Annotated in this window: 57 protein-coding genes, 1 tRNA gene and 1 pseudogene (1 of these 59 cut by a window edge); 28 read left to right on the top strand and 31 right to left on the bottom strand. The window is 54.8% G+C overall.

Annotation, left to right across the window (positions count from 1 at the left end):
* Positions 1–340: 340 nt before the first annotated feature.
* Both HOL66_09470 and HOL66_09475 read right to left on the bottom strand, forming a co-directional pair.
* On the bottom strand, positions 341–1,216 hold the full coding sequence (locus HOL66_09470) for a toll/interleukin-1 receptor domain-containing protein (protein ID MBT5244465.1): 876 nt from the start codon (positions 1,214–1,216) through the stop codon (positions 341–343).
* 291 nt (positions 1,217–1,507) lie between these two features.
* Complete coding sequence (locus tag HOL66_09475) at positions 1,508–1,891, bottom strand: metallopeptidase family protein (protein MBT5244466.1); 384 nt, start codon at positions 1,889–1,891, stop codon at positions 1,508–1,510.
* A gap of 52 nt (positions 1,892–1,943) precedes the next feature.
* Here HOL66_09475 and HOL66_09480 point away from each other — a divergent pair, with 52 nt between their 5' ends.
* A complete protein-coding gene (locus HOL66_09480; protein ID MBT5244467.1) occupies positions 1,944–2,228 on the top strand; it encodes a 4a-hydroxytetrahydrobiopterin dehydratase in 285 nt (94 codons plus the stop codon).
* Here the strand turns inward: HOL66_09480 and HOL66_09485 are convergent.
* Complete coding sequence (locus HOL66_09485; GenBank protein MBT5244468.1) at positions 2,225–2,992, bottom strand: SDR family NAD(P)-dependent oxidoreductase; 768 nt, start codon at positions 2,990–2,992, stop codon at positions 2,225–2,227. The two genes, HOL66_09480 and HOL66_09485, sit on opposite strands and share 4 nt — an antisense overlap.
* Positions 2,993–3,098: 106 nt before the next feature.
* Between HOL66_09485 and HOL66_09490 the strand changes: the two are divergent.
* Positions 3,099–3,874, top strand: a pseudogene (locus tag HOL66_09490) (flagellar motor protein PomA).
* A gap of 13 nt (positions 3,875–3,887) precedes the next feature.
* Positions 3,888–4,721 (top strand): OmpA family protein, encoded by an 834-nt coding sequence (locus tag HOL66_09495; GenBank protein ID MBT5244469.1) that lies wholly within the window; start codon positions 3,888–3,890, stop codon positions 4,719–4,721.
* 20 nt (positions 4,722–4,741) lie between these two features.
* Here the strand turns inward: HOL66_09495 and HOL66_09500 are convergent, their stop codons facing one another.
* Complete coding sequence (locus HOL66_09500) at positions 4,742–5,695, bottom strand: DMT family transporter (GenBank protein MBT5244470.1); 954 nt, start codon at positions 5,693–5,695, stop codon at positions 4,742–4,744.
* Positions 5,696–5,816: 121 nt separating this feature from the next.
* Between HOL66_09500 and HOL66_09505 the strand changes: the two genes are divergently transcribed.
* Positions 5,817–7,769 carry an acetoacetate--CoA ligase gene (locus HOL66_09505; protein ID MBT5244471.1) on the top strand — a complete coding sequence of 651 codons (1,953 nt, stop codon included), beginning with the start codon at positions 5,817–5,819 and terminating at the stop codon, positions 7,767–7,769.
* A 13-nt stretch (positions 7,770–7,782) separates the two neighbouring features.
* Here HOL66_09505 and speB read toward each other — a convergent pair whose 3' ends face one another.
* Positions 7,783–8,724, bottom strand: a complete 942-nt coding sequence (gene speB, locus HOL66_09510) for an agmatinase (protein ID MBT5244472.1) — start codon at positions 8,722–8,724, stop codon at positions 7,783–7,785.
* Positions 8,725–8,794: 70 nt separating this feature from the next.
* Complete coding sequence (locus HOL66_09515) at positions 8,795–9,715, bottom strand: transcriptional regulator GcvA (protein ID MBT5244473.1); 921 nt, start codon at positions 9,713–9,715, stop codon at positions 8,795–8,797.
* Between the two features lie 216 nt (positions 9,716–9,931).
* On the opposite strand from HOL66_09515, the gene HOL66_09520 reads away from it, so the two are divergent.
* From HOL66_09520 to HOL66_09535, 4 genes are read left to right on the top strand one after another with little or no spacing between them, the layout of a single operon-like run.
* Complete coding sequence (locus HOL66_09520; protein ID MBT5244474.1) at positions 9,932–10,168, top strand: DUF1127 domain-containing protein; 237 nt, start codon at positions 9,932–9,934, stop codon at positions 10,166–10,168.
* Positions 10,169–10,182: 14 nt separating this feature from the next.
* On the top strand, positions 10,183–11,082 hold the full coding sequence (locus HOL66_09525; protein MBT5244475.1) for a DMT family transporter: 900 nt from the start codon (positions 10,183–10,185) through the stop codon (positions 11,080–11,082).
* 14 nt (positions 11,083–11,096) lie between these two features.
* A complete protein-coding gene (locus tag HOL66_09530) occupies positions 11,097–12,323 on the top strand; it encodes an MFS transporter (protein MBT5244476.1) in 1,227 nt (408 codons plus the stop codon).
* Positions 12,324–12,359: 36 nt separating this feature from the next.
* Positions 12,360–12,941, top strand: coding sequence for an RNA methyltransferase (locus HOL66_09535; GenBank protein MBT5244477.1), 582 nt, complete (start codon positions 12,360–12,362; stop codon positions 12,939–12,941).
* Positions 12,942–13,007: 66 nt separating this feature from the next.
* Here the strand turns inward: HOL66_09535 and HOL66_09540 are convergent, their stop codons facing one another.
* Entirely contained in the window at positions 13,008–14,069 is a 1,062-nt protein-coding gene (locus tag HOL66_09540) for an asparaginase (protein ID MBT5244478.1), read from the bottom strand.
* A gap of 4 nt (positions 14,070–14,073) precedes the next feature.
* Here HOL66_09540 and HOL66_09545 point away from each other — a divergent pair, with 4 nt between their 5' ends.
* The 6 genes from HOL66_09545 to HOL66_09570 all read left to right on the top strand — a co-directional run bounded on the left by HOL66_09545 (position 14,074) and on the right by HOL66_09570 (position 19,158).
* On the top strand, positions 14,074–14,631 hold the full coding sequence (locus tag HOL66_09545; GenBank protein MBT5244479.1) for a hypothetical protein: 558 nt from the start codon (positions 14,074–14,076) through the stop codon (positions 14,629–14,631).
* A gap of 55 nt (positions 14,632–14,686) precedes the next feature.
* Entirely contained in the window at positions 14,687–15,817 is a 1,131-nt protein-coding gene (gene rlmN / locus HOL66_09550; protein MBT5244480.1) for a 23S rRNA (adenine(2503)-C(2))-methyltransferase RlmN, read from the top strand.
* A 42-nt stretch (positions 15,818–15,859) separates the two neighbouring features.
* Positions 15,860–16,441: a TetR/AcrR family transcriptional regulator gene (locus HOL66_09555; GenBank protein MBT5244481.1), complete on the top strand. Its 582-nt coding sequence runs from the start codon at positions 15,860–15,862 to the stop codon at positions 16,439–16,441.
* A 120-nt stretch (positions 16,442–16,561) separates the two neighbouring features.
* Positions 16,562–17,128, top strand: a complete 567-nt coding sequence (locus tag HOL66_09560; protein ID MBT5244482.1) for a carboxymuconolactone decarboxylase family protein — start codon at positions 16,562–16,564, stop codon at positions 17,126–17,128.
* Between the two features lie 87 nt (positions 17,129–17,215).
* Entirely contained in the window at positions 17,216–17,872 is a 657-nt protein-coding gene (locus HOL66_09565) for a DsbA family protein (GenBank protein ID MBT5244483.1), read from the top strand.
* 77 nt (positions 17,873–17,949) lie between these two features.
* Entirely contained in the window at positions 17,950–19,158 is a 1,209-nt protein-coding gene (locus HOL66_09570) for an argininosuccinate synthase (GenBank protein MBT5244484.1), read from the top strand.
* A 14-nt stretch (positions 19,159–19,172) separates the two neighbouring features.
* On the opposite strand, the gene HOL66_09575 is transcribed toward HOL66_09570, so the two are convergent.
* The 3 genes from HOL66_09575 to HOL66_09585 all read right to left on the bottom strand — a co-directional run bounded on the left by HOL66_09575 (position 19,173) and on the right by HOL66_09585 (position 22,497).
* Positions 19,173–20,630, bottom strand: a complete 1,458-nt coding sequence (locus tag HOL66_09575) for an ATP-binding protein (protein ID MBT5244485.1) — start codon at positions 20,628–20,630, stop codon at positions 19,173–19,175.
* A gap of 95 nt (positions 20,631–20,725) precedes the next feature.
* Positions 20,726–21,610: a dienelactone hydrolase family protein gene (locus tag HOL66_09580; GenBank protein ID MBT5244486.1), complete on the bottom strand. Its 885-nt coding sequence runs from the start codon at positions 21,608–21,610 to the stop codon at positions 20,726–20,728.
* 134 nt (positions 21,611–21,744) lie between these two features.
* Positions 21,745–22,497, bottom strand: coding sequence for a hypothetical protein (locus tag HOL66_09585; protein ID MBT5244487.1), 753 nt, complete (start codon positions 22,495–22,497; stop codon positions 21,745–21,747).
* A 155-nt stretch (positions 22,498–22,652) separates the two neighbouring features.
* Here HOL66_09585 and HOL66_09590 point away from each other — a divergent pair, with 155 nt between their 5' ends.
* Genes HOL66_09590 through HOL66_09600 form a run of 3 tightly spaced genes read left to right on the top strand, consistent with a single transcriptional unit; the run spans position 22,653 to position 24,622 of the window.
* Complete coding sequence (locus HOL66_09590) at positions 22,653–23,129, top strand: low molecular weight phosphotyrosine protein phosphatase (protein ID MBT5244488.1); 477 nt, start codon at positions 22,653–22,655, stop codon at positions 23,127–23,129.
* 44 nt (positions 23,130–23,173) lie between these two features.
* Positions 23,174–23,761: a hypothetical protein gene (locus tag HOL66_09595; protein ID MBT5244489.1), complete on the top strand. Its 588-nt coding sequence runs from the start codon at positions 23,174–23,176 to the stop codon at positions 23,759–23,761.
* Between the two features lie 6 nt (positions 23,762–23,767).
* On the top strand, positions 23,768–24,622 hold the full coding sequence (locus tag HOL66_09600; GenBank protein ID MBT5244490.1) for a phosphotransferase: 855 nt from the start codon (positions 23,768–23,770) through the stop codon (positions 24,620–24,622).
* On the opposite strand, the gene thpR is transcribed toward HOL66_09600, so the two are convergent.
* The 3 genes from thpR to HOL66_09615 all read right to left on the bottom strand — a co-directional run bounded on the left by thpR (position 24,602) and on the right by HOL66_09615 (position 27,217).
* Complete coding sequence (thpR, locus tag HOL66_09605; GenBank protein ID MBT5244491.1) at positions 24,602–25,189, bottom strand: RNA 2',3'-cyclic phosphodiesterase; 588 nt, start codon at positions 25,187–25,189, stop codon at positions 24,602–24,604. The two genes, HOL66_09600 and thpR, sit on opposite strands and share 21 nt — an antisense overlap.
* Before the next feature lie 223 nt (positions 25,190–25,412).
* On the bottom strand, positions 25,413–26,546 hold the full coding sequence (locus tag HOL66_09610; GenBank protein MBT5244492.1) for a histidine kinase: 1,134 nt from the start codon (positions 26,544–26,546) through the stop codon (positions 25,413–25,415).
* Positions 26,543–27,217 (bottom strand): arylesterase, encoded by a 675-nt coding sequence (locus HOL66_09615; protein MBT5244493.1) that lies wholly within the window; start codon positions 27,215–27,217, stop codon positions 26,543–26,545. Before HOL66_09615 ends, HOL66_09610 begins: the two co-directional genes overlap by 4 nt.
* A gap of 1 nt (position 27,218) precedes the next feature.
* On the opposite strand from HOL66_09615, the gene HOL66_09620 reads away from it, so the two are divergent.
* The 3 genes from HOL66_09620 to HOL66_09630 all read left to right on the top strand — a co-directional run bounded on the left by HOL66_09620 (position 27,219) and on the right by HOL66_09630 (position 31,550).
* Positions 27,219–27,905 (top strand): ABC transporter ATP-binding protein, encoded by a 687-nt coding sequence (locus HOL66_09620; protein ID MBT5244494.1) that lies wholly within the window; start codon positions 27,219–27,221, stop codon positions 27,903–27,905.
* Positions 27,906–28,138: 233 nt separating this feature from the next.
* Positions 28,139–30,691 carry an FtsX-like permease family protein gene (locus HOL66_09625; GenBank protein ID MBT5244495.1) on the top strand — a complete coding sequence of 851 codons (2,553 nt, stop codon included), beginning with the start codon at positions 28,139–28,141 and terminating at the stop codon, positions 30,689–30,691.
* A 94-nt stretch (positions 30,692–30,785) separates the two neighbouring features.
* Positions 30,786–31,550, top strand: a complete 765-nt coding sequence (locus HOL66_09630) for a Bax inhibitor-1/YccA family protein (GenBank protein ID MBT5244496.1) — start codon at positions 30,786–30,788, stop codon at positions 31,548–31,550.
* A gap of 221 nt (positions 31,551–31,771) precedes the next feature.
* Here the strand turns inward: HOL66_09630 and HOL66_09635 are convergent, their stop codons facing one another.
* Entirely contained in the window at positions 31,772–32,443 is a 672-nt protein-coding gene (locus HOL66_09635) for a J domain-containing protein (protein ID MBT5244497.1), read from the bottom strand.
* Between the two features lie 547 nt (positions 32,444–32,990).
* Positions 32,991–33,194: a hypothetical protein gene (locus HOL66_09640; GenBank protein ID MBT5244498.1), complete on the bottom strand. Its 204-nt coding sequence runs from the start codon at positions 33,192–33,194 to the stop codon at positions 32,991–32,993.
* 753 nt (positions 33,195–33,947) lie between these two features.
* On the opposite strand from HOL66_09640, the gene msrA reads away from it, so the two are divergent.
* Entirely contained in the window at positions 33,948–34,421 is a 474-nt protein-coding gene (gene msrA, locus HOL66_09645) for a peptide-methionine (S)-S-oxide reductase MsrA (protein MBT5244499.1), read from the top strand.
* Between the two features lie 2 nt (positions 34,422–34,423).
* On the opposite strand, the gene HOL66_09650 is transcribed toward msrA, so the two are convergent.
* From HOL66_09650 to HOL66_09670, 5 genes are all read right to left on the bottom strand, one after another.
* Positions 34,424–34,759, bottom strand: a complete 336-nt coding sequence (locus tag HOL66_09650; protein ID MBT5244500.1) for a hypothetical protein — start codon at positions 34,757–34,759, stop codon at positions 34,424–34,426.
* A gap of 156 nt (positions 34,760–34,915) precedes the next feature.
* Entirely contained in the window at positions 34,916–35,266 is a 351-nt protein-coding gene (locus tag HOL66_09655) for a hypothetical protein (GenBank protein MBT5244501.1), read from the bottom strand.
* Positions 35,267–35,352: 86 nt separating this feature from the next.
* Complete coding sequence (locus tag HOL66_09660) at positions 35,353–36,351, bottom strand: aldo/keto reductase (GenBank protein ID MBT5244502.1); 999 nt, start codon at positions 36,349–36,351, stop codon at positions 35,353–35,355.
* A gap of 81 nt (positions 36,352–36,432) precedes the next feature.
* A complete protein-coding gene (locus HOL66_09665) occupies positions 36,433–37,275 on the bottom strand; it encodes an alpha/beta hydrolase (protein MBT5244503.1) in 843 nt (280 codons plus the stop codon).
* A 73-nt stretch (positions 37,276–37,348) separates the two neighbouring features.
* Positions 37,349–37,894, bottom strand: a complete 546-nt coding sequence (locus tag HOL66_09670) for an OsmC family protein (protein MBT5244504.1) — start codon at positions 37,892–37,894, stop codon at positions 37,349–37,351.
* A gap of 160 nt (positions 37,895–38,054) precedes the next feature.
* On the opposite strand from HOL66_09670, the gene HOL66_09675 reads away from it, so the two are divergent.
* Positions 38,055–39,083, top strand: a complete 1,029-nt coding sequence (locus tag HOL66_09675; protein MBT5244505.1) for a helix-turn-helix domain-containing protein — start codon at positions 38,055–38,057, stop codon at positions 39,081–39,083.
* Between the two features lie 36 nt (positions 39,084–39,119).
* On the opposite strand, the gene HOL66_09680 is transcribed toward HOL66_09675, so the two are convergent.
* The 5 genes from HOL66_09680 to hemC form a co-directional block, all read right to left on the bottom strand.
* Positions 39,120–39,195, bottom strand: a tRNA-Thr gene (locus tag HOL66_09680).
* A 19-nt stretch (positions 39,196–39,214) separates the two neighbouring features.
* Positions 39,215–40,612 (bottom strand): heme biosynthesis protein HemY, encoded by a 1,398-nt coding sequence (locus HOL66_09685; GenBank protein ID MBT5244506.1) that lies wholly within the window; start codon positions 40,610–40,612, stop codon positions 39,215–39,217.
* 18 nt (positions 40,613–40,630) lie between these two features.
* Entirely contained in the window at positions 40,631–41,917 is a 1,287-nt protein-coding gene (locus HOL66_09690; protein MBT5244507.1) for a hypothetical protein, read from the bottom strand.
* A gap of 66 nt (positions 41,918–41,983) precedes the next feature.
* Positions 41,984–42,703 carry a uroporphyrinogen-III synthase gene (locus HOL66_09695; protein ID MBT5244508.1) on the bottom strand — a complete coding sequence of 240 codons (720 nt, stop codon included), beginning with the start codon at positions 42,701–42,703 and terminating at the stop codon, positions 41,984–41,986.
* A gap of 9 nt (positions 42,704–42,712) precedes the next feature.
* Positions 42,713–43,639 carry a hydroxymethylbilane synthase gene (gene hemC, locus HOL66_09700; GenBank protein ID MBT5244509.1) on the bottom strand — a complete coding sequence of 309 codons (927 nt, stop codon included), beginning with the start codon at positions 43,637–43,639 and terminating at the stop codon, positions 42,713–42,715.
* An 83-nt stretch (positions 43,640–43,722) separates the two neighbouring features.
* Here hemC and tsaD point away from each other — a divergent pair, with 83 nt between their 5' ends.
* The 5 genes from tsaD to acs all read left to right on the top strand — a co-directional run bounded on the left by tsaD (position 43,723) and on the right by acs (position 48,625).
* Positions 43,723–44,799 (top strand): tRNA (adenosine(37)-N6)-threonylcarbamoyltransferase complex transferase subunit TsaD, encoded by a 1,077-nt coding sequence (gene tsaD, locus HOL66_09705; protein MBT5244510.1) that lies wholly within the window; start codon positions 43,723–43,725, stop codon positions 44,797–44,799.
* 82 nt (positions 44,800–44,881) lie between these two features.
* Entirely contained in the window at positions 44,882–45,892 is a 1,011-nt protein-coding gene (locus tag HOL66_09710; protein MBT5244511.1) for an NAD(P)-dependent glycerol-3-phosphate dehydrogenase, read from the top strand.
* Positions 45,893–45,927: 35 nt separating this feature from the next.
* Positions 45,928–46,215: a YciI family protein gene (locus tag HOL66_09715; GenBank protein MBT5244512.1), complete on the top strand. Its 288-nt coding sequence runs from the start codon at positions 45,928–45,930 to the stop codon at positions 46,213–46,215.
* A 13-nt stretch (positions 46,216–46,228) separates the two neighbouring features.
* Positions 46,229–46,567 carry a Rieske 2Fe-2S domain-containing protein gene (locus tag HOL66_09720; protein ID MBT5244513.1) on the top strand — a complete coding sequence of 113 codons (339 nt, stop codon included), beginning with the start codon at positions 46,229–46,231 and terminating at the stop codon, positions 46,565–46,567.
* Between the two features lie 117 nt (positions 46,568–46,684).
* The gene (gene acs / locus HOL66_09725; GenBank protein MBT5244514.1) at positions 46,685–48,625 is read left to right on the top strand and encodes an acetate--CoA ligase; all 1,941 of its coding nucleotides are present in this window, start codon (positions 46,685–46,687) and stop codon (positions 48,623–48,625) included.
* Between the two features lie 59 nt (positions 48,626–48,684).
* Here the strand turns inward: acs and HOL66_09730 are convergent, their stop codons facing one another.
* The 6 genes from HOL66_09730 to HOL66_09755 form a co-directional block, all read right to left on the bottom strand.
* Entirely contained in the window at positions 48,685–49,602 is a 918-nt protein-coding gene (locus HOL66_09730; GenBank protein ID MBT5244515.1) for a phosphotransferase family protein, read from the bottom strand.
* A 47-nt stretch (positions 49,603–49,649) separates the two neighbouring features.
* Positions 49,650–51,656, bottom strand: a complete 2,007-nt coding sequence (locus HOL66_09735; GenBank protein MBT5244516.1) for an ABC transporter permease subunit — start codon at positions 51,654–51,656, stop codon at positions 49,650–49,652.
* A complete protein-coding gene (locus HOL66_09740) occupies positions 51,653–52,684 on the bottom strand; it encodes a betaine/proline/choline family ABC transporter ATP-binding protein (GenBank protein ID MBT5244517.1) in 1,032 nt (343 codons plus the stop codon). The genes HOL66_09735 and HOL66_09740 overlap by 4 nt, the downstream gene beginning before the upstream one ends.
* A 93-nt stretch (positions 52,685–52,777) precedes the next feature.
* Positions 52,778–53,731, bottom strand: coding sequence for an ABC transporter substrate-binding protein (locus tag HOL66_09745; GenBank protein MBT5244518.1), 954 nt, complete (start codon positions 53,729–53,731; stop codon positions 52,778–52,780).
* A gap of 191 nt (positions 53,732–53,922) precedes the next feature.
* Positions 53,923–55,293, bottom strand: coding sequence for a hypothetical protein (locus tag HOL66_09750; GenBank protein ID MBT5244519.1), 1,371 nt, complete (start codon positions 55,291–55,293; stop codon positions 53,923–53,925).
* 85 nt (positions 55,294–55,378) lie between these two features.
* Positions 55,379–55,549 carry a DUF1674 domain-containing protein gene (locus HOL66_09755; protein ID MBT5244520.1) on the bottom strand — a complete coding sequence of 57 codons (171 nt, stop codon included), beginning with the start codon at positions 55,547–55,549 and terminating at the stop codon, positions 55,379–55,381.
* A 92-nt stretch (positions 55,550–55,641) separates the two neighbouring features.
* On the opposite strand from HOL66_09755, the gene HOL66_09760 reads away from it, so the two are divergent.
* On the top strand, positions 55,642–56,365 hold the 5' portion of the coding sequence (locus tag HOL66_09760) for a methyltransferase domain-containing protein (GenBank protein ID MBT5244521.1). The gene runs 569 nt beyond the window's last position; the window shows 724 of its 1,293 coding nt (coding positions 1–724); it begins with the start codon at positions 55,642–55,644; its stop codon lies beyond the right edge, outside the window.

A 56,365-nucleotide genomic window follows, 5' to 3' on the forward strand; every position in this document is an offset into this window, starting at 1 on the left:
GTTGAACCGGCCTCAGCCTGCTTCAAAATAGCGATGATCTGGCTGTCAGAATAACGTGATTGTTTCATGTTGAATCTCCTCAAAAAACATTACGAGAAAATTCTACTCATTTGTACCGCTAAAAATTGGGAGCATTACCCTCTATTTCTTCCAATGACGGTGCTTTCATGGCTTAACTTTGGCCACCACAGGGCCCACTTGGCTTCCAAAGGAGGTCGCCCTGATCAGTTGTCACCGTGATCCAAGAATGCTGTTTCGATACAACCACTTGAGGGCAGAGGATGTTGCTGAAAAGTTAACAAAGCACTCCGTTGATCTGGATATTCGTTATTGAATTCTTCTAATGGCGTTGAATAGATTTACTTAAATAACTGGAAACCTCTTCTACCTTAGAAAACAAATCTTGCAACTCGGTAATTTTAGATTTTCCGACAGTTTTCTGTTCACCATTCTTGTTAAACCAAATGGATATCCTCGATAACTGATCATCAAGATACTCCCAAGCAGAACGATTTTCTCTCATACTTCCCCTCGACCTTGAGGTCATTCCTGCCTCTTGAAGGACAGACAGTAGGTAGTCTCGAGGAAGAACTCCCTCTGGGTCATTCAACAATCGTTGGTTGCTTCTCAGGTTTAAGACAAGTTCCTCAAGTGTTGATTGAATAGATTGTAGGTTGGCCTCTTGTTTCTTTTCCTGAGGCACCTTGGAAGACTTCTTTTTGGCGATACTAGTAATTTCATCTTCAACCACCTTCAACGATCCTTCCAAATCTGGCCAGAACCTATTGAAAATTTTGTTTAGTCGAATTTCATCAAGGGATTGGTCGGTATTCACCTCATTTAGTGTTTTTACTAGTTTTAGGAAATCATCCTTTTCAAAAATAACACTTTGAAATTGTGACAATGGTGCCTTCACGTCTTGTCGTTTTACCCCAATTAAAACAGGCGCAACGTTGGATTCACCAAACTTTTTTGACAATGCCCCGGCTTCAAACAACACCCAAGGGGCATCAAGATTATCCGGCGTTAAACAGAGTATTCCAAACCCAGAGTTTTCCAAACTGTGTGCAATATCCACATTCCAACGGCTTCCCTTGAGTATGTTCTCTGAAGAAACATATGGATTAATACTTTGGATTACCGATGGGAGCCATTCGTTTAGAGCAATAGCAATCTTATTACTTTTGTCGCCTGACCAACTGATAAAAACATCCATGGTCTCATCCCCATCCAAGCTATTTTTGATTGATGAAATAATAAAACATAGATTATCGATCACTCACAATTGTTAAATTGCTCGTAGTTGTCGTGAATATATTGGCATATTTTCAATGAATGGCTGAGAGAATTCCCCGAAAAGCCGTCACAAGATGTAGTGATTGAGACCCCAGGTTTCGATTGAAGCGATAGCCCCTGAGAGTCCCTCAGTGACTCGCTGAGTCGTTCTCTTGAATTCAGGTAGGCCGAATTGGTTTGTCTTTGGGATGTCGCCCGAAGCGGCGGGCTTTTAACCGGCACCCTCAATGCGCTCCATATCCTCGTCGCTGAGGCCGAAGTGGTGGCCTATTTCGTGGATCAGGACGTGGCGGACAAGATGGTTTAAGTCTTCGCCGTTCTCATTCTGGTATTCCAGAATGGGTCCGCGGTAGAGGGTGATCATATCGATATCGTTTGCACTCGCTGTGATGCTTTTTTGATCCAGCGACACGCCATAATACAATCCAAGCAAATCAAAAGGCGACGACAAGCCCAGGGCGGCCTGGGTTTCGCTGTCGGGAAATTCCTCGACCCGGATGACCACGTCGTCCACATGGGCGAGCAATTCGCCGGGCACGGTTTTCAGGGCCTCGGCGGCAATAGCCTCAATTTCTTCCAGGCTTGGTTCTTTCATGGCTTTACTTTAGCCACCACAGGCACCACTTGGCTATCAAAGGAGAGCCATTATGAGCGATAAACTAAGCGCTGCGGACAGGGACGCCGGGATTGCCGGTCTTGATGACTGGGTACTGGTTGAAGACCGGGAAGCGATTTTCAAATCCCTCAGCTTCAAGAATTTTGGCGAGGCCTTTGCCTTTATGACCCGTGTCGCCATCGAGGCTGAAAAGCGCGACCACCATCCCGAATGGTTCAATGTCTATAACCGGGTCGACATCACCCTTTCCAGCCACGATGTGGACGGCCTGTCGGCGCGCGACCTGAAACTGGCGCGATTTATCGACGGACTTTAGAGAGGTGCCATCCTGAGCGCCCCGTCCAGGCGCACCACCTCGCCATTCATCATGACATTGGAAAGCATGTGCAGGACCAGATCGGCGAATTCGTCAGGACGCCCAAGTCGCGACGGGAACGGCACCGACGCACCAAGCGCCTGCTGCACGTCATCGGACAAGCCAAACAACATGGGTGTGCCAAAGATGCCCGGCGCAATAGCCAGCACCCGGACGGCGGAACGCGAAAACTCCCGCGCCGCAGGTAACGTCAGTGCAACAATGCCGCCTTTGGAGGCGGCGTAGGCGGCTTGCCCGATCTGCCCTTCATAGGCGGCGATTGAGGCGGTGTTGATGATCACGCCGCGCTCGCCCGTATCAAGCGGCTCAAGGTCCTTCATGGCGGCGGCGGCGAGGCGCATCATGTTGAAAGTGCCAATCAGGTTAATGTTGATAACGCGGGCGAAGTCGTCCAGCGCCATCGGCCCGTCGCGGCCAACGATTTTGCCCGGCGTGCCGATACCGGCGCAATTAATCAGGATACGGGCCGGGCCGTGGGCTTCGCTGGCCGCCGCTACCGCCGCCTCGGCGCTGGCCGCGTCTGATACGTCACAGGCAAGCGCCAGCGCGTTCTCGCCGAAAGGTTCGGCGGCTTGCTTTGCGGCTTCAAGGTTGAGGTCTGCAAAGGCAACCCGGGCACCGGCCCGGGCCAGGGCTTCCGCCGTCGCCCGGCCAAGGCCGGAAGCAGCACCCGTGACAAGGGCGGCCATATCCGTAACGTTCATGTCAGTCTCTCCAGATAGGGTGATGATCTCTTAACGCAGGTTGGTATTATGTTCTGATATCTCCTATAAACAACAGGGATTCTCTCGGGATAGGGACCGCGCCTACATGGATATTGCGACATTACTTGGTTTGGTCATGGGAACCGGCGTCGTCGTCGCCGCCATTCTTGTTGGCTCCGACCTTATAATTTTCCTCAATCTACCGGGATTTCTGATCGTCGTCGGCGGCACCTTTGCTGCGACCCTGGTCAAGTTTCCCATTTCAAAGGTCTTTGTCGCCCTCAAGGTTGGCATGAAAGCCGCCTTCACGGTCGACCAGAACGATGCCTTGAGCCTTATTGAAATGGCCATCAGTCTGGCCAAGAAAACCCGCAAAGGCGGTCTTTTGGCGCTTGAAGGTGTCGATATCGACAACGACTTCATGAAAAAAGGCATCCAGCTTTGTGTTGACGGATTGGCCCCGGAAGTCGTTCGCAAGACCTTGACGTCGGAAATGCATCAAACGATCCGCCGCAATGAGGAAGGCTCGAAAATTTTTCGCGGCATCGGTGACGCCGCCCCGCCTTCGGCATGATCGGCACCCTGGTCGGCCTCGTGCAAATGCTGGCCAACCTGTCAGACCCGGCATCCATCGGTCCGTCCATGGCGGTTGCCATGCTGACAACGCTGTACGGTGCGGTCATCGCCAACCTGATTGCCCTGCCCATTGCCGATAAACTGGAATCGCGGGTTGCCGATGAAGAAAATATTGCCGCTCTGATCATCGACAGCGTGCTTGAAATTCAGGCCCAGACCAATCCCAATGTGCTGGGTGAGTTGCTGCAAGTTTATCTGCCCGCGCACCTTCGCGATCATCTTGGTGAAGGAGGCGATGGGGAATAGTGGATACTAGAGCATGAGTAATAAGAAACCTCCTGCCGGCGCGCCTGTGTGGATGACGACATTCGCCGATCTGATGTCCCTGCTTCTGACCCTGTTCGTGCTGATGCTGACGTTCGCCAAGATGGACGTGGAGAAATACCAGCAATTGGCCGGATCCATGAAAAACGCCTTCGGTGTCCAGTATTTGAAAAAACTCGCAGGAATTATTGAAGAAGATGGCGGCCCGATGGGGGTAACCACGAAACGCAAAGTCCCCAAGGCCGTCGTGGAATTGCAAATCGATGACACCATTGGCGAAGACGTGCCCGTGGTTAAAGAACCAGAGGACAATCTGGCCGAAACCGTCAGCCAGGCCGTCGCCGAACAGATATCCCAGCAGATGGCCAATGTTGAGGAGCGCGAAGGCGAGGTTATCGTCCGCTTTCCTGGCAAGTTTGCATTCCCTTCAGGCGCCGAATCCCTGACATCGGAATTTCTTATCGCCCTGAACAATCTGGCCACGGTAATCAAAAAAAGCGAAGGCGACATTATTATTGCCGGTCACACCGACGACAGGCCGATCAAAACCGCCCGCTTCCGTTCTAACTGGGATTTATCTGCGGCGCGGGCAAATTCCGTCGTCCACTATCTGCTGGAATTCACCACCGTCGAATCATCGCGTCTTGCAGCCATGGGTTACGCCGATAGCCGCCCGCTGGCGCCCAATGACACGGATGAAAACCGGGCCCTGAACCGTCGTGTCGAGGTCATCTTCCGCAAGGCGAATACCGCCAAGAAACCCCCGGCAAATGACGAAGGCGCTGGGCAACCGACGACCGAAAAAACCCCAATCCCGGATAGTGGATAGAATCTAACATATGGTATCCACTAGTCAGTAGAATTTTTCTCTACAACGGCTGGCACCAGATTAGCCTGCACTGAACGGAAAAGCCTGGCCTGACGGGATTCCCTGTGGGCCGTATACAGGGCCGCAGAGAAAATAATTGCCGCACCCAGCCAGGTCCAGATATCGGGACTTTCGGCAAAAAACAGATATCCCAGGATGGCCGCGAAAATCAGTCTGGAAAAATCAAACGGTAGAACCGCCGAAACATCGGCCGAGGCAAAAGCCCGCGCCAACGCAATCTGACCGATGGTCGCGAACAGGCCGAGGGCGACAAACCACAGGTAATCAACGGGCTGGGGCGTCGTCCAGTTGAACAGTGCCGGAACCAGGGACATGGGTGTCATGATCAAACCCATGAACAGAACAATCATGCTCGGCGTTTCGGTTCGGCTTAAGGATTTAATAGAAAGAGCGGCCATGGACATACAGGCCGAGGCAAGAAGGACAAGGCCCGCACCAAGCCCGATATCGATGCCAGCGGGACGAACAATAACCAGCGCGCCGATCAGGCCCGCCACCGTCGCCGCCCAGCGTCGCACCCGAACGGTCTCGCCAAGAAACAACGCCGCCCCGACGGTTGCAAACAGGGGAGTGGTAAAGCTCAACGCCGTTGCTTCGGCAATCGGCATCATGGAGACGGCGACGAACCAGCTTAACATCGCCACCAGACCTATGGATGAACGAAACACGTGCATGGGCAAGCGCTCGGTCTTCAACACCTTGAAACCGGACTTGAACAACCATGGCAGCATGAATAACAAACCAAACAGGTTGCGGAAAAACGCCAGCTCGAACGGATGCATGGAACCCGACACCTCGCGGATAACCGTCGTCAGCGCCGCAAAGCTGGCCGCCGCAAGGACCATCCACAGCGCCCCGCGCATGGGGGCCGAAAGCCCAGGTTGACTATTTTTTTGTTGTGGTTCAGCCGTCATGGGCGACAGACTATTGTGGACTTAGGAGTCTGACCAGTCCCGTTTCAACATGGCTGCCTTGCGCGCACGGGCCTGGCAGAACATACTCTTAAAAAAATAACCCCGTTTTGGAGACAGACGCTTGCAACAACCACTCTGGCAACCCGGCGAAGAACGCATCAGCGGAACCAACATCACCGCTTTTATCCGCGCCATCGAAGAAGACTGGAATGTCAACGTTGAGAATTTTGACGGCCTTTATGAATTTTCGATAACAGAAATAGACAAATTCTGGATGTCGCTAAAAGACTTCGGCGGCGTCATTGCGGAAACCTGGGGTGATGCCGTTCAGGAAACTCCCGGCCGTATGCCCGGAACCCGCTTTTTCCCCGACGCCCGCCTGAACTTCGCAGAAAACTTGTTGCGCAGACGCGACGATAGCGAGGCCCTGGTCTTTCGCGGTGAGGATAAAGTTAACCGCCGCCTGAGTTTCGCCGAGCTTTACGATCAGGTTTCGCTGGTCCGTCAGGCCCTGATTAACATTGGCGTGACATCAGGAGACAGGGTCGGCGCTTATCTGCCCAATATGCCAGAGGCTATTATCGCCATGCTGGCGACGTCCTCGCTGGGTGCTATCTGGTCATCATGTTCGCCGGATTTTGGCGTCAAGGGTGTGCTCGACCGCTTCGGCCAGATCGAGCCCAAAGTGATCTTTGCCGCCGAGGGCTATCACTACAACGGCAAGTCCCACGACTGTCTGGAAAAACTGGCCGAAATCGTGAGGGCCCTGCCCAGCGTCGAGAAAACCGTGGTCGTTCCCTACACCCGCGACGCACCTGCCATTGACGGGGTGAAGAACGCCGTCTGGCTTGGTGATTTAACGAACCCCTATCAGGCTGCCGACATCGACTTTGAACGCTTCGCCTTTAACCATCCGCTTTATATTATGTATTCTTCGGGCACCACCGGCGCGCCCAAGTGCATTGTTCATGGGGCAGGCGGTTCCTTGCTGCAGCACATTAAAGAACACCAGCTTCACTGCGACATCAAACCCGGGGACAGGGTCTTCTACTTCACCACCTGCGGCTGGATGATGTGGAACTGGCTGGTCACGGCGCTGGCCTCGCAAGCCACCCTGATCCTTTATGACGGGTCGCCTTTTTATCCCGACGGCAATGTTTTGTTCGATTATGCCGACGCCGAAAAAATGACCCTGTTTGGCACATCGGCCAAATTCATTGATGCCGCCATCAAGGCCGAACTGGAACCGGCAAAGACCCACTCCCTCCAAAGCGTGCGCCTGATTTGTTCGACCGGATCGCCGCTTGCCCCCGACGCTTTCACCTGGGTTTACGACCACATCAAGCGTGATGTGCATCTGGCCTCAATAGCCGGTGGCACTGATTTGATGGGCTGCTTTATGTTGGGCGACCCGACCGGGCCCGTCTGGAAGGGCGAAATTCAGGCCCGCGCCCTGGGCATGGCGGTTGATGTTTTCGATGATGACGGCCAGTCCATTCGTGGCGAGAAAGGCGAACTTGTCTGCACCTTGCCGTTCCCGTCCATGCCCATCGGTTTTTACAAGGACGATGATGGCTCAAAGTACCACAGCGCCTATTTTGAACGTTTCGACAATGTCTGGTGTCATGGCGATTATGTGGAGCTGACCGAACACGGCGGGGTCATTATCTATGGTCGTTCGGACGCCACACTCAACCCCGGCGGCGTCAGAATCGGCACCGCTGAAATCTACCGGCAGGTCGAGAAACTTTCCCAGGTGGTCGAAGCCATCGTCATCGGCCAGCAATGGGATAACGATGTCAGGGTCGTGCTGTTTATTGTTTTGCGTGAAGGACTGGCGCTGGATGAGGACCTCATCAACCTGATTCGTTCGGAAGTTCGCGCCAACTGCACGCCGCGCCACGTTCCGGCCAAGGTCATTCAGGTTAGCGATATCCCGCGCACCAAATCTGGCAAAATTACCGAACTGGCGGTCCGCGACGTCATTCACGGTCGTCCGGTCAAGAACAAGGAAGCCCTTGCCAACCCCGAGGCGCTGACGTTGTTTGAGAACTTGACGGAGCTTCAGGATTAAGACGGGGTGACGTTTACCTGTTGGCGACAGCGTCCGCCAATAGACAGAGTATTTCATACATTAAGGTGGCCCCGACCAGGGCCGTGTTACCGCTGGGATCTGATGGCGGGGCGACTTCGACAACGTCGCCGCCGATCAGGTTCAGGCCGCGCAGACCACGCAAAAGAGCTTGCGCCTCAATGGTAGTGATGCCGCCAATTTCAGGGGTTCCGGTTCCCGGCGCGTAGACCGGGTCAAGGCCGTCCACATCGAAAGAGATATAAGTCGGGCCGTCCCCGACAACACGCCGGGCCTCGGCAATCACCGCCTCCACCCCCAGCTTTGTGAATTCCTCCATGAAGATCACCCGCATCCCGTTCTCCAGGGAGTAGTCCCATCCTTCGGGGCTGTTCTGGGCCCCGCGAATGCCGATCTGAACCGTCCGCTCGCCATCCAGCAAGCCGTCTTCGTGGGCCCGGCGGAAGGGGGTTCCATGCATAAACTTGGAACCCTGAAACTGGTCCCAGGTATCCGTGTGGGCATCAATATGAATAAGTCCTACGGGTGTGTCTTTGGCAATCGCCTTAAAGATCGGATAGGTCACCGAATGGTCGCCACCGGCACTCAAAGGTATGACCCCGGCGGCATGGACGCGGGCGTAGAAGGTCTCGATATCACGGACGACGGCAGCGTGATCAAACACCCCGTCGAAGGTCACATCACCGATATCGGCGATCTTGCAAAGATCATAAGGATTGATTTTGCTGACATGATGGATCGAGCGCATCAGGCTTGACTGGTTGCGCATCTCGCGCGGCCCGTGACGGGCCCCGGCCCTGTTGGTCACGGACCCGTCATAGGGCACCCCGATCATGGCAATGTCGAGCCCGGCCGGGTCGGGCTGGTAAGGTGTGCGCATAAAGGTCGGCATTCCCATATAGCGCGGCAGTGACATTTGGGTTTGATCTGTGGACATTGGTTAAGCCATTCCTTCCTGAGTCAGTCATACAATCAGCCTATCGCCATTAAATCACCCCTGAAAGGATTTATCCGTGGGCTACGACGTCGGCAAAGCGGGCTTCGGTTTCTTTTGCCTCAACTTTTAACCAGTCCCTGAAAGCGACGATCTTGGGCCGCTTGGCTGAAGCCTTGGGGTAAACGGCGCAATAAACATGATGTCCCTCAAGATCGATATCGAAGGGTTTGACCAACAAGCCTGCGGCAAGGTCATCGGCGATCAATACCGAGCGGCCAAGGGCGACACCTTCACCAGCGACAGCCGCCTGCTGGACAAGATAGGAGTGGGAAAACGAAGGCCCACGCGAAACGTCCATACCACTTACCCCCGCGACCTCAGACCAGACGCCCCAGTCATCGCGCATGTCGTCATGCAACAGGGGAAAGCGAACAAGGTCGGCGGGACTGTTCAGGGAACCAAACTTCTCAAGCAACGAGGGGCTTAAAACCGGAAACATGGTTTCCTTCATCAACACCACCATCTCCATACCCGGATACGGACCGGATCCGTATCTGAGCGCCATATCGAAACCGCCGGAGGTAAAGTCGACGACCTGATCGGTGGTTGAAATCCGCACGTCGATGTCCGGATGAAGGATGCGGAACTTGCCGATTTTAGGGACAAGCCACGAGGCGGCGATTGAATCCAGTGTGCTCAGCGTTAAAACACCGGCCTGGTCACGCTCGTACAGGCGCTCGACAGCATCGGCAATGGTATCAAAGGCGTTGCCTAAATCCGGATACAGCGCCTGACCCTCGTCAGTCAGTAAAAGCGAGCGGTTAACCCGGCGAAACAGGGCCAGACCGAGTGTTTCTTCAAGTCCTTTGACCTGATGGCTGATCGCCGCCTGGGTGACGTTCAATTCGGCCGCCGCGCGGGTAAAACTGAGATGGCGTGCGGCCGCTTCAAAAGCCTTCAAAGAATTTAGCGGCGGCATACGTCTGGGCATAATTTAACCTTATAAACTTAATGATAATGTATCAATACAATTCTAATTAAATCTGTTAACTTGTTATAAATACTTGTATTTATTTATTTTAGTATATTTTTTTAATAAGTTTTTCTAATGTAAATATGAGAAAAGATCGTTTGAGGTCCAGCCATTTTAGGAATATCTCTAGGGTCATCATTTAACGATTAACCCGAAAGTCTGAAGGAGGACGCCATGACCACATCAATCCTGAAAAACCACAAACAATACGTGGCGACCAGCGCGCTGGAACGCATCGCCGTGTTCATCGAAACCGCACCTGATCGTTTGTTGAAAACGCTTTACACCTGGCAAACACGGATCTCCGACCGTCGCCACCTGCGTGAACTCAATGACAGCATGTTGGTTGATATTGGTTTCGATCGCGTCGATATTGAGCGTGAAGCTGGAAAACCCTTCTGGCAGAACTAAGTAAGCGAGGCTACGTGAACATTATTCTGCTTTATGCAGGAACTGTCCTGATTTGGGGCTCGACCTGGCTGGTCATCAAATACCAGCTGGGTCTTGTCGCGCCTGAAGTGTCGGTTGCCTACCGTTTTGCTCTGGCCGCTATCATCTTGATGATTTACTGCGTCGCCACATCCAAACGTATGCGTTATGGCCTTAGGGATCATATTGGCATGGCGACGCTTGGGTTGTTTTTATTTTCGGCCAACTATTTTGTCTTTTATCTGGCCACCTATGACTTGACAACCGGCCTGATCGCCGTGGTTTTTTCCGGCATTGCCATCACCAACATCATTTTCGGCGCCCTGCTCCTTGGTAATCCGATCCGGCCAAGGGTTGCTTTGGGTGCAGCTTTCGGCATAGCCGGTCTGGTGACCGTGTTCTGGCCCGAGATTCAAAACTTTGACCTTGCCAGTCAAGGCAGTCGCGGATTGTTGTGGTCCATTGCCGGAACCTTGCTGGCGTCGATTGGCAATATGGCCTCGGCGTCAAACCAGCGCCGTGGCTTGCCTGTTCTTCAGGCCAACGCCTACGGCATGACTTACGGGGCGGTCTTTATGCTGGCGTTCGCGGTGATTGGCGGTTCGCAGTTTAATTTTGACAGCTCGCCGCTTTATGTGGGTTCGCTGATTTATTTGGCTTTGTTCGGCTCGGTGATCGCCTTCGGTTGCTACCTGACCCTGATTGGCCGCATTGGTCCTGATAAAGCCGCGTATGCGACAGTTTTATTTCCCCTTATTGCCCTTGGCCTGTCGACAATTTTCGAGGACTATCAATGGTCCGTTGGGGCCATTGTCGGTATGGTGCTGGTGCTTTTTGGCAATGTTCTTGTATTGAGCCGCAAACGCCGCCAAATAACAGTAGAAGCATCAGCCTGAAACAGAAGGTCCACATGTCACCGTCTTTTCGCCAGAACACCACCGTTTTAATAATCACCGCCGCCGTGGTCATAAGCCTGACCATGGGCCTGCGCAGCACCTTCGGACTTTTCCAGACCCCCATTGGCCTGGATCTGGGTTTCACCCGCACTTCTTTTGGTTTCGCCATGGCCATGCAGCAGTTGTTATGGGGATTGTTCCAGCCGTTTTGCGGCATGGCCGCTGATCGCTACGGCAGCGGTCGGGTGCTGGTCATTGGCGCCCTCGCATACATGGCCGGTCTTTTGGTGATGTCAGGATCGAACGACATCATCAGCTTTAATATCGGTGCCGGCTGGCTGGTTGGTTTTGGCCTGTCTGCGACCAGTTTTTCAGTCGTCCTGGGCGCGCTCGGCCGCATGGTAAGACCTGAAAAACAAAGCGTCGCCTTTGGCATCGCCACCGCCGGTGGCTCCATCGGTCAGTTTTTTATGGCCCCCATCGGCCAGAACCTGATCGAAAATCAAGGATGGTCAAGCGCCCTTGTCGTCATGGCGCTGATCGCCTTGTTGATGGCGGTGTCAGGTTTTTTCCTGCAAAGCAAGGCCGGGGACGAAATCAGGCTTGGCGGGGCGGCGGCTGAAACATCTGAGCAAACCATCAGGCAGGCCTTGATCGAAGCCTGGGGTGACAAAAGCTACCGTTATTTGACACTCGGTTTTTTCGTCTGCGGCTTTCAGGTCTCCTTTATCACCATTCACCTGCCGTCCTATCTTCAGGATCTTGGTATGGGCCCGCATGTGGGCGCGACATCGCTGGCCCTGATCGGTTTTTTCAACATCATCGGCACCTATAGCTGTGGTGTGCTGGGCGCTAAATTCCCAAAACGATATCTTCTGAGCTTGCTTTACTTCCTGCGAGCCATCGTCGTGATGATCTTCCTGATTTTTCCAAAGACCGACATGGCGGTTTATCTGTTCGCCGCCTCCATGGGGTTGCTGTGGCTGGGGACAGTGCCGCTAACCAGTGGTGTTGTCGCCGGGATTTTCGGCCCCCGCTTTATGTCGACGCTGTTTGGATTTGTTTTCTTCAGCCATCAGGCCGGTAGCTTTATTGGTGTCTGGCTGGGTGGCTATCTGTTTGATCAGACTGGCAGCTATGATGGCATCTGGTATGGATCTGTCGTGCTTGGCATTGCCGCCGCCCTGTTGCATCTGCCAATTGTCGAACAGCCATTGCAGCGATCCAAGGCTCCAGCCTAATATCCCTGACGTGAAACAGTAGGGAAGACGATTGGTATGCGCGGTTACTTTGGCATCGGTGTAGAGGGCATTTCCAAAGCCATGAACGTCGGTTCGATTTTTCGCACCGCCCACGCCTTTGGTGCAGGCTTTGTCTTCACCGTAAATGCCTCATACGCGCGCGGCGAAGGCGGTCGGGCAGATACCTCAAGCGCGCTGGATCACACGCCATTCTACGAATTTCCCGACATGGGCGCCATGGTGCTGCCCGAAAAATGCGCTCTGGTCGGCGTTGAGCTAACCCCGGAATCCATTGAATTACCAAGCTTTCATCATCCGGCGCAGGCCGCCTATATCCTTGGCCCGGAACGCGCGTCCCTGTCGCCGGAGATGACGGAACGTTGTGAATTTGTCATCAAAATTCCGATGCAGTTCTGCGTCAACGTTTCCATCGCAGCGGCCATTGTCATGTATGACCGGGTGCAGAGCCTTGGCCGTTTCCAACGCCGTCCTGAACGGCCCGGTGGACCGTCCGAAGCCTTGCCCGATCCGGTTTTCGGAGAACCGAAATTTCGTGATCAGGCGGGAAAGTTCCTGTCCAACCCGCCCCCGGATGTACACCCGCAAGAAGAAGACTGAGTTCAACCCGCTGGCAACCGTTGTCACCGGGAACATCAACCCCCATTTATCGATGTTCTTCTTCACTCACCCGGCGTTTCCGTCAAGAAATTTTGCCGCCTGAACAACCCCGCAAGCCTCGCCCATTGCGTTTGTCACCACCGGTTCAATCTGGCTTTTAAGAACTGCCGAAATGGCTTCGTCAAAAATTCCCAAATGGCCAAGGACTGCCGCCATGGCAACTTCCGAAGCACGGGTTGCGCCATCGTCAATTTTTAACGCCACGCCAAGACCAAGTCCCGGCAGGAACGCCCCATACACACCTTCTGCCCCGGTCTTGACAAGTGCCGGTCCGTTGGGGCCGTTTTGCGTCGCCTCAATGACGATGGTATCGAAACGACGGTGACCGGCAACCATTAACGGCTGTGCCCCTATGGCTGCCGTAATGCGCCTGACCGCTGCTGCGCGAACCGTTGGCAATGTGTCTGGTGTGGCCATTTTTGCAAAACCCCGGGCCATAGCATCAAGTGGCAGGGCAATGACCGGAATACCACAACCATCACAGCCCCTGGGCGCATTGGTCAAATCCATATCAGCCATTTCCTCAAGAGTGCCAAGGATTCGGCGCTGAACCGGATGATCGGCGCTGATATAACCTTTCGTCGGCTCACCCATATGCAGGGTGGTGGCAAGGAAACCGGTATGTTTACCCGAACAGTTATTATGAGCGCGGGTCAGTTTGGTATTGCTCCTGATCAGCTCTTCATGGACCACCTTCTCATTGGAGCCCGTTGATCCGCATTCCAGATCCATATCGCTTAAACCAAGGCGCTTAAGCCAGCCCTCAACAACAGCCATGTGCTCAGGACCGGAGCTATGGGAGGAACAGGCAAGGGCCAGTTCCTGATCACTGACATCAAAATGATCGGCCGTACCTGTCTCAATCAGGGCCAGGGCCTGCATTGATTTAATGGCCGAGCGCGGCAGTACCGGCGCCTCAATGTCGCCCCACTTTTCAACAATTTTACCTGCGCCATCGACGATCGCAATAGCGCCGCGGTGACGGCTTTCTACCCCGTCGCCCCGTGTCACTTCGACCAGTACCGGATTTTGTTGGTTGCTTTTCATAATGTGAGCACTATTTGCCATTTTTATGAGAGGCTTGGCAAGGCTCGCGAGCGAGGGTATCACTGTCTCTATGAAAAAAGCGCTTTCTGCTATTTTTTGCCTGACTGTGGCGGTGTTTTCGGCCCCCGTCGCCAGGGCCCAGGATACAAACCTGATCGATGTGTTCGACGACTGGAGCGCCTTTGCGCTCAAGCAGGGCGGAAAACCGGTTTGTTACATTGGCAGCGTGCCGACCAAATCGGCCGGAAAATACAGCAAGCGGGGCGATGTCCTGTTTCTGGTCACCCACCGCCCCGCCGCCAAGGCCAACGGTGTTGTTAATTTCCAGACCGGTTACGCCTTTAAAGCCGGTATCGATGCCCAACTGATTATTGGCAAGACAACATACAAACTGTTTACCGAGGGCGAGGACGCCTGGGCCTTTGATTCAAAATCTGACAAGGCCATCATAAACGCCCTGATCAGGGGGGCGCAGATGGTTATCAAAGGGACCTCTTCGCGCGGCACCGAAACCACTGACACGTTCTCCCTAAAGGGTTTTACCGCTGCCTACAAAGCCGCCAGCAAGGCCTGTAAATTATAGCCATCCCCACGTTTTTCCTTGGGTTCTTTGCAAAAGCCGCTATATCAACAGCGTGATGAGCACAAACAACAGCCAAAAATTATCCCTTGTAGGACTCGACCGTAGCGAGCTTACCGCAGCCCTTGAGGATATCGGCGAGAAACCATTCCGCGCCAAGCAGCTCTGGCACTGGATGTATTTTCAAGGCGTTACCGATTTTTCCGCCATGACCTCAATTGCCAAACCCTTACAAACCAAGCTGGCTGAACATTTCGTCGTGGGTCGACCGGAATTAAGCCGCGAGCAAACTTCCAGTGATACGGCCCGCAAATGGCTGCTCAAGTTTGAAGATGGCAATGAAGCCGAAACGGTGTTCATTCCCGAAGATGGTCGCGGCGCCCTGTGCCTGTCCTCGCAAGTCGGTTGCACCTTAACCTGCACGTTTTGCCATACCGGTACCCAACGCTTGGTTCGCAACCTTTCGGCTGCCGAAATCGTCGGCCAGATCATGGTGGCCCGGGATTCATACGGTGAATGGCCTTCACCCGCGGGAGAGCGTCGGTTTTCCAATATCGTTATGATGGGTATGGGCGAGCCGCTGTTTAATTATGACAACGTCGCCAAAGCCCTGAAAATTATTATGGATGGCGAGGGGATTTCCATTTCCAAACGCCGCATCACCCTGTCGACCTCCGGCGTCGTACCCCTGATCCGCCAGTGTGGGGCCGACCTTGGTGTCAATCTGGCAATTTCCCTGCACGCCGTCAGCGACGAGTTGCGTGACCAGATCATGCCCATTAACAAGAAGTACCCCTTAAAGGAACTTCTTAAGGCCTGTCGGGAATATCCCGGTTCTAACAATGCCCGGCGCATCACCTTTGAATACGTCATGTTGAAAGGCATAAACGATTCCGCCGCAGACGCCCGCGAATTGGTGCGTATGGTTAAAGGAATACCGGCCAAGTTCAACCTGATCCCCTTTAACAAGTGGCCGGGATCGGAATTTGAATGCTCTGAACCCGCCACCATCAAACGCTTTTCCAAAATTATCAACGATGGCGGATTTTCCGCACCCATCAGGGTGCCGCGTGGCCGCGATATTCTGGCCGCCTGCGGACAACTGAAGTCGGCCAGCGAGCACGAGAAGCTTTCCCGCCTGAAAGCCCGCCGGGCAGCCGGTATCGAAGACGATCATCATCCATCCTGAGATCATTCTTGAACTATCATTCTAAAAAACCTAATCTGGGCCATGGCCAGAACAAAAGAATTTGATACTGATGATGTCGTCTTAAAGGCGATTGAGGTTTTCTGGAGCAAGGGCTTCGAGGCAACGTCAATTTCTGACCTGGTCGAGGCGATGGGCATCAACCGGGGCTCAATCTACGATACCTTCGGCGACAAAGCAGGATTGTTCGAGCTTGCGATCCAGCGTTATCAAATCGATGCGCCATCGCAACGATTGCTGGACAATGCCGAAACCGGCGACCCGCGTGAGGAAATTGAGCTGTTTTTCAATGCCTTACTTAGCCGCAGCGACTGTCCGGAAGGGTTTCGCGGATGCCTGATCACAAACTCGATTACCGAACTTGCGGCCCGCGACGCGAAAATGGCGGCCCTGTTCAAGGCCGGGGTTAAACGCATAGAAGACGCCTTTTTCACCTTGATCAGGCGCGGCCAGGAAACCGGCGACATTGCCCCGTGGCGTGAAGCGCGCAGTCTCGCCCGCTCTCTTCTGGCTTCGGCGCAAGGCCTGATCGTTGTCTCGAAAGTCGAACCCGGCCGGGAAACCCTGGCCGATATTGCAGAAACGGCGCTTTCTTTGCTCGATTAAAGGCAATTATTAGAACGTTCGTTCCATTATTAACTTGACTCGCGTTTCTGACAGAACCACAATGCCCGCACATTCTGGAACGTTCATTCAATTTACTTGTCAAAACAGGAAATAGACATCATGAGCCTATTTGAATTACACACCACAGAAACCGCCCCTGAAGGATCGCGTGAGGATATCAACGCCGTTCAGGGCCGCTTTGGCTTCCTGCCCAACATTTATGCGGTGCTGGCTGAATCACCCGCCGTGATCAAGGCCTACAACGCGCTGGGCAATCTGTTGACAACCACATCGTTTAGCCCGGCGGAACAGCAACTGATGCTGCTGACGATCAGCGCCGTCAATGGCTGTGAATACTGCGTCGCGGCCCACACCATGGGCGGCATGAAAGCGCAACTTGACGAGGATGTGATTAACGCCGTGCGTGATGGTGGCGTCATAGCCGATCCAAAACTCGCCGCCTTGTCAAATTTTGCCCGCAGCGTTGTTGAGAAGCGCGGGTACATGACAGAGTCCGAAATCGAAACCCTTTTTGCCGCCGGGTACAGCAAGGATCAGGCCATGGAAGTGGTTATGGCAACGGCCATGAAAACAATTTCCAACTACATCAATCACTTCGCCGAAACCCCGCTGGATGATGCCTTTTCCAAGGCGGCCTGGCACGCCCCCGAATCCAAGGTCGCTTGAACAAAGCTTGAAAGCACCTGCCCCGCTCCGCGCATCCCCCCGGCGTGGAGCGGGTCTTTTTTAAACAATTAATGCTATAAGTAATCCATGAGCGCACCGTCCCACAGCAAAGAACTGATTCTTGTCGCCGACCCCATGTGTTCCTGGTGCTGGGGATTTGCCCCTGCGCTCAGCGCCATTCGCGAGCGCTATGGCGACGAACTGGCCGTCACCCTGATCGTCGGTGGCCTGCGGGCCGGCAACGACAAGATCATGGACGAGGAATCCAAGAATTTCATCCGCCATCACTGGCAAGAGGTCAACAAGGCTTCGGGCCAGCCCTTCAATTTTAATTTCTTTGAGCGTGACGACTTTATCTACGACACCGAGCCTGCCTGCCGGGCCTGCGTCACCGTGCGCGGCATCAAACCAGAGGCGACCCTCAACTATCTGGAATTGTTACACCGCAGTTTCTACGCCAACAATCAGGATATCACCGATACCTCCGTACTCGCCTCGCTGGCCGTGAGTCTCGGCATTGACGCCGAACACTTCACAACCGTCTTTCAGTCCGATGAGGCCCGCGCCGCCACCTTCGATGATTTTCAGGTCGCTCGCAATCTGGGGGTTACCGGATTTCCGACCATCGTCGCCGTCGATAAGCCTGCAGATGAAGGCGGCGACAGCCAGTTTGCCTATCTGAGCGTTGGCTACCGGCCCTTTGAAGCACTTGAGCCGGTGCTCGAAGAATGGATCGCTGCTTAAGATATCTTGCTCCCCAGCCGCATTTGCCTATACTGCGCGCCCATTGAAATTCCTTTTTTCTTGAAGGTTAAAAGCACATGAGCGCCGCTATTAAAAAAGTCGTCCTGGCCTACTCCGGTGGGCTCGATACCTCCGTCATCCTGCGCTGGTTGCAGGACACCTACGGCTGCGAGGTCGTCACTTTTACCGCCGACTTAGGCCAAGGCGAGGAGGTCGAACCGGCCCGCGCCAAAGCCGAGATGATGGGCATCAAGGAAATTTACATCGAAGACCTGCGCGAAGAGTTCGTCCGCGATTATGTCTTCCCGATGTTTCGGGCCAATGCCCTTTACGAAGGCACCTATCTGCTTGGAACCTCCATCGCCCGGCCGCTGATCGCCAAACGTCAGATCGAAATTGCCGCCGAGGTTGGCGCCGATGCCGTTTCCCACGGCGCCACCGGCAAAGGCAATGACCAGGTTCGCTTCGAGCTTGGCTATTACGCGCTCAATCCCGATATCAAAATCATCGCGCCGTGGCGCGAGTGGGATTTGAACTCCCGCACCAAGTTGATTGAATACGCGGGCCTACATCAAATTCCGGTGCCCAAGGACAAGCAGGGCGAACCACCCTATTCAGCCGATGCCAACCTTTTGCATATCAGTTGTGAAGGCAAGGCGCTGGAAGACCCGTGGGTCGAAGCGCCCGAGGATGTTTATACACGTTCGGTTTCGCCCGAAGACGCGCCCGATAAGCCGACCTATATCGAGATGGAATTCGAGCGTGGCGATCCGGTCGCCATCAACGGGGAAATGCTGAGCCCGGCCCAACTTCTGACCAAACTCAACAAACTGGGCGGCGATAATGGCATCGGCAGGAAAGACATCGTCGAGAACCGCTTCGTCGGCATGAAGTCGCGCGGCATTTACGAAACCCCGGGTGGAACCATCTTGCTGGAAGCCCGGCGCGGCATGGAAAGCATCACCCTGGATAGAAACGCCGCCCACATGAAGGACGAGATGATGCCCCGCTACGCCGAAACCATTTACAACGGCTTCTGGTTCGCGCCTGAACGGATCATGATGCAGGCGGCCATCGATAAAGCCTCCGAGGTGGTAAACGGTATCGTCAGGGTCAAGCTCTACAAGGGCACCGTCGCCGTCGTCGGCCGCAAGTCACCCATGAGCCTGTATGATGAAGCCATCGTCACGTTTGAGGAAGACGACGTCTACGACCAACACGACGCCGAAGGTTTTATTAAGTTGAACGCGTTACGGTTGAGGCTTGGCAAACGGCTAAAAGGCTAAGGACCGCACCGGTATTAATCTGGTGGAAACTGGTAGGGTTCATACGTTCGCGGATTGATGCCATCCTGCAATTCGGCTTCCGAAAGTCGTCCTAAAAAATATGCGTAGTCTGCCACAGGATAAAACAAGACTTTAACTCCGTCATATACTTTCACCTCAAATGCGCTACGGCATAGGACTCTAGCCTTCTCTAAACCATTCTTTTCCGCAAAATTAAGCAGGCTGCTTATTTTGCCTCTATCGTTTAGAGCCTTATCACTCCACTTAATTTCTGTTGCGAACCAAATTTCTCCACTCGAAAGTATACCGACAAGATCAACTTCCCCTTCTCTCCATCTTGCATAATGAACAAAGTCAATAAGCCCCGAGTGTGCAAATTGCGCAATCACGGCTGTTTCTACCAATCCCCCCATAGCCTCATCGTTTTGATCTATCATCCCGAAAAGTGCCGCGCGAAGAGAGGGATTTGTTAGGTAAACCTTAAATGTTGTGATTCGTTTGAACCGCTTGGCGTTTTGGTCAACCCGATGGATACGTTGGATGAGGAAAGCGGCTTCAAGATAATCCAGGTATTTCTTCAGGGTGTTCTTGGCAACCCCCGAAGCCTTCGACAAACCCTCAAGGCTCACTTCATTGCCGGTGTTGTAGGTCAGCACCGAGAAAAGCTGGTTTAGTTCCTGAGTATCCTGAATACCGTAAAGACTGGGTAAGTCGCGAAGAAGAACTTTATCTATAATATCATTGCCGACAAAACGCCTAAGGTCGCCCCGAACAGACGATGAAAAAATGGCCTCCGGGAAACCGCCATAGTTGATGTAATCCATAAATTCCTGATTGAGCCGCCCTATATCTTTAGTACCGGAATTTTTATAATTATCGACATCGAACAGTTCATCTTCGACATCTCTAAACCGCAAAAATTCCGCAAACGTTAGGGGAGGCAGTAGAAAATCCGTAAAACGTCCGGCCCCGGATTCTCGGCTTTTCAATTTTAGCGCAGCCGCCGCTGACCCGGAGGCAACGAAGTTAATGCCAGGATAGGAGTCGACCAAGGTTTTCAGATGAATTTCCCATTCCTTGCGATACTGGATCTCATCAAAAAAAACATACAATCCTTTTGAGCGGCGAGGATGACTATGAATTTCCTGAAACATCATCAGGATTTTTTCGAGGTCCAAAGCTGTATATAATGGGTTATCGATCGATACGTAGAAAATATTCTCAGGCGGCGTCTCCAAATCAATCAAAGCCTGAACTGTATGCTGAATCATCACCGTCTTGCCGACGCGCCTTGGCCCCATCAGCACCACGGCGCGTTTAACGTCTCTTTGCGTCACAAGCTCCAAAAACGGTTCAAAATACATACGCCGTGGATAATTATCCACTTCCGGGTCGACGCCATTGCCTTCTTCCCACCACGGATTATCAAAGGTGAGGCGATTTTTTAGTTCATTATCAGAGACTTGACGCATAAATCACCATTAAGATCAAATTGTTGATCTTAATATACATGCTTTGGCAACTAAGATCAATCAATTGATCTTAGTTGTTGTTGGCGCCTGATGAGCTAAGCCAGCTTTTCCTTGAAGAACGCCACTGTCCGGCTCCACGCCAGTTCGGCCTGGGTTTTGTCGTAGCGCGGGGTGGTGTCGTTGTGGAAGCCATGGTTGACGCCGGGATAAATGTGGGCGGTGTATTCCTTACCTTCGGCCTTAAGCGCCGCTTCGTAAGCCGGCCAGCCTTTGTTGATGCGGGTGTCCAGTTCGGCGTAGTGCAGCAGCAAAGGCGCCTTGATCCACGAGACATCGCCGGCGGCCGGTTGGCGGCCATAAAAAGGCACCGACGCCGCAAGCCCGGGCAAGCGCACCGCCATTGAGTTACAGACACCGCCGCCGTAGCAAAACCCGACAACGCCAACTTTGCCGTTAGATTGGGTGTCCGCTTTCAAGTGCTCGAACGCGGCGACAAAGTCTTCTTCCAGCTTGCCCTTATCTAGCTGCTTTTGCATGGCCTTGCCTTCATCGTCAGTCCCGGGATAACCGCCCAGCGGAGTCAGGCCATCAGGCGCCAAGGCGGTAAAACCGGCAACCGCAAGACGGCGGGCGACATCGGCAATATAAGGATTGAGGCCACGATTTTCGTGAACGACAACCACACCGCCGCGCTTGCCGCCACCGGCAGGGCGCACCAGATATCCCTTGATAGCGCCGTGGCCATCGGGGGAAGCATATTCGATTGTATTGGCCTGAATCCTTTTATCGTTCTCTTCAACCTGATTGGCCAGGGCGTAATCGGGTGATAAGATTTTCAAGAGCCCCGCAGCGCTGATCCCGCCGACAGCAAACTTTGCAGCCCTGTTCAGAAATTCCCTGCGCTCAATCAAGCCGTGAGCGTAACGGTCATAAATGTCGAGCAATTCCTGGTCGAAATTACCAGCGGTCAAACGCGCCATGATCTTCCCTCCCCTTATTTGAGACAGACAAAAAGGTAGCCGGAATTATTAAAAGGTTCAAATCACATCGGGGTGAAGAAACCCGCGGGGAGGAGGCGGGGTAGATTATCGCGCCCACCCCGCCGGGGTCGTCTTTAGCTGATGGTGCTCAGATGATCCTTTGAAGGATCGATGTCGTAAAAGATGTCTTTCTTGGCGTTGCCGAAGGTCACCGCACCGGGGCAAGACCGGACCAGCTTGCGTGAGTCTTCATCGACGATGTTAAAGAACTCGACGCATGAAGAGCAGATACCGGAATTTTCAGCAATACTGTAGGGGACGTTTTCACCGTCGATTTCGGTGGTGAATGTATGGGTCAGGTAGTTGGCGTGATTGGCCCTGTGGTTAAGCCATTGGCTTTTCAGGTTATCGCCAATACCCCAGAAACCGGTCAGCGTGAACAGGGTCTTGAACATGATGCTGTCCAGCAGACTTTTCTTTTCCCACTTTTCAGGCTTGTTGTTGTTGTACCTGTCGTCATCAACCAGGCCCTGCAACTGGTCCGGGGTTGGCAAGCTCGCGGGCGTAAAATCCGAGGTGGTCATCTTTGCTTCAAAAAAACCGTCAAACCCGCCAGGCAGGGCTTTCGGTGTGACAACCATGTATTTACCCACCTTGTTGGACGCATGATACCAGGAACTCTGGCGGGTACACATCCGGGGCCAAACCGAAGGTGTGACATAAATGGCCGTGTTACCTGTCGCTTTCATCGCCTCGCACGGGGTCATCATCGCCGCCTTCAATTTTAACCCGGCAGGCACGTTTTTAATCAATTCATCAAGGCTCAGTTTATCCATCCAGTAGATAAATATGCCTTCTGTCGTGGTGTTGCGTCTGATCATATTCATGGTTCTATCCTCAGCTTTGAATTTGAATTTTTGTGGCGGGCTGTTTGCCCCCTTGGTTGATACAGACGCCGGAGACCCGAAAAAGTTCCCTGCCCTGAGAAAAATATGATTTTCGCTTATGCGGTCCGTCATTTAAGGTCTAGGAAAGGAAGGCTATAATTTTGATCAAAGTACTTTTCATCTGTTTGGGAAATATCTGTCGCTCGCCAACTGCTGAGGGCGTTTTTGAAGCATTGGTTAAAAGTGAAAATTTAAGCGATCGCATCTCAATCGATTCAGCGGGCACAGCGGGCTACCATGTTGGTGAACCGCCGGACTCGCGTTCGCAGGCCGCCGCCCTCAGGCGCGGGATTGACATGAGCCACCAAAAAGCACGACGGGTGCGGACCGATGATTTTGTTGAATTCGATTACCTGTTGGCCATGGACCCCGACAATCGGAGTAACCTGTTGGCCATTTGCCCACCGGGCCTTGAGAACAAGATTCACCTGATGCTGGATTTTGCCGATGGCGTAAACGAGCAAAACGTCCCCGATCCCTATTACAGCGGCGACGGATTTGAGGTTGTCCTCGACCTTATTGAAAATGCCTCACAAGGCTTGCTTGCCGATATTCAGGACAAGCATCTTTGAGATTCTGGAAAAACAGGCGTCACTGAGTTATACTTCAAGGCGTTATGTTTGAAACATCGAGCACGGCTGCATTTGCAGTGGTGGCTTTGCTGACAAAAACAATAACAACAGGGGCTTTACCGGTGGCATCCATCACTCCAACACTTTCCGACATTCCGGATGGTGCGTTGGTGCTTGCCCTGCACGACAATGCAGACCACACGGCCCCAAATCTCGACCAGTTGAAGGCCCGTCAGGAAGTCCGCATACGCATCAACAAGCAACTGCAAACCTTAAAAAAAATGCAAGTCGAACAATCGTTATTGTCGGAGCAACAACGCAGCCTGACCCAGCAACACATTCTCCGCCAAAGTGCCCAGTCACAGCAACGTCAACTGCTGGCTCGCCAGCAAGAGGCGCAGCAAGCGCAAAAAAGGACCATCCTTCTGGATGCCCAGCGCAGTGGCCTCAATCAATCAGTTCAGCGTGGTGAACAGTCACAAGTGAGCCGCGTTATCCAGCGCAATCAGCAAGAGCAAAGCATCAAGGAGAAATATCCGGCCCTGCAAAGTTATTACAGATCTCTGGCGCGTCGCATCCTGCGAACCCAGAAAGATCGTCTCGCCGCGCCAAAAGACCCCTCCCTTCCTTAAAGCCCGATGCAAGATCACTTACGCGAAACCATCGAAAAAATTGCCGGTGCCGGGATCACCAACTTAACTGCTTTAAGCGGTGGCTGTGTTGGTGATGTCTGCAAAGTAAGCCTTAGCAACCGGGACAACCTCGTCGCCAAAGTCGGTGAGGTGGGGAGTGGCCTCGCCCTTGAAGGTCTGATGTTGCAATACCTGACCGATCATTCTGCATTGCCGGTGCCGAGCGTGCTTCATGGTGATGATACCCTGCTGCTGATGACATTTATTGACGGCACCGGAAATATAAATGCCAATGCTGAAATTCACGCCGCCGATCTGGTCGCCGCTTTACACGAAATAAGTGCCAAAACTTATGGCTTCGATTACGACACCGTTATCGGCGGCCTGCATCAGCCCAATCCGCAAACCACAAGCTGGCTCGACTTCTTCGCCACTCATCGGCTGATCGAAATGGCCGCTCAAGGGAGGGCCGCAGGGCGCTTGCCCGGCGAGATGATGAAACGTATCGAAAGCTTCGCCGGAAAACTTGATCGGTGGCTTGTGGAGCCCGTCCGGCCATCACTTATCCACGGCGATATGTGGGGCGGCAATGTGCTAGCTGCAAACGGGATGATCACCGGCTTCATTGATCCGGCGCTTTATTTTGCCGATCCGGAAATCGAACTGGCCTTCACCACCCTGTTTTCAACCTTCGGCGATACTTTCTTCTCGCGCTACAATGAACACCGTCCCCTTGCTCCCGGATTTTTTGAGGAACGGCGGGATCTTTATAATCTGTATCCATTGCTCGTCCATGTGCGCCTGTTCGGCGGTTCCTACGTCGACTCAGTCGACGGCATTTTAAGAAAATTCGGCTTCTAGAATTGCCTCATAAGTCAGCGCGTACTCGGCCAGGGTTTCATAGTGAGCGCCGTGGTGGCCAAGATGACTTCTAAAAAGCACAAATTGATCAACCATGAACGTTGGTGTTTTAAGACCGCCGTGATCCGCCAGCCAGGCGGCGACTTTCCCCTTGGGGGATTTCCTGACTCGGGCCAGGGTAATGTGCGGGGTGAATTTTCGCCGTTCCGGTTCCATCCCGCTTTGAACCAATGCCCGCTCGACCTTGCCGTGAAGGTGAGACAAAGCAGGGTCGTCTGGCACCGCGGCCCAGATCGTGTGAACCATATGACCGCGGCCAAAGGTTTCGATCCCTGATAATGAAATCTCGAATGCGGAACTATCAATGCCGCTAAGGGCGTCATAGACGTCAGCGGCCTGAACTTCATCGACCTCGCCGATAAAGCGCAACGTCAGATGCATGTTCTCTGGACTGATCCAGTGCGCCCCTTCCAAACCACCGGCAAGGCTATGCAAGTACTGTCGCACATTTTCGGGTAGCGGAATTCCGACGAACAAGCGAATCATGTGACGGACCTTAAGAGCCATGTTTGCCTGGTCACCACTCTAACCGTTTACCCGTAATTTCACCATTGTGAATGGCAGATGAATAACGGGTTCAGGATTAATTCAGGGGCCCGTGGGTACTCTGTACACACGATCTCAAGGAACTCTCAATAGCGGCGGCTCGTTTCTTCCTCCCTGGCGGGCCGCCGCCCTCTCAAATTTTAAGAAGCGGTCTGCGATCCCCAAAGCAGACTGCTTCATTTTTTTAAGAAATCAAGGTCAGGACGCCGGTGTATCCGTAAAGACGATTATGGGAAATCTCACCGTTGCCAAAAAAGCCAGCCAGCGGCACATCGTCAAAAACATCCATGATGAGTTTAAGCTCCCGTTCCCCCGCCCCGAACATCGAGGGGCCGCGACCGACGCAACTGTAATAAAGGGCGGCGCTGGGCGGCTTATCAAGACGCCCTTTAAGATGTTCAAGCCGGTTTCGCAGATCTGTTTCCGCGCTGACCGGGTCACGGCGCACAAACAACAAACGCCCACCTGACTGAACCTGCTCGCCAATGGCCAACCAGCCCCGGTCAGGATCGATACCAACAAGCGATCGCACCAGATAGTCCCCGGTGTCCGAGCCCTCAATGGGAAGGGCGGCGTGGACCAGCCCCGCCACCTGTCCAAGATCTTCTGCCAGTTCTTCGCCAATATCCTCGATAAAAACTTCAAGGGCCGGGCGACCATCAAGGCCGATGATGATGTTATCAATACAGTCCGAAATAAGATGGCTTTCCGATATCGGTATGCAGCCTTGGGAAAGCGCGGTGACGATATTCACGGCGGGGGCGAACATAACGCCGGAAAGCCCCCCTTTGATGACACGCTCGGCAACCTGATAAAACGGCCCCGATGTTGATGATGATGTCAGGCCGCCAACCAGAAATCCGGAAGTCGCCGCCGCCAGTTCCTCGATCAATCCCGGAATAAGGGGATTGGACGGATCGCCGTGAACGACGCCAAAATGAGCCTCTTTGTCCTTAATCCAGTCGAGTGTTTTTGCGGGCAACTCGCCAATATCATTTTCCAACGGCGGCAAAATCTGAAAACTGTCTTCCGGTAGCGCCATTGCCATAACCGCGAGGGCCGGCTGATCAAAATATTCTCCGCATCCTTCAGTGGAAATGGCGCAAATACCCATGCCGGTACTGCCAACCCAGTGCTCAATGCCGGATTTTTGTCTTAGGTAAGTCAGGACCGATGGCAAGTCTTCCGCCAGCCTGTCCGTGGCGTAAACAAAGCCGAGATTGAAATCCCCGGCCACTTCCGAAAGCCCGTCGGCACAAACCTTTGCCGCGTGGGCCCAGTCATCTGCCTGCGTGTGAACAACCTTGAAGGCGGTCATTTACTTTTGATCCCTTGCAGCATCTCTTTGACATAGGGAAGAATGCTTTTGGTAACAACCCTTACCCCACGGGCGTTGGGATGAATGGTGTCTTCCTGATTGAGTTCGGCAATTGTGGCAACGCCCTCAAGAAAAAACGGGTAAAACGGAACCTCATGCTGTTTGGCTAACCTAGGATAGATATCGGAAAATTCGCGGCCATAGTCTTCCCCCAGGTTGGGCGGTGCGCGCATACCGGTCAACAATATCGCCAATTCCCGTCGCTTCAACTTGCTTAAAATTGCGTCCAAGTTTTTAAATGTTTCACCCGGATCGAGTCCACGCAGGCCATCATTTGCGCCCAATTCAATGATAACCGCGTCGACTCCTTCGGACAACGCCCACTCCAGTCGGGACAACCCGCCCGCCGAGGTATCGCCAGAAACACCGGCGTTTATGACCACGGCATCAATACCATCGTCATTGAGGGCGCGCTGCAGCTGATTTGGAAAGGCGTCCGCTTGCATCAAGCCGTAACCGGCGCTGAGACTGTCTCCCAGGGCCAGGATACGAACCGGTCCAGCAGCTTGCGACTGTGCAGGTAAAGCAAAAGTGAGCAACATAAAGAGTATCAGCGCATTGACTTTGTCGCTGACCTCGCCATAACGGAAGCGGAAAACCTTAAGGAACATCATGACTGAGCATACCGATACGGCCATTGAATTAAAACTGGTGGAACTTACCCTGACCAGCAATGCGGGGGAGGTCAACATCCTGCGCGGGATTGACCTGTCAATCCAGGCAGGGGAAACCATTGGCGTCATAGGCCCCAGCGGTTCGGGCAAAACCTCCATGCTGATGGTTATCGCCGGCCTTGAAAAAGTGACCCGCGGTGAAATCAATATCGCCGGGCACGGCCTGAACGCCATGAACGAAGACGAACTGGCCCTGTTTCGACAAAATCATGTCGGTATTGTCTTTCAGGATTTTCATCTGGTGCCGACCATGACGGCATTGGAAAACGCCGCCATGCCGCTTGAGTTCGCCGGGCGTTCCGATTCTTTTGAACGGGCCCGCGCCGAACTTGACGCAGTCGGCCTGGGCCATCGCATTGATCACTACCCGGGCCAGCTTTCCGGCGGCGAGCAACAACGGGTGGCCCTGGCCCGCGCTTTCGCACCCGAACCGACCATTCTTCTGGCCGATGAGCCGACCGGCAACCTGGACGGCGATACCGGTCATAAGGTTATGGATTTACTGTTCAGCCTGAAAGAGCGCTGCAACACGACAATGATGCTGGTCACACATCAGCCGGAACTGGCCGAACGCTGCGAACGCACCATCGCCATGCTGGACGGGAATATTTCTGATGACGGCTAGTACCCACTTTTATAATTCCGGGATACGTAGGATTGTTTTTCCCGCCCCCTCGGTAGGAGGCAGCGCGCAGGCGATGGCGGCCCATCGTCAAGCGTTGACGACACCCCGAGGGAGCGGGAAAAGCAACCCGAAGGGCGGCGTTGCCCACCGCTTGTGGTGGATGGCACCACGGCACGATGCGCTCCTAGCCGGAAACCTCGCAACACCGTCCTACGAGTTACGGAATTATAATAATGGGTACTAGCGCAGCATGGACACTGGCCTGGTCGTTGGCGCGAAGGGAATTGCGTGCGGGTCTTGCCGGTTTTCGCATTTTCCTCGCTTGCCTGGGCGTCGGTGTCGCCGCCATTGCCGCCGTCGGTACCATTAGTGCCTCGGTCATTGCCGGCCTGAACAATAACGCCAAAAACCTGCTCGGCGGCGATTTTGACCTGCGCTTCCATAACCACGCCAACAGTGAAGACCAGGATCGCTACCTGATGGATCAGACTCGGTCACTTTCAAAAACGCTTGAATTGCGCGCCATGGCGACCCCTGCCGCAGGAACTGGCGCGGGCAAGCGTGGGCGTTCCTTGATCGAACTGAAGGGTGTCGATGACGCCTATCCCTTAAGCGGCAACATGGTGTTAGCCCCGGCCCTGACTTTGGATGACGCACTGGCCAAACAAACCGGCGACACTTTCGGCGCAGTCGCCGACGCCAATTTACTGAAAAGACTGGGACTCGATTTGGGTGGCCGGGTCAAAGTCGGCGCCGCCACCTTGAGCATCACCGCCATCATCAAAAGCGAACCCGACCGGGTCGCCAGTGTCCTCAGTTTCGGCCCCCGCCTGATGGTGTCCATGGCGGCCCTAGAGAAAACCGGGCTGATTAGACCTGGATCGCAAGCCCATTTCCATACCCGTGTACTGCTGGCCGCAGGCGTTGATCCTGAAGTCTGGCGGGAAAACCTGAACACCGTATTCCCCAAGGCCGGTTGGCGGGTCCGACAACCAAATGAGGCAGCGCCCGGCATCCGCCGCTTCATTGACCGGATGACGCTTTTCCTGAGTTTTGTCGGCCTGACCGCCTTGCTGGTTGGCGGCATCGGGGTGACCAATGCTGTCGGCGGCTATCTGGACGGCAAAACCGCGACCATCGCCACGTTCAAATGCGTCGGCGCGCCGGGGGCGCTCGTCTTTAAAATTTATCTTCTGCAGGTGATGGTTTTAAGCGTGCTTGGCATCGGGGTCGGATTGATCTTCGGCGGCATCATTCCCGCCGTTGGGCTTGGCGCTGTCGCAAGCCAGATGCCGGTCGCCCCGGACATCGGTTTTTATCCAAAGCCTTTGGCGCTAGCCGCGGTCTTCGGTTTGCTAACGTCCCTGACATTTGCCATGTGGCCGTTGGGTCGGGCCCGGGAAATCCCGGCGGCGACCTTGTTTAGGGACGCCATCGCCCCATCAAACCTGAAACCCGGCCCGGCGGCCATGATCGCCGCTATTGCCGGTGTCGCGGCACTTGCCGGATTAACAATCATGAGCGCCAGCGATCGTTATTTTTCTTACTGGTTTGTCGGCGGGGCGCTTGTCACGGTTGGCTTGTTACGGTTAGGAGCGGCGCTTTTGGTGGGTTGGGCGACGCGTATGAAAAGCCCCAAAAATGCCGAACTGCGGCTCGCCCTGGCAAACATCCACCGGCCCGGGTCCAACGCCCCCAGCGTCGTTCTGTCACTGGGACTTGGCCTGTCCGTACTGGTTGCCGTCGCCCTTATTCAGGGCAATTTGAATTATCAGGTGAACGAACGCCTGCCGGAAGAAGCACCGGCATTTTTCTTCATCGACATCCAGCCGGGGCAGGTCGCGGCTTTTGACGAGACAGTAACCAGAGTAGCTGGAACAAAGGGTTTCAGGCGGATGCCCAGCCTGCGCGGCCGAATTGTCAAAATCGATGGCACCCCGGTCGAAAAAGCCACCGTCGCACCAGGATCACAATGGGCCATTAATGGTGATCGGGCGCTGACCTCATCGGCCAATCCGACCGAAGGATCAAAGATCATCGAAGGGGAGTGGTGGGACGAGGCCTATTCAGGACCGCCGGTGATTTCCCTTGACGCCGGGCTTGCCAAAGGGTTTGGCATCGGTATCGGTGACACCTTGACCCTCAACGTGCTGGGCCGGGAGATTGAGGGAACCATCATGTCCTTGCGCGAAATCGACTGGCGATCCCTGCGCTTCGACTTCGCCATCATCCTGGCGCCCGGGCCGCTGGAGGGTGCTCCCCATACCCACATAGCCGCCGTCGAAGCGCCAGCGGAAATCGAAGAAGAGCTTGAAGATGCCGTCTCGAGCCGCTTTGCCAACATCACCTCTATCCGAGTCCGCGAGGCTCTTGAAGCCGCCGCCCATATTCTTGAAGGCATCGGCCAGGCCGTCCAGGGGACCTCGCTGATCACGATCATTGCCGGTTCATTGGTGCTGGCCGGAACCCTCGCCGCAGGCCAGCGCCGCCGCATTTATGACGCGGTGATCTTCAAGGTTCTGGGGGCGACACGGGGCCGTCTTCTTAAAGCCTTCGCCTTTGAATACGGCATTCTAGGGATCGCCACCGGGATCATTTCAGCTGCTATCGGCACATTGACGGCCTGGGCGGTGATGGTTTTCCTGATGCGTGCGGGCTGGATCTTCCTTCCGCAAGTGGTCGCTATCACGGTTGCCATCTGCCTGTTTGTAACCGTCGTTGCGGGATATCTGGGTACCTGGAAAGCGCTTGGTGAAACGGCCTCGACCCACCTACGCAACAAATGATCTGTTACTCTTTGTTACAAGCATCGCCTTGATTTCGGATGCTTTTCTGCCATATTAAACAAAGATTGTTTTTTGACAGCAAAAGAGGTTTTCCATGGTTTCCGATCCCAACAGCAGATTTACATTAAGCACCCACGCGGCAGGCGGCGCACAGGCCGACGCAAGCGTCGAAATTGATGCCGGTCTGCGCGAATATATGCTCAGGGTTTATAACTATATGGCTTCAGGGCTGGCCCTGACAGGTATCATCGCCTATTTCAGCGCCAACACCCCGGCCATCCTCAATATGCTGTACGTTGCCGGCCCGGACGGCATGGTTCAACCGACCGGACTTGCCTGGATCGCCATGCTGTCGCCTTTTGCCTTCATTCTGGCGCTGTCATTCGGCATCAACAAGATGCAGGCATCGACCGCCCAGGCTGTATTCTGGGCCTTTGCCGCCGTGATGGGCCTTTCCCTGGCCAATATTTTCCTTGTCTACACTGGTGCTTCGGTGACAAGGGTGTTTTTCATCACCGCCGGAACGTTTGCCGGGATGAGCCTTTATGGCTACACCACCAAGCGTGACCTGACAGCTATGGGGTCGTTCCTGATGATGGGCCTGTTCGGCATCATCATCGCCATGGTCGTCAACATATTCATGCAATCATCAGCCCTGCACTTCGTTATTTCGGTGCTCGGCGTGCTGATCTTCGTCGGCCTGACCGCCTACGACACCCAGAAAATCAAATCTGTGTACGAAGAAGCCGATGGCGCAGAAGTGATGACCAAAAAGGCGATCATGGGTGCGCTGACCCTGTATCTGGACTTCATCAACCTGTTTCTCATGCTGTTGAGGTTGTTCGGGGAAAGAAGGTAAGCCTTTAGGTTCAAGCCCCTCATTAAGGATCAGGCCCCTCAAGCGCCGGGCGTTCGCTCCGCTCTCTTGGCTGGGTCTCTGGAAGTCAAAATAAAAATGGCGACAGGAAAATATCCTGTCGCCATTTATTCTTGGTTCCCCAAGCCCGCGACTGCGGGCCGCCGCCACTGCGGCGAGCCAAGGGGTCGGAGACCCCGCCCGGCGCTTGAGGGGCTTCTATATTAAGCAGCCCCGCGTTTCAGGTGGTCCATGGCCTCGTTTAGCTGGCTCATGCGATCGTGGTCGCCGTGGCCGCTGTCGGGGTGGTGAATGCTGGCCAGGGTGCGAAAGCGGGATTTCATGGATTTACCATCGGGCAAGCTGCCCGGCGGAAAGCCGAGAATATGAAGGGCGTCGTTGCGATTTTTAATGCCCTGGGGCAGGGGCTGGAAGGACAGGGCAGAGATAATCGAGCGCAACCGGTCCAGTTCCTCGCGGGCCTCGTGCATCATGCTTTCATCGACAACCGGCGCTGCTGGCTGTTCGATGCCGCCGCTCAGGCTGATATCCACCGCTCCTTTATCAATTGATAACGCCACCCCTAGGGCCCGACGCAGGGTCACTGCGTCATAACCGGGGGCCATACGCACTTGCAGGCGGGGTTTGCGCTGCCAGGGTTTGCCCTTGGCGGCACCGGATTTCAGAACAACGGTTTCACGGTCACCGGCCAGCGGCCCGCCCGGGTCGGGAAAATCGAAAATTTCTTCGGCGTTGACAACCAGAACCACCGAACGGGCAAGGTCGGCGACATTAACCCGGCGTTTGTCGGCCAGGGCCATTACCGCATCACGAAAATCAGTCGAGCAGGGAATCGTATAGGAGTGCTTGCGGTTCGGAGCAGCTTTGGCAGTCATCTTCACGTCAATCCTGTTGGCGGGACAAGCCCGGTAATCAGTCCCGCAATAGGAACAGATTATGGTTAACGATTGGTTGATAGGGCGTCTTTGCCAAGGCCCGGCAGGCCGGTCATTTTAGCAGGATTAAGGAAAGTTCAGGGTTTTCCCCGTTTTAGCGCAAAAGACTCGCCGCCACCGCCTCTAAACAAGATAACAGGGGGCCATTCTTACACCGCCGGGGTGTTCTAACCCAGTCAGACGGTTCCGCTTCAGGACCATCGTAACTGCATATGTTGTTGTTTTTCCTTTCTGGGACGAAAGTGTTAAAGCAATCTTTATAAATCGGTTGATCCGTTGTAACTATTTGTTTTTATTTATGTTTTTTCGGATTTAACAATTGGAAAATTGACAAATTTCGGGCTCAACTGGCCCTCGCAGGCGCCTTTCAGGTAAAAACCGCTAACGGACTGCGGCCATCGCCTGTCCTCCAGAGATCGCTCCAACGCTCATTCGGCGTTTATTGAGAAAGTGATACGAAGTTTAAAGACAGGGCCAACGGGAAAACTCACAAACCTGGCCTGATAATAAATTTCTGCTTTTGAAGGTGTCTCTCCCGCAGGGGCAATAAAAATCCCAAAAAGCAAAATAATTTTCCAGGCGCAAGCCCGATTAAATTATTGTTGAAGTGAAGTGACTTTATCTTTTTGATCAGTTCGGCATTCTTCCATGGCCAAAATAGATCTTGAAAAGCGCCAAAATTTTTATCCATCGCAGCCCCTTAATACGGCCCCGTAAAGGCCCGAACAAAGACACGGGCACAGCTATATCCGGGCCTGGGTGTAATTTTCTAATTTTCATGATTAAGTGAAATTTTCTTTTTATTTTCAATGTAGTACGGTTGCGAAATGATTATTTTTCGCCTGTTTTATGGAATTTCCCGACCCATTCCACTGCCGTAAAAATGCCACCCCTGCCCTTCTTGAATAGCGCCCGGCGCAACACCCCTGGGAGGGGCTTGTTTCGTTCACCCAATGGGACCGGGACGCAGGCCGGTTTAACCCCGACACGGGCGTGCTCGATGATGAATTCTTCATTGCGAAACACCAAAAAGCCATCACCCCAACACCGACAAAGGGTTCAGGTGCAGGGCAGCGATTCGGAAACCCAACGGTTTTCCTCAATCCTGAAACTAGTGGATAAAATCTAACATATGGCACCCATACGATTTCATTTCCTGATTTCTCGGTAGGAGAGGCCCCGCAGGCGATGCCAAAGCATCGTTGAGGGAACTCGACGCCCCGAGAAGCCAGGAAATGGAACCCGAAGGGCGTCTTCTCAAGCCCACCGAATACGTTACCCAAGGCTTGTGATGCGTGGCATCACGGCGCATTGGGTGCCTTTTCGGATGAACTTGAGAAGCCATCGTATGGGTACCATATGTTAGATTTTATCCACTACCGGTGGACGCAATCCAAACAATGACTACATATTAGGTTCAGATTTTTAATGATCGGAGCGATTGATGGAAAAAGCAACATTCGGCGCCGGCTGCTTCTGGGGGGTCGAGGTGGCCTTCCGAAGGCTTGAAGGTGTCAAGGCGACGACCGTCGGTTATCTGGGCGGTGCCTTGAAAGATCCGACTTATCAGGACGTCTGCAGCGGCCAGACGGGCCATGCGGAAGTTGTCGAGGTAACATTTGACCCGGCGTTGGTCGATTATCAGGCCCTGCTTGATCTTTTCTGGGCCTGCCATGATCCCACGACCCTAAACCGCCAGGGCCCGGATATGGGAACCCAATACCGCTCGGCGATCTTTTTTCATGGGCCGGAACAAAAAGCCAAGGCAGAAGCCTCTATCGACGCCCATACGAAGGCTGCCACCTTTGCCAATCCGATCGTTACGGAAGTTACGGCTACCTCAACTTTTTATGCAGCCGAGGCTTATCATCAGCAGTATCTGGAGAAACGCGGCATGGCGAGTTGCCATATCCCCTGATTTCAGGCGCGCACAACACTGGTCATGAAGGTATCCTTGTCGCTTTCCAGCTCGAAAAGTACCTTCACCGCCTTCTTGAACGGGTCATTTCCGGCCGCTTCAATACCGACGGACCATTTGCCGTAACAGTGGTCGCGCAACCAGTCATACAAAATGGCCAGCGGCTCGCTGGATTTATAATAAACACCAAAAGGCAGGCCGCGGCGGTCAATCGCCTGGCGTCTGTTGCCCTGGCGTCGTTCCTTCCCCGTCCAGGGCGCAACGGTACACCGCCGGTCGGACTGCTCACGCCGGTCGCTACTCTTTCGTTCAAGATGTTCGGGTTTGTCGTCGACCATTAAAAGCCCTTTATTAAAAGAGCCATCACCCTAGTGTCCTGCACCAGTTATTCATATCATGAATTACTGGTATCAGCAGGCCACGTATATATTGAATCTCGTGTGATGGCTCTGAAGTATGGATCAATTATTGAGCCATACTTCAGAGCCATCACACTAGTCGCTTTTCTCGGCGCCTTCCAGCAGGCCTTCGGAAATTTGCAGATTGATATTTATCAACGTTGTCAGGGCATGTTCTGTGATGGCGCTACCCTGATTTCGGGTGGTGGCGACGACATACTTTGACAACCGCACCAGATTTTCCTTCACATCACCGGGCATGCTGTTATCCGGACCGGAAACGGTCGCCCGAATGGCCACCCAGAGGTCATGATTGTTACTCAATGCTGCTTCCAGAATACTCACTTCACCGCCGTCATTACCAAGGCGGGCCTGATCAAGCAACACCGCAGCCTCCATCAGACAGTAGGCATCTTCTTCCTGTGCGAGCAGTTCCTCAGCTGTCATCGGTCAGTCCTCCAACACAATATATGTATTTATATCGTGATCGGATGAAGACAATACTAACAAGGCGTACAATTAAAATGAGCTGATTAACAGTATTTTTCAGGCCCCGCCCACTGCGGAACAGAATATCTGTCGCCATGGGCCCAGCCGACGGGCAATTGTTGATTGATGGCCTTAAGGTCCGCAGAGCTCAAGGACAGTTCAGCGCCTTTTGCCAGTTCCCTCAGGTGATCGGTGGACCTGGTGCCGGGAATGGGCAAAATATGTGCGCCCTGATGCAGGACCCAGGCAATGGCTAGGGACGACGCCTTATGCCCCATGTCCCGGGCCAGGGCGCGAAAGCCTGCCGTGGCCTCAACATTGCGGCTCAGGTTGGGTTCAAGAAAGCGCGGATTGTCTTTCAGAAACGGGAAGGTCTGGACATTTTCTTCAGAGTGCGGACTGTCCGTTAGCAAACTTCTGCCCAGCGGACTGAAAGCGACAAGCGTCGTATCCAGCTCGGCTGTTTTTTGCACAAGTCCCAGTTCTGGATAGCGTGTTGAGAGCGAGTATTCCGATTGCACAGCACCTACCGGGTGAACGGCGGCGGCGAGAGCAAGTGAAGTCGGCGCAATTTCCGAAAATCCGAATTGTTTGATTTTACCGGCCCGGATAAATCCCGCCAGGGTTCCCGCAACCTCTTCAATGGGAAGTTCCTGCTCACGGCGATGGACATAGAACAACTCAACATGATCAACGCCCAGACGTTTCAGGGATTTATCGAGCTCCGCCTCAAGGTGCCCCGGGCTGTTGTCATAATTTTTACCGTCATCACCACGACAGATCCCGGCTTTGGTGGCGATGGTGAACAGCTCGTGACGCCCCGGTCCCTGTTGGCTTAAAAACGAACCGATGCGCTCTTCTGAAATACCCTGACCATAAACGTTGGAGGTATCGATATGATCGATGCCCAAATCCAGGGCGGTGCTGAGAATGGCGTGGGATTTTTCCGTATCCGTAGGACCATAAAAATCGGCAAACGACATCGCCCCGATACCAAGGGCCGAAACAACCGTTCCATTACCGCCAAGTTTCCGCTTCTCCATATCGACTCCTAATAAGTTTCCGCCCCGTCCGGGTCATCAGGGTATCTATCTTCTAGGGGCAGAAAATACAAGAGTCTCTGATCACGCCGCCCGTGCTAACAACGGGGCTTGTGCCTTTTTCATGTGATCGCCAATGGCAGCATGGACCTTTGCCGGATGGGTCACGGGCAACATGTGACCAGCGTTTGCAATTGTCCGGTGGCGTGCGTCGGGTATCGCCTCGGCCAGCATACGGGTGATCTGACGGGCCGGTTTTGGCGAGTTGGTGCCGCACAAAACCAGCGTCGGAACCTTTATGCCAGCGTAGGCGGAAATCGGTGTCGTCTCGCCCAGTGTGGCGTTGAAATCCCCAGGCAACTTGCCAGCCTTCAGGGCCAGTTTTAGACGTTGATCCTGATGCAAGCCGGCCCAGGTTCCTTCGCCGTTCCAGTAATCGACGAAACGTTGCATCGCCTGTTCGGGAATTCCCCACGAAACGTCCTGGGTGATGTCGCGGGCAAGCCGGGATACCTGATCGAACAGGCCACGCTCTGCGTCCGAGCCATCACGTAAAATATTGAACGCAACAGGCTCAAGCACACTCATACTTAAAAGCAGCTGCGGGTGCAGTAACGCCATCTGCAGGGCGAGCGCGCCGCCGTAAGAATGACCGACAAGATGGACAGGTCTGCCCAGCTTGCGAACCACAGCCGTGACCAACGCCACGTTACCCGCCAGGGTCAGGGCTCCGGGACCGGTCCAGTTGTCGGTGCCGCCCGCACCATACAAATCAGGCGCGACAAGATGATATGTGTCGGCCCAGTTTTTAAAAGCCTGCTTCCACTGCTTGCCGGAACTGGCGGAGCTGTGCAACAGCACAACCGGCTGGCCACTACCTGCTTGTTTGATCGAAACATTTACGCCGTTTTTTCTGCTCGTATTCATAACGGGTTCTCCTGAATTTGACGAAACAAGCCACTGGCCCGGACGGTATGTCCTTGCCCGGACCAGCACTTGCTCAGATTTTCTCGATGGAAATTTCCACCGGAAGGGAACTGGAAACCATCTCGTAGACCGGCGAGAATTGCGCCAGTGACTTCAATGTTTCGGCGTCGCCTTCGGACTTGACCTGCATACGCACGCGCACAACCGAAAAACCTTTTCGGACGGTGCTGTCCATACCAAGGAACCCCTTAAGATCAAGATCGCCTTCCAGTTCGCAACGCGCATCTTCAATAACGATGCCGCGGGCCGCCGCGTGGTAGACCATGGTTGTCGTCAGGCAGCCGGCCAGGGCGTGCAGGACATATTCAACCGGGTTGGCAGCCTTGCCTTCGCCCAGAAGAAGCGGTGGTTCGGCGTTGTCGAGAACAAACGGGCCCTTGGCGTGGGGCTGCTCGTCGCAGGCGCCACGGAAGCTGCTGATGGTCGAGCGGTTGTGATCGCCGCCCAACCAGGTGTTAGAGGCGCGAAACTGAAAATCAGCGATTTCAGGTGTCTGTTTTACCGCCTCAATGGTTTCAAATAGAGCGCTGACATTAACGCCGTTGGTAACGGTGGGCATTTCCTGGGCTGTGTTTTGGGTGTTCATCATATCTTCCTTTGCAACTGTTTGTGCCGCCCTCATGGGTGGCGATGGGCGGAAGATAGGGCAGGGAACTCTTGCTTTTGAGGGCGTTTTTTGCCAAAAAAGATGCATTCGTGCCACAAAAAGGGCTCAATAAATGGAAAATGACCAGAAGACCACCCAAGACGCCCTGATCGTCGCGGTGCCCGAAACCGCCGGCTCGGCCCTTTACGGGATGATTGATGTGCTGGCCTCTGCCGGAAATCTTTGGCAACTGCTTGTCGGTGCCCAGCCGGAAGTCGCTCTGATCAAGCCGAAAATCGTCTCTCCCATGAGCGCGGGTTTTGTCTGCGGCAATAATATTCCGGTCAATCCTGATCTCTGCATCAGCGACCAGCCGATGGCACCGATCATCATCTTGCCCGAACTGTGGCTGGCCCCGGACGAAGACCTTAAAGGGCGCTACCCAGAGCTGATGGACTGGATTCGCGATTGCTACAAAGCCGGGGCATCGATTTATTCGGCCTGTTCCGGGGCCATTATGCTGGCCGAAACCGGTTTGCTTGACGGACGGGATGCAACGTCCCATTGGGGTTATCAGCATCTGTTTCACAAAAGTTATCCGAAAGTTCGCTTTCAACCGGAACCGAACTTGTGTTTTGCCGACCCCCTGGGCCGCATTGTTACGGCCGGTGGCACCAGTTCATGGCATGACCTAGCGATCCATATTATTGCCCGCCACTGCAACCCCGGCGAGGCGTTGCGCATCGCCAAGGTTTACCTTTTGAAATGGCACGACGAAGGCCAGTTGCCTTTCGCCAGCCTTGTCAACCAGACAGCACACGCGGATTCCGTGGTTCGTGAGTGTGAAACATGGCTTAAAGCCCACTTCCGTGAAGGCGAACCTGTCGCCCGCGTGGTTGACCATTCCGGGATCCCCGAACGCACCATCAAGCGGCGCTTTAAAGCAGCCACCGGGACGACGCTCATGGACCATGTTCAAAACCTGCGGATCGAAGAAGCCAAGCGTCTGCTGGAAACCGGCGATACCCCGTTTGATGAAATTGCTCCAGCGGTGGGTTACGAGAACATCGGTTTCTTCCGCCGCCTGTTCAATAGAAGAACCGGTCTCAACCCGTCCCGATACCGAAAAATGTTCCAACCGGTAACGACCGTGGTGACGTGATCAGGTTTAATATCCAAGTTTTTTTGAAAGAGGAAATGGTGCCGCCTGGGTGACTTGAACACCCGACCCCCGCATTACGAATGCGATGCTCTACCAACTGAGCTAAGGCGGCTCATTTCCCAAGGCTTTACTTACTGCGTCGTCCTTTCCGCGTCAACGTCTTGTAAGGCCTGCGGCGCAGTCAATTTTGGTTGTTCCGTCTGTTCCGTCTGCTCAGGCGCAATCAGGCCCGGAACCCGAACCGGCAAGCGCCACTGGAATTTATCGAAACCGCCACAGCCGCCGCAAAGTGGTGTCCAGCTATCGGCGGCGTTGCCGCAATCTTCACAAACCCAGGTCGGATCAGGACTTGCGCTGGCCGCCCGGACCAACCATTCGCGGGCCGCTATCATGTCCTGATGTTCGCCTTCCTCAAGGCTCGCCATCAACTGGCAATAGCTGCCGGGCACCGGCTGGTTTGATGCTTCCATGGCCATTAGTCCCTTGCGCGCCTCCCCCCACAGGCCGGCGTCCAGTGCGGCCCGGGCCAGCATCAGGGCGGTTGCCGGGTCTTTCGGATTAAACCCCGCCAGTGTCTGCGCCGCCTTCATGCGGGCCATGGCGTCATCAGCGCCGCTCACCCCCCAGTAAGCTGCCGCCAGATCCGGAACAGGGGTCGTTGCCCACGCGGCTTCCAGGGCGTTGGCCGCCTTGCGCTGTTTGCCGGCACTTTTAAGCAAACCCGCATAATGGATCTGAACCGGGCTTAACCCCGGCGCGTCCAGGCTCGCCTTCTTCGATAATTTAAGAGCCTTGGCGACGTCGCCAGCGGCTTCGGCATCGACGCTCATCAGATGGCCCAGAACAGCCCTTGGCCTGCGCGCTTCGCCAGCACTTACATGTTTCTTGCGGATCGCTATGGCCAGGGCCTCGTCGGCCTCTGCCCACAGGCCACCGCGACTGGCAAGGTCAAACAGGGTGCGGGCCGCCCAGGCGCTTTCGGGTTTAAGGCGGCTGGCCCGGCGCGCCCATTTCAGGGCGTCTTGAGTGTGTTCAAGCTTGATCGCCTGATTGAGCAGCCCCCGCAGGCCCAGAAATTCCGTATCGGGGCTAGCGAGCATTTCGGTAAAGAATTTTTGCGCCGCCGCCTCATCTCCACTTAACTGGGCCGACTGGGCCGAAAGCAACATTGTCAGCGATGGCTCATCGAGTAAATCATCGGCCCGCCCGGCTTGCCTGCGGGCTTCGCCCGGATCACCGGCAGCCACCGCCACCATGCCCCGGCTTAAGGCCAGATAGCCGCGACGACGCCGGCCGTCGCGACGAAAGCGGGCAATCTCGGCAGGAACGCCCCGAATAAAAAGCCACAGGCGGTACGTAAAGGCCGAAAGAATGGCGACGAGGCCAACAGCACCGACCAGAACAGCGGCGGATGTTTCGATCACATAACCATGCCAGACAAGGCTGAGCTGACCGGGATTATCAGCCAGCCACATGGCCGTTGCGGCCAGCACGCAAAGCAGAAAAATAAACCAAAGGGCGCGTAACATCCTTGTTATTCCCTTCGCCTAATTATTGACAGGTGCGAGCAGCGAGACGACAAAGACATGCAATCTCGACAGCGCCGTTTCCGCCATCAGACGCGCCCGGGCGCGTTCTAGCCAGGGGGCGGCGGCGCTTGCTTGCGGGCCGACAAGTTCCGAAAGCGTCGCCACGGCACCGGCCAAATCACCCTCATCAAGGCGCGCCCTGGCCTTTGTTACAGGGCTTGCGCTGGCATCGATGGAATCCAGTGCGCCTTCCTTGCGCACAGACACCAGGGATTTAATCGTTGTTAACACATCGCCCAGCACATCTTCGGACGGGATGGGTGGCACCGCTGCCGCCGCAATGGCGTTTGCCGCGGCGAGATATTCCCGGCGCAGGGTATCCATGGTGGCGATGCCGGTCTTCCCATAAGGCGCAAGCTCGCCGACCCCGCGCATGATGTCCGGATCGCCGTGGGCAAGTGCCTTCAGGGCATCCAGGGCAGGGGCAAAAGGTGCGCTGGAACGCAGGGTTTCACGCAAATGGCCAACCGCCAGCACCAATGTCTGGGCCTGCACCTGTTTTTGCGCGAGGGCGCTTGCGGCGGCATCACCGGCGCTCGACTGCGCAGCACCGGTTTCAAGACTGCCAATGCGTTCGGAAATCCCCGCCATGGTCTGGGTGAGTTGTTCGGCAGAACTATTGGCGTTGGAGCCACTTTCAGCCATGGCCTGTTCCAGTTTGGCCAGCCGTTCCATAACCGCATTAACTGTCTCGCCGCTTGTTTCCAGCTGGTTCATGCGCGAGCTCAATCGTTGCAGGGATTCGTTGGTTTCCACCGCGTCTGATGGTGGTGAGGTCGCCTGCAACATGCCGCGGACATAATCGATTTGCTTTTCCAGTTCCAGAATTCGCGCCATCACCCCTTCAAAGGACTGGTTCATCTGTCCGCGTTCACGTTCAAGATCGGCAATCGCTTCACCGCCCTTTCGGACCCGCTCCACTTCCTTTTCAATCTCACCCAGACGGTTCGCTAACGTATCTTCGGGCGCTTGCTGCTCATCGGAATTTTTCAGGGCTGGCAGGTAATCGACAACATAAGGCGACCACAGGGGTTGCGTTGCCAGGCCGCCGCCGATCAATACCACGACCAGCAACAGGCTAAAGAGAGACCGTGAAATACCTGCTTCCTCGGTGTTAGAGGTGACCAGCGGTTTTTCCGGTTGTTCAGGCGTGGGGGTTTTCGCCTCAGCGGCAGGCTTGGGCTTGGCAGGCGATTTTGCCTCCGCCTTTCCTGGCTTCTCTTCTTTCTTGGTCTTTTTGCTCACACGCCGATCCTCGTCAATATTCTGATCCCTGATAATATCAGGTGTCTTCGTTGCGGTTTAGATAAATCAACCCTGCGGGGGCATTTCCCTTACACATTTTATCAGCGCCGCCTGATCCGGGGTTGCCGCAACAACCACCCGGGTCCAGTCAAGCGCCCCTGCATGGACGGCGACGGCGTCACTCAAACAAAAAACATGAAGCCGTTCGGCACAGCCCGTGGCGCCGGCGCTCGTTAACAAATCGACGAAACTGTCCGCCGTGCGCGGGGAGTACAAGACGACCCCGTCAATGTCGCCCTTTTTCAGGGCATCGAGACCTGCCGGGGACAGGGCTGTCGCCTTGCGGGCATGATAAAGTTGAACACGGTGATACTGGTAGCCGCTTAAGGCCAGCATTGCGGCCAGGTCGCCCGCCACTTTCGAGCCTGCCACATGAAGCAGGACACCCTCCCCGGGCTTGCATTTTTCCTGAACCAATCCGGCCAGGGCGGTGACATCACCGGTGGCACTTGTGACTTTTTCAAATCCCGCCTGATGTGCCGTCCGCGCTGTCGCGTCACCAACAGCATAAACCGGCAAGCGGCGTTCGGATGATAGAGCGGCAAAGGCCCGTACCCCATTGGCGCTGGTCAGCAAAAGACCCTGAACATCGGTTAGGTCCGGGGCGTCCGCCGCCGTCAGTTCAATGCTCAGCAAGGGTTCGGTCACTGTTTCGATGCCGAGAGCGGCGAACTCTGCCGCAAGCGGTTCGGCATCTTCCAGCGGACGGGTAATCATTAACCGCATGGCAAAGCGTCACTCCAAAAATCCGGGCCCGGCACGTTCTTTCAACTCCTCCCCGGCCTCCCGGCCCAGCGCTACGGCATCGGCCATGTCGCCGCTGCGCCCCGTTTCCAGAACTTCCGAACCGTCAGGTTTGGCAATAAGGCCGCGCAGGGACAGGCCGTCGCTGGTGTCAATTTCCGCCAGTGCGGCGATGGGCGTTCGGCACGATCCGTCAAGGACTTCAAGCAAGGCACGCTCAGCTCTCACCCTGAACACTGTCGGTTGATGATTGAGCGCAGCCAGAAACTTGTGGGCGCGCTCATCATCCGTGTGACAGGTAATGCCGATAGCGCCCTGGGCCACCGCCGGTAACATTTCATTGGTCTCGATAATCGACGTTGCAACATCGGCATTACCCAGGCGATTAAGCCCGGCAAGCGCCAAAAGGGTGGCGTCAACCTGACCTTCGGCCAATTTGCGAAGACGGCTTTGAACGTTGCCGCGAAAAGTTACGACCTTAAGGTCGGGACGCATATTCAGAATAAGCGCCTGCCGCCTAAGCGCCGCCGTGCCGATAACACTGCCGGATGGCAGGTCGGCAATATTTTTTGCCTTGTCGCTGATGAAGGCATCGCGCGGGTCTTCGCGCTCCAGCATACAAGGCAGGACGATGCCGTCCGGTAGCCAAGTCGGTACGTCCTTCATGGAATGAACGGCAAGGTCGATACGTCCATCAAGCATGGCGTCGTCAATTTCCTTGGTGAACAAGCCCTTGCCACCGACTTCGGCCAATGCCCGATCCAGAATCATGTCGCCGGTCGTTTTGATAATGACGATTTCGGCGGCGGTGACCATTTCAGGAAAAGCGGCAATCAGCCGGGTTTTAACTTCTTCAGCCTGGGCCAGCGCCAAAGGGCTGCCACGGGTGCCAATACGAAGGGGGGCGGGGGAGGTCATAAAAACATGCTCAAAGTAATGGTCGGAATGTTGTCCAGAGAGTAAAGTCCCTGAACTTCATAATCAATGAGACTGTTTTATAGATGATCGTACTGGGTATCGAAACAAGTTGTGACGAAACCGCCGCCGCCGTGGTGACCGACAGCGGCGAGATTTTGGCCGAAACCGTTCTCTCGCAGCTGGAAGAGCATCGACCTTATGGCGGCGTCGTGCCAGAGGTCGCGGCGCGCGCCCATCTTGAACACATCGACCGACTGGTTGCTGAAACAATGAGCAAGGCCGGTACCGGATTTGATCAACTGGACGCGGTTGCCGCGACCGGCGGACCCGGCCTGATTGGCGGCGTCATCGTCGGGGTGATGACGGCCAAGGCCATCGCGGTAGCTCGAAAGTTACCTTTTATCGCCATCAACCATCTTGAAGGCCACGCCCTGAGCGCCCGCCTGGAGGCAAAAAACAAAATCGACTTCCCTTACTTGCTGTTGCTGGTATCGGGTGGCCATTGCCAGCTTTTGAGCGTCGAAGGGCCGGGACGCTATAAACGTTTGGGCACCACCATCGACGACGCGCTGGGTGAAGCCTTCGACAAGACGGCAAAAATGCTTGGCCTTGGCTATCCCGGCGGCCCGGCTGTAGAGGCTGCAGCCAAAAGTGGGGACGCCGCCCGTTTCGACCTGCCACGACCGATGAAAGGCCGTCCCGGATGTGATTTTTCCTTTTCCGGTTTGAAAACGGCAGTCCGCCACGTCGCCTTGGGATTGCCCGAAGGGGCTTTTGAAAGGCAGGACATCGCCGACCTGTGCGCCGGATTTCAGGCCGCCGCCGGTGACGTGCTGGCCGACCGCACCGATCATGCCCTGAATAATTTTCTTGAGGACCATCAAACCTGTCACGCCCTGGTCGTCGCAGGCGGCGTCGCGGCCAATCAGAGCATTCGCCAAAGGCTGCAAAAGCTGGCCGACGCGCGGGCGATCCCGCTTGTCGCGCCACCGCCCAGCCTGTGCACCGATAACGCGGCGATGATCGCCTGGGCGGCTATAGAGCGGATCACTGTTTCGGGGCTCAACGCTGCCGAGGATGGTCTTGATTTTCGCCCGCGCCCACGCTGGCCGCTCGACCCGGACGCCCCCAGCGCCGCCTTTGCCGGAGCCAAAGCCTGATCAGCCGCCAGAGCGGCATGGTTTATCAGGTGCTAAGGCACCAAGGCTTGAATGAGGTCTGGCGACAGGGCATAACATTCCCATGAACAAGACAATCCAGAAAATCGGTATTGCCGGAACCGGGGCCTGGGGCACGGCCCTTGCTGCCACAGCCAGACGAGCAGGGCGCGATGTGATTATTCAGGCCCATGAGGCTGATGTGGTGGAGGCCATCAACAACACCCACGAAAACAGCCGTTTTTTACCGGGCATCAAACTGGATAAGGAAATCAGGGCGACCGCCAATTTTGCCGATATCACCGCCTGTGACGCCGTCCTGCTGGTTATGCCGGCGCAATTCCTGCGTACCGCAACAACTGAAATGGCCAAATCATGGCGGGACGACGTGCCTGCGGTCATTTGCGCCAAAGGCATAGAGCAGAAAACCGGCGCCTTGCTAAGCGAGGTTTGCGCCGAAACACTGCCCGGCGTAGCCATTGCCGTGTTGTCCGGGCCGACCTTCGCCATCGAGGTTGCCCGTGGTTTGCCGACGGCCATCACCCTGGCATCAAAAGAGTCTGATCAGGCGGCGGCACTGGTCACAGCCTTGGGAACGCCGACGTTTCGCGCTTACCGCAGCGATGATGTGATTGGCGTCGAGCTTGGCGGGGCGGTCAAGAATGTGTTGGCCATTGGTTGCGGTATTATTGAAGGCCGTGGCCTTGGCGACAACGCACGCGCCGCCTTCATCACCCGGGGACTTGCCGAAATCGCCCGACTGGCGACAGCCAAGGGAGCATCGCCGGAAACCCTGGTCGGGTTGTCCGGTGTCGGCGACCTGACCCTGACCTGCAACGCCATGCAATCACGGAATTTTTCGCTGGGCGTAGCACTGGGTGCTGGCCGTTCTTTGGAAGAAATTCTCGGTGAGCGTTCTTCGGTTACTGAAGGGGTGTTTACCGCCTCATCAACCGTGCGTCTGGCCAAAAGCCTGAACGTCGATGCGCCACTTTGCACCGCCATGGATCAAATACTCAACAACAACGCCGATATCGAAGCGACCATCAAAGGCTTGCTGGCAAGACCTGTTGGCGCTGAAGATCCGCTGGGATAAATAATAAACTTCTTAAAACAAGGACGACTGCTGACATGCATTTCATCATCCATTGCACCGACAAGACGGGCGCCGCCCAGGTTCGCGCTGACAACCGCCCCGCCCATGTCGATTTTTTGAAAGCCAATCGCGACAATATCTATACCGCCGGGCCAACCCTTACCGATGACGGGGAGGGGATGAACGGCTCGTTGCTGATCGTCGATTTGCCTGACCGGGCCGCCGTCGATGCTTTTGCCGCAGCGGACCCTTACGCCCAGGCCGGGCTTTTTGAAAGCGTCGTCATCAAGCCCTGGAAGCAGGTTTTCGAGCCCTTATCCTAAAATGAGTCCTAAAATGAGCGCCCCTATCAAACTTTGCGGCTTAAACGACGTCGAAGACGGCAACTCCGGCGGTTTTTTTGCCGAAACCGACGGCCAGATGAAAAGTTATATCGTCGTACGCAAGGGTACGAGCGCCTTCGTCTACCTGAACAGTTGCCCACACATCGGAACACCGCTGGACTTTGCCCCCGGACGCTTCCTTAATCCGGATAAATCGATGATCCTGTGCTCCACCCACGGCGCGCTTTTCAGGATTGAGGACGGCTATTGTGTTTCCGGCCCTTGCGCCGAACAGAGCCTGAGCGCGGTGGCCATAGAAATGCGGGATGACGTTATTTATCTGGCTGAATGATTTCACCCCTTGTTTCCCGCGCCGTTTTTGAGATAATCGCTGTCACATTACACCGATAATAAATAATTTCCTGGGCAACGCCGGGACGGTGGCTCAATTTCAGAGAGGCGAACAGCTATGTCAGATAATGAAATTTTCCCGGTTCCCGCCGGTTTGGCCGAAACAGCGTGGGCCGATAACGACAAATACCTTGAGATGTACAAGCAGTCCGTCGAGGACAACGAGGGGTTTTGGGGCGAGCAGGGCAAGCGGATCGACTGGATCAAGCCCTATACCCAGGTTAAGGACGTCAACTTCGACGCGCCGGATGTTTCCATAAAATGGTTCTATGACGGAACCCTGAATGCCTCGGTCAACTGTCTTGACCGCCATCTGGAAAGCCGCGGCGATCAAACCGCGATTATCTGGGAAGGCGACGATCCTGCCGTAGATTCAAAGATCACATATAAGGAACTGCACGGGCAGGTCTGCCGTTTCGCCAATGCCATGAAGGCCCGCGGCATCAAAAAGGGTGATGTTGTCACCCTGTACATGCCGATGGTTCCCGAAGCCGCCGTCGCCATGCTGGCGTGCACCCGGATCGGCGCTATTCATTCCATCGTCTTTGGCGGTTTTTCACCCGATGCGCTGGCTGGCCGCATCAATGACTGTTCATCCAATTGCGTGATTACGGCCGATGAAGGCGTTCGCGGCGGCAAACCGATCCCGCTTAAAGTCAACACCGACAAGGCCCTTGAAAACTGCCCCGGCGTCGAGACGGTGTTTGTCGTCAATCGCACCGATGCCGACATCAACTGGGTCGAAGGTCGCGATGTTCGCTACACCCAAGCCTGCGCGGAGGTGTCAGCCGATTGCGAACCTGAAGAAATGAATGCCGAAGACCCGATGTTCATTCTCTATACGTCCGGCTCCACAGGCCAGCCCAAGGGTGTTCTTCACACCACCGGCGGCTACATGGTCTACGCTTCCATGACCCATCAGTACGTCTTCGATTATCACGATGGCGATATCTACTGGTGTACCGCCGATGTCGGCTGGGTCACCGGTCACAGCTACATCGTCTACGGACCGCTGGCCAATGGCGCCATCACCGTGATGTTTGAAGGCCTGCCCACCTATCCCGACAGCTCGCGCCTGTGGCAGGTTTGCGACAAGCACGACATCAACATTTTCTATACCGCACCAACGGCCATTCGCGCCCTGATGCGCGACGGTGAAGGCCCGGTCCAGAAGACCTCAAGGAAGTCTCTGCGCTTACTGGGCACCGTTGGTGAGCCGATCAATCCGGAAGCCTGGATGTGGTATTACAATGTGGTTGGCGAAGGCCGCTGCCCGATTGTCGATACCTGGTGGCAGACGGAAACCGGCGGCATCATGATTACACCGCTGCCCGGGGCCACCGCCGCCAAGCCGGGTTCGGCGACGCGTCCGTTCTTTGGCGTTCAACCCGAACTGGTTGACGGGGACGGCAAAACCCTTGACGGGGCGACCTCTGGCAATTTGTGCATCACCGATTCCTGGCCTGGCCAGATGCGCACCGTCTACGGCGATCACGAACGCTTCGTGCAGACCTATTTCTCGACCTACCCGGGCAAGTATTTCACCGGAGACGGTTGCCGGCGCGACGAAGACGGCTACTACTGGATTACCGGCCGTGTCGATGACGTCATCAACGTTTCGGGCCACCGCATGGGAACAGCCGAGGTCGAAAGCGCCCTGGTCGCCCACCACGATGTCGCCGAGGCCGCCGTTGTCGGCGCGCCCCATGACATCAAGGGCCAGGGCATTTACGCCTATGTCACACTGAACGCCGGGGTGGAATCCTCCGACGAGTTGAAGAAGGAACTGGTGGCCTGGGTCAGAAAGGAAATCGGACCGATTGCCTCGCCGGACTGGCTGCAATGGGCGCCAGGACTGCCCAAAACCCGTTCCGGCAAAATCATGCGCCGTATTTTACGCAAAATCGGTGAGAACGATTTTTCCAACCTGGGCGATACATCGACCCTGGCCGATCCCGGTGTTGTTGATGATCTGGTCGATAACCGTCAGAACCGCTAAAAATTCTGTGGCTTGAAATAAAAACGGCGACCCTTATTGGTGTCGCCGTTTTTTTTCACTCAGGCCTCGAGCAGAATTGATCGTTGCGCCTTGAATTCGTCTGATGCCATCAGCTTTTTGCAGTTCTCAAAGCGGCCTTCGGCGTAGGATCTGAAATCTTCAGCAGGGTTGTCGTTGGCGACCTGAATCGCCCCCCACAAAGTCCACAACAAATCGCACATGGCCTTGTACATGATCATGCGGGCGCGTTTTTCGGCTGGCACTGAGCCGCCGAAGTAGGCTTCCAGCAAAGCCTCATCCTGTCGGGCGTCAAATTCGGCCTCTACCGACAAATCGCCCAAATCCCACATGGCGTCATTATTACCGGAATATTCCCAGTCAATGACAATCATGCGCTCGCCAGTGTCGAGAAAATTTTCGGCCAGCGGGTCGCAGTGACACGGCACCAACGGGGCCGGATTCGCGGCCAGGGCGGCGCGCACCGATTCAGCCTCAATCTGGGTCTTTTCATAATGATCGGGAATCCAGGCGTCCTTGTCGCGTAACATGGCCAGGTATTCATCCATCATCGTGAAGATATTGAATTCGGTGGAAAAACTGTCGCCACAATCATGAACCTTTCTGAAGGCCCGTCCGGCCCGCGCGACGGCGCCCAGATCCTTGAACAAGTCTGTGCTCATGGTTTTTGCACCCTCGATGAAGCGGGTCAGCTGGACGCCGTTTGACGCATCGAAGAACAGCACCTCAGCGTTGACACCTGCCTTGGCGGTGACGTAGGCGCAAACTTCTTCGGCCTTACGGTCGATATATTCATCGGTGCCTGCGCCAGCGATCCGCAACATGAAGCTTTCACCGCCAACAACAACCTTGAAATTCCTGTTGGTCAGGCCGCCGAGCCGCTGAAAGCTGAAATCTTCAGCCTTTTTGCCTTCAAACAATCCAATGCTCAAAAGGGTATCTGTTACTTCGACATCCATGTCTTTAGCCTTTCGATAAGTGCAACATAGCGGGTGCTGTCATCATGCTACTCCAAACCCAATTCTGCCTTGCGCCGGTTGCTCCAGGCGCTGATCAGGCGATCGGATATAATGGCGATAAAGGCGACACAGACACCGGCGACAAGGCCACGCCCGGTATCAGCCTTGGTCAGGGCAATATAGACTTCCTGACCAAGATCCCGGGTCCCGACCAGGGCCGTGATAACCAGCATTGAAAGCGCCATCATAATGGTTTGGTTTACGCCAAGCATGATTTCCGGTAACGCCAGCGGCATCTGAACCTTCCACAATATCTGACGGCGGGTGCAACCGGTGGCGCGGGCGGCCTCGATCAAATGGGCCGGAACCTGTCGCAATCCGTGATCGGTATACCGGATGGCCGGCACCAGTGCGTAGGCGATAACGGCAAGCATGGCGGCAAAGTCACCAACCCGAAACAGCATCACCACCGGCATCAGGTAAACAAATGACGGCAGGGTTTGCAGGGTGTCGATAACCGCCTGAACAATCCGGTGCAAGCGATCATTTCGGGACGCTGCAATGCCGATGGGAATGCCGATAAGACAAGCGATCAGGACCGAAATCCCGCACAAGTAAACAGTAACCATCGATTTTGGCCAGAGCCCGACATAAGCAATGAACAGCGACAGCAGCCCGGTCAACAATGACAACCGCCAGCCGCCCAACTGCCAACCTGCCAATGCCACCAGCCCAACAACCGCGAGCCACGGCAAGCCAAGCAGGAAGCGCTTGAAAGGAATCATCAGGTTCAACAGAAGGAAGTTTTTGAAACTGTCGAGCTGATCGAAATAGTTGATATTAATGGCCCGAACCAAGTCGCCCCAAAAGGCGCCTGTGGTTATTTGCCAGGCTTCCGGATAGGTCTGCATGGACGTCATCGCAGTCCCGACCATCCATGTCACGGCGATAATGAAGACCGCCAGAATCAAATTCGGGTTGCGGCGAATAAATCCCTGTCGCGCAGCCCCGTGCAGGGGCGGCGGACGGTGAGCATAAGCCTGGCTCAGGCGATCAAGGGCAATCGCCAGCAATGTAATTGCAAACCCGGCCTCCACCCCCTCGCCGATCTTCAGGCGGCGAAGCGCGCTGAGGACATCAAAACCAAGTCCCCCGGCGCCGATCATGGAGGCGATAATGACCATGTTCAACGACATCATGACAACCTGGTTAACACCCACCATCAGGGTTGTCTTAGCCGCCGGAATTTGCACTTTCCACAATAACTGAAGGGGACTGCAGCCGGCCATGGAGCCGAATTCAGTGATTTCCGATGGCACCTGCCGAAGCGCCAGCATGGTGATCCGTACCATTGGCGGCAGTGCATAAATAATCGTCGCGATCATCGCCGAAACGGGGCCAAATCCGAACAGGATAAGAATCGGCACCAGATAAGCGAACACCGGCACCGTCTGCATCAGATCAAGGATTGGCCGGATAATCAGTTCAAGGCGGGGCGAGCGAAAACCTGCAATGCCAAGCAACAATCCACCCATGACCCCGAACGGCACTGCGATAATGATCGACGACAATGTCGCCATGGCGCTATCCCATTGCCCGAAGACGGCGAGATAAAGAAAACAGACTGCGACTAGCAACGCCAGTTTCCAGTCCTTGGCGTAGTATCCCATCATGGTAATGATGAAAATAACGGCCACCCACGACAGCCGCGGAAAAACCAGAACCGCGTCCGAGCCGCGACCCTGCAGGAAACCCGTCGACAGTAAACTTCTGACCAGCCAGTAAGGTTGTTCAATAACCCAGGCGATAGAGCGGGTCAGTTCCTTGAAAGTAAACAGCCCCAGATCAAAGTCGTTGAGTAGCCATTTTGTGAAATCGCTGATCCATACACTCAACGGGATCACCCATTGACGGGGAAACTTGAAGGCCCAGGGCAACGTATCCTTGCCAATCAGGCTAACGACGACGACCAGTGCCAACGCCACAGCCCAGGCCACAATCCACGGATTGCCGCCCAGCGGGCGGTGAACGCTTAGGGCGGCGGGCCCATTCATAACTGCCCTTCTTTTTCGACAAGCACGGCTAACACCGCATCGCGGGTGATTTCACCAACCACCACACCATTGTCATTGACGACGGCCCGTGGACCACCCGCACTGACCATGTCGGCGGCCAGATCATCAATTTTTGTCGCCATCGCTACCTGCCCCGAAACTGCGTCGCCGGAAACCGGAACCATAATGGCGGCCGCCGACAGCACCTTGGCGCGGGGAATGCCGCGGGTGAATTCCGAGACGTATTCAGTTGCCGGATTAAGCACAAGTTCTTCGGGCGTCCCGGTCTGGATAATTTCGCCGCCATTCATAATGGCGATACGATCGGCAAGGCGGATCGCCTCGTCAAAATCATGGGTAATGAAAACGATGGTTTTGTGCAAAACACTTTGCAGGCGCAGAAATTCATCCTGCATTTCACGGCGGATCAACGGATCAAGGGCGGAGAACGGCTCATCAAGGAACCAGATCTCCGGCTCCACCGCGAGGCTGCGAGCAATGCCAACACGCTGTTGCTGGCCGCCAGAAAGTTCGCGCGGATAATAATTTTCGCGACCGACCAGCCCGACCAGTTCAATGATCTCCGCCGCGCGGGCTTCGCGTGTCTGTCGATCAACGCCCTGAATCTCAAGCGGGAAAGCGACATTTCCCAAAACGTTTAAATGCGGCAGCAAGGCAAAATGCTGAAACACCATACCCATTTTGTGACGACGAATATCGATCAGTTCCTTTTCGCGGGTTTTTAAGAGATCCTGTCCGTTAAACAGAATCTCGCCCGCCGATGGTTCGATCAGGCGACTCATGCACCTGACGAGCGTAGACTTTCCACAACCGGACAAGCCCATAATGATAAAAATTTCGCCTTCCTTTACCGACAGGCTGACGTCGCGAACCGCCCCGATGTAGCCTTCCTGGGCCAATTGCCCGGCGCTGGGAGCGTCGTCGTGGCGGGCCAGAAAACTTTTCGGATTTTCACCGAAAATCTTCCAGACATTATTACAGACAAGCTTTTCAGATTGAGAAGACATTAAGCGACCGTTGTCTTGAACGAATGAGGCGGAAACGGCGGCTGAACAGTTTCCTGTCCGGCCGCCGCTCTTGCGTTTACACGATTGAAGGCCCTACTTGATCCAGGCTTTCCAACGGCTTTCGTTTTTCTTCATCCAGCTGGCGACAACATCGTCAACGGATTTTCCTTCAAGATCAGCTTCCACGATCATGGCGCTCATTTCAGCGTTATCCACATGGAAGTTGCGAACAGCCTTGTAGGCGCCCGGCCATTTCTTTTCACCGGCTTTCCAGCCGACTTTCTTGATCCAGCCGAATGGCTTGCCACAGTCGTATGCCATGTCCGGATTGGAGCCCCACTTGGGGTCTTCATAGCAGGCATCGGTGTAGGTCGGGAATTCAACAAATTCACCTTTGAACTTGGCGACAGCCCAATGTGGCGCATAAATCCACAACAACACAGGAGCCTTACGCTCATAAGCTGATTCAAGCTCGGCAAATAACGCCGCATCGGTACCGGCATGAACAACTTCATAATCCATGTGCAGGGCTTCGACCCGCTCGTCATCAAAACCGGCCCAGGTAACCGGGCCACCCAGATAACGTCCCTTGGGGGCTGTTTCAGGTGTCGAAAACGCCTCGGCGCACTTGTTCAGGGCTTTCCAGTCGGGAAGGCCCGGACACCGATCCTTCATATACAGCGGGTACCACCATTCTTCCTTGGCATCCATACCGGTTTCGCCCAGGTCAACAGTCTTGCCCGTGGCCAGGCTTTGGTCCATCGCCTGCTTGCCGGTGGTTTCCCACATTTCCATGGCAACATGCAGATCACCCGATTCAAGGCCCGCAAACTGGGCAATATAATCGGCGACCACATAGTCGATGTTGTAACCGGCCTTTTTAAGAACCTCGCCCATGATGTGGGTGGTGATCAGTTGTCCGGTCCAGTCGTGAAGTGTCAGTATGATGGGATCCCGGGATTCCACATCCGCCTGAACGGGTGTGGAAAATGCGAGACCGATTGCCAGAGCCGAAGCCACAGCAGTCGTGCGTAATAATGAAATCATGATTGCTTCTCCCCGTTTTATTGTTTTAGTGCCTGAGCACCATGCTTTTAGATACCGCCATATCAGTTTAGACAATCGCCATCATTTAACAACGTCAAACCATTTTTTCCATGTGGAATTATGGTCGTCACAAAAACCCGTGTGACGAAGAAATTCTTGCAAAAAAAGGGCGCGCCTTTTTTATCAAGCCTTCAACCGCCTTGCTGGATTTCCGTAATTCTGTCCAGGTTGCGTTGCGCAACCAGCGCCTTGTCCTGGCGACCGTACTGGGAATAGACTTCTGAGGCGCCTTTGAAGCAGGCCGCCGCTTCATGCAGGGCCGTTGTATTTTCATTTCGCCGGTACAGGGAAAATGTCACCGCGCCCAGATTGTTCGCCGTTTGGGCCCACAAAAAAGGTGCGATCTCTCGCCTGCGAACTTCCAGGGATTTCCGGAAACAAGCCGCCGACTGCTCCATAACCCTGTCAGCAGAAACATTTTCACCCATGCGCATCAGGGCGATGCCCAGCTGGTTCATCAATTCGGACCAGGGGCCGGGGGCGGTTTCGCGGGTGAACACCTTAAGGGCTTGCTGATAGGCCTCGCTGGCCTTTTGAAGATGCTGAACGGCATCACCGAAATTCGATAATTTAACCTGTACGTCACCCAAATGAATTTGCGCCAGAGCCCAGTCATTTACATGCAGATGAGCGCCGAGTGCAGCGGCGACCGCAAGGTAGGCTTCCGCAGCTTCCTTTAGGGGCCCGGGCTGCTTGTCACGGGATGATTGGGCCTGCAGGGCGGCGGCAAGCTGATTTTGTGTCAACGCCCAGTTCAGCGGGTTTTCCTTGTCATAACTTTGTACGAGCGCCAGCTTGTAGGCCTTGATCGCCCGGTCAAGGTAAGCAGGTTCTTCTTTCAACCGCCACATGGAAGCCAGGACATTTCCGATGGCGGTCATCACCGAAGCCAGCGCCTTCTCTTCCATTGCTCCGGGCAGAGTCTCGATAAGACCATTCAGCTTGTCAGCCGGGTTGCTGAGCAATTCGGCCAATTCTTCGCGTTGCGGGCTGGATTTGCGCGGACCTATTGCGGCCAGGATGACGGCATGAATAATGCTGGCCATTTCTGAATCGTAATTGACCGCCAGGTCCAGAACATCGCCAAGGCCGACGCTTCCGGGCTGCGTGTCGGCATCGGCGACGGCGCAAAGGAAGCGAATTTTTATGCCCTGCTCATGGGGCAAAGCTTCTCCCCAAACCAAAATGTCGGCGTCCGTATCAATCAACCACTTGCGACCCGTTTCGGCCGCCTTGACCAGGCGTTCAACGACGGTTCCTTTGCCGCTGGCTTTCAGTTTTTTCGATAAATGGCGAACCAGAACACCGGGTTGCGTGCTCAGTTCATTGACCATCCGTTGGCCGATTTCACGACCGTTCGGTCCATCAAAATCGCAAACCAGAACGCTTATCGCCGGTTGCTGGGCGAGATGGGCGGGAACAAATTGATTGGCGGACATAGGTTGACCGTTTCCACCCCCGTCGCTGGGTGGCGTGACAAGCCAGTCGATCATGTCTTTCATTATCGCCATAGCAAAAAGATGCCGTACTTACGGGCTTCGGGCAAGGGTTAGAATCTAAAGAAACTTTCGGCGCGTTACGGGATTTCTAAAAATCCACACAACGACCTTTACGTTCCCAGTCACCATAACGGGTTGGCTCCGGTCCTTGCGGGCCGCCAGCCTCCTTTTTTCCTTGCGCTTTTTTATCACTCTGCGTGCGCTCAGGTTCTGACGTTTCAGGATTTTCTTCTGTGAGGTCTGGCTTTTTTTCGCTCATAACAATCGGGTCCGACTTTTAAAAGGGCACTCTTTGGACGATTGAACCACTCAGGCATTGCACAAGCAACGCCTTTAGGTCATGTAAGGGCCATGGCCACTCCATCACTGACCACACGCTCCGTCGCTCTCGACCTTGTAAGCTCGGTCCTGAAGCGACACAGACCCCTTGACGAAACCCTTGAGGGGCATTCGGGCTTTACGGCCTTGGAGCCCCGTGAGCGCGCTTTCGCCCGAAACCTGTCGGCCACGACCTTGCGCCGACTGGGTCAGATTGATGACATCATCGGGCATTGCCTGGAACGTCCACTGCCGCGTCGCGCCGTTGCCGTTCGTGATGTTCTGAGGCTTGGTATTTGCCAGTTGTTTTTCCTTAACATCCCGGCCCACGCCGCCGTCGATACCACCGTCTCGCTGCTCGATACCATTGATCTTTCCCCCTATAAAAAACTGGTCAATGCGATTATGCGCAGGCTGACCCGGGAGGGGGAAAAATTCACCCGGGCCCAAGACGCGGCACGCCTGAATACGCCGGATTGGTTATGGGATAGCTGGCAGCGGACATACGGCAAGGCGACAGGACGAAAAATCGCCGAAGCCCATCTGAACGAACCGCCTTTGGACATCACCCTTAAAGGTGATCCCGACATCTGGGTGAAATCCCTGCAAGGGGAAATTTTACCGACCGGATCACTGCGTCTTGCCACAGGTGGCATTGTCACCACCCTTGCCGGATTTGATGAGGGCGCCTGGTGGGTGCAGGACACCGCCGCCACCTTGCCAGCGCTGCTGCTGGGTGACGTTAAGGGTAAACACG

It is taken from the genome of Rhodospirillaceae bacterium (genome assembly GCA_018662005.1).
Classification (GTDB): domain Bacteria; phylum Pseudomonadota; class Alphaproteobacteria; order Rhodospirillales; family JABHCV01; genus JACNJU01.

What these genes read in the sequence shown, in the direction of transcription:
- HOL66_09610 (MBT5244492.1), bottom strand. Translation starts at nt 26,546, where the DNA reads ATGACCGCCTTCAAGGTTGTTCACACGCAGGCAGATGACTGGGCCCAC.
- HOL66_09625 (MBT5244495.1), top strand. Translation starts at nt 28,139, where the DNA reads ATGGGTACTAGCGCAGCATGGACACTGGCCTGGTCGTTGGCGCGAAGG.
- HOL66_09515 (MBT5244473.1), bottom strand. Translation starts at nt 9,715, where the DNA reads ATGCCCAGACGTATGCCGCCGCTAAATTCTTTGAAGGCTTTTGAAGCG.
- HOL66_09650 (MBT5244500.1), bottom strand. Translation starts at nt 34,759, where the DNA reads ATGGTCGACGACAAACCCGAACATCTTGAACGAAAGAGTAGCGACCGG.
- HOL66_09545 (MBT5244479.1), top strand. Translation starts at nt 14,074, where the DNA reads ATGAGAGGCTTGGCAAGGCTCGCGAGCGAGGGTATCACTGTCTCTATG.
- HOL66_09600 (MBT5244490.1), top strand. Translation starts at nt 23,768, where the DNA reads ATGCAAGATCACTTACGCGAAACCATCGAAAAAATTGCCGGTGCCGGG.
- HOL66_09475 (MBT5244466.1), bottom strand. Translation starts at nt 1,891, where the DNA reads ATGAAAGAACCAAGCCTGGAAGAAATTGAGGCTATTGCCGCCGAGGCC.
- HOL66_09595 (MBT5244489.1), top strand. Translation starts at nt 23,174, where the DNA reads ATGTTTGAAACATCGAGCACGGCTGCATTTGCAGTGGTGGCTTTGCTG.
- HOL66_09535 (MBT5244477.1), top strand. Translation starts at nt 12,360, where the DNA reads ATGCGCGGTTACTTTGGCATCGGTGTAGAGGGCATTTCCAAAGCCATG.
- HOL66_09560 (MBT5244482.1), top strand. Translation starts at nt 16,562, where the DNA reads ATGAGCCTATTTGAATTACACACCACAGAAACCGCCCCTGAAGGATCG.
- HOL66_09675 (MBT5244505.1), top strand. Translation starts at nt 38,055, where the DNA reads ATGGAAAATGACCAGAAGACCACCCAAGACGCCCTGATCGTCGCGGTG.
- HOL66_09755 (MBT5244520.1), bottom strand. Translation starts at nt 55,549, where the DNA reads ATGAGCGAAAAAAAGCCAGACCTCACAGAAGAAAATCCTGAAACGTCA.
- HOL66_09730 (MBT5244515.1), bottom strand. Translation starts at nt 49,602, where the DNA reads ATGGATGTCGAAGTAACAGATACCCTTTTGAGCATTGGATTGTTTGAA.
- rlmN (MBT5244480.1), top strand. Translation starts at nt 14,687, where the DNA reads ATGAGCACAAACAACAGCCAAAAATTATCCCTTGTAGGACTCGACCGT.
- acs (MBT5244514.1), top strand. Translation starts at nt 46,685, where the DNA reads ATGTCAGATAATGAAATTTTCCCGGTTCCCGCCGGTTTGGCCGAAACA.
- HOL66_09745 (MBT5244518.1), bottom strand. Translation starts at nt 53,731, where the DNA reads ATGATTTCATTATTACGCACGACTGCTGTGGCTTCGGCTCTGGCAATC.
- HOL66_09720 (MBT5244513.1), top strand. Translation starts at nt 46,229, where the DNA reads ATGAGCGCCCCTATCAAACTTTGCGGCTTAAACGACGTCGAAGACGGC.
- speB (MBT5244472.1), bottom strand. Translation starts at nt 8,724, where the DNA reads ATGTCCACAGATCAAACCCAAATGTCACTGCCGCGCTATATGGGAATG.
- HOL66_09640 (MBT5244498.1), bottom strand. Translation starts at nt 33,194, where the DNA reads ATGGATAAAAATTTTGGCGCTTTTCAAGATCTATTTTGGCCATGGAAG.
- tsaD (MBT5244510.1), top strand. Translation starts at nt 43,723, where the DNA reads ATGATCGTACTGGGTATCGAAACAAGTTGTGACGAAACCGCCGCCGCC.
- thpR (MBT5244491.1), bottom strand. Translation starts at nt 25,189, where the DNA reads ATGGCTCTTAAGGTCCGTCACATGATTCGCTTGTTCGTCGGAATTCCG.
- HOL66_09540 (MBT5244478.1), bottom strand. Translation starts at nt 14,069, where the DNA reads ATGGCAAATAGTGCTCACATTATGAAAAGCAACCAACAAAATCCGGTA.
- HOL66_09635 (MBT5244497.1), bottom strand. Translation starts at nt 32,443, where the DNA reads ATGACTGCCAAAGCTGCTCCGAACCGCAAGCACTCCTATACGATTCCC.
- HOL66_09495 (MBT5244469.1), top strand. Translation starts at nt 3,888, where the DNA reads ATGAGTAATAAGAAACCTCCTGCCGGCGCGCCTGTGTGGATGACGACA.
- HOL66_09660 (MBT5244502.1), bottom strand. Translation starts at nt 36,351, where the DNA reads ATGGAGAAGCGGAAACTTGGCGGTAATGGAACGGTTGTTTCGGCCCTT.
- HOL66_09655 (MBT5244501.1), bottom strand. Translation starts at nt 35,266, where the DNA reads ATGACAGCTGAGGAACTGCTCGCACAGGAAGAAGATGCCTACTGTCTG.
- HOL66_09530 (MBT5244476.1), top strand. Translation starts at nt 11,097, where the DNA reads ATGTCACCGTCTTTTCGCCAGAACACCACCGTTTTAATAATCACCGCC.
- HOL66_09740 (MBT5244517.1), bottom strand. Translation starts at nt 52,684, where the DNA reads ATGTCTTCTCAATCTGAAAAGCTTGTCTGTAATAATGTCTGGAAGATT.
- HOL66_09580 (MBT5244486.1), bottom strand. Translation starts at nt 21,610, where the DNA reads ATGGCGCGTTTGACCGCTGGTAATTTCGACCAGGAATTGCTCGACATT.
- HOL66_09585 (MBT5244487.1), bottom strand. Translation starts at nt 22,497, where the DNA reads ATGAATATGATCAGACGCAACACCACGACAGAAGGCATATTTATCTAC.
- hemC (MBT5244509.1), bottom strand. Translation starts at nt 43,639, where the DNA reads ATGACCTCCCCCGCCCCCCTTCGTATTGGCACCCGTGGCAGCCCTTTG.
- HOL66_09555 (MBT5244481.1), top strand. Translation starts at nt 15,860, where the DNA reads ATGGCCAGAACAAAAGAATTTGATACTGATGATGTCGTCTTAAAGGCG.
- HOL66_09470 (MBT5244465.1), bottom strand. Translation starts at nt 1,216, where the DNA reads ATGGATGTTTTTATCAGTTGGTCAGGCGACAAAAGTAATAAGATTGCT.
- HOL66_09480 (MBT5244467.1), top strand. Translation starts at nt 1,944, where the DNA reads ATGAGCGATAAACTAAGCGCTGCGGACAGGGACGCCGGGATTGCCGGT.
- HOL66_09565 (MBT5244483.1), top strand. Translation starts at nt 17,216, where the DNA reads ATGAGCGCACCGTCCCACAGCAAAGAACTGATTCTTGTCGCCGACCCC.
- HOL66_09620 (MBT5244494.1), top strand. Translation starts at nt 27,219, where the DNA reads ATGACTGAGCATACCGATACGGCCATTGAATTAAAACTGGTGGAACTT.
- HOL66_09735 (MBT5244516.1), bottom strand. Translation starts at nt 51,656, where the DNA reads ATGAATGGGCCCGCCGCCCTAAGCGTTCACCGCCCGCTGGGCGGCAAT.
- HOL66_09715 (MBT5244512.1), top strand. Translation starts at nt 45,928, where the DNA reads ATGCATTTCATCATCCATTGCACCGACAAGACGGGCGCCGCCCAGGTT.
- HOL66_09630 (MBT5244496.1), top strand. Translation starts at nt 30,786, where the DNA reads ATGGTTTCCGATCCCAACAGCAGATTTACATTAAGCACCCACGCGGCA.
- HOL66_09695 (MBT5244508.1), bottom strand. Translation starts at nt 42,703, where the DNA reads ATGCGGTTAATGATTACCCGTCCGCTGGAAGATGCCGAACCGCTTGCG.
- HOL66_09575 (MBT5244485.1), bottom strand. Translation starts at nt 20,630, where the DNA reads ATGCGTCAAGTCTCTGATAATGAACTAAAAAATCGCCTCACCTTTGAT.
- HOL66_09485 (MBT5244468.1), bottom strand. Translation starts at nt 2,992, where the DNA reads ATGAACGTTACGGATATGGCCGCCCTTGTCACGGGTGCTGCTTCCGGC.
- HOL66_09570 (MBT5244484.1), top strand. Translation starts at nt 17,950, where the DNA reads ATGAGCGCCGCTATTAAAAAAGTCGTCCTGGCCTACTCCGGTGGGCTC.
- msrA (MBT5244499.1), top strand. Translation starts at nt 33,948, where the DNA reads ATGGAAAAAGCAACATTCGGCGCCGGCTGCTTCTGGGGGGTCGAGGTG.
- HOL66_09685 (MBT5244506.1), bottom strand. Translation starts at nt 40,612, where the DNA reads ATGTTACGCGCCCTTTGGTTTATTTTTCTGCTTTGCGTGCTGGCCGCA.
- HOL66_09500 (MBT5244470.1), bottom strand. Translation starts at nt 5,695, where the DNA reads ATGACGGCTGAACCACAACAAAAAAATAGTCAACCTGGGCTTTCGGCC.
- HOL66_09670 (MBT5244504.1), bottom strand. Translation starts at nt 37,894, where the DNA reads ATGCCCACCGTTACCAACGGCGTTAATGTCAGCGCTCTATTTGAAACC.
- HOL66_09710 (MBT5244511.1), top strand. Translation starts at nt 44,882, where the DNA reads ATGAACAAGACAATCCAGAAAATCGGTATTGCCGGAACCGGGGCCTGG.
- HOL66_09520 (MBT5244474.1), top strand. Translation starts at nt 9,932, where the DNA reads ATGACCACATCAATCCTGAAAAACCACAAACAATACGTGGCGACCAGC.
- HOL66_09665 (MBT5244503.1), bottom strand. Translation starts at nt 37,275, where the DNA reads ATGAATACGAGCAGAAAAAACGGCGTAAATGTTTCGATCAAACAAGCA.
- HOL66_09750 (MBT5244519.1), bottom strand. Translation starts at nt 55,293, where the DNA reads ATGAAAGACATGATCGACTGGCTTGTCACGCCACCCAGCGACGGGGGT.
- HOL66_09615 (MBT5244493.1), bottom strand. Translation starts at nt 27,217, where the DNA reads ATGTTCCTTAAGGTTTTCCGCTTCCGTTATGGCGAGGTCAGCGACAAA.